General features: G+C 68.2%; 55 protein-coding genes (2 of these 55 cut by a window edge). 41 read left to right on the plus strand and 14 right to left on the minus strand.

Features of this window, described 5'->3' with window-relative positions; all coding sequences use genetic code 11:
- Positions 1 to 121, minus strand: partial view of an FAD-binding oxidoreductase gene (locus F9288_RS14265; RefSeq protein WP_174837397.1) — the beginning only. It extends 1,019 nt beyond the left edge of the window; only the first 121 of its 1,140 coding nucleotides appear in the window; it begins with the start codon at positions 119 to 121; the stop codon falls past the left edge of the window.
- Between the two features lie 290 nt (positions 122 to 411).
- On the opposite strand from F9288_RS14265, the gene F9288_RS14270 reads away from it, so the two are divergent.
- From F9288_RS14270 to F9288_RS14285, 4 genes are read left to right on the plus strand one after another with little or no spacing between them, the layout of a single operon-like run.
- Positions 412 to 1,284: a pirin family protein gene (locus F9288_RS14270; RefSeq protein WP_174837398.1), complete on the plus strand. Its 873-nt coding sequence runs from the start codon at positions 412 to 414 to the stop codon at positions 1,282 to 1,284.
- A gap of 2 nt (positions 1,285 to 1,286) precedes the next feature.
- Positions 1,287 to 1,625 carry a GNAT family N-acetyltransferase gene (locus F9288_RS14275; RefSeq protein WP_174837399.1) on the plus strand — a complete coding sequence of 113 codons (339 nt, stop codon included), beginning with the start codon at positions 1,287 to 1,289 and terminating at the stop codon, positions 1,623 to 1,625.
- Positions 1,622 to 2,179: an NADPH-dependent FMN reductase gene (locus tag F9288_RS14280; protein ID WP_174837400.1), complete on the plus strand. Its 558-nt coding sequence runs from the start codon at positions 1,622 to 1,624 to the stop codon at positions 2,177 to 2,179. The genes F9288_RS14275 and F9288_RS14280 overlap by 4 nt, the downstream gene beginning before the upstream one ends.
- Before the next feature lie 3 nt (positions 2,180 to 2,182).
- Positions 2,183 to 2,602, plus strand: a complete 420-nt coding sequence (locus F9288_RS14285; protein WP_174837401.1) for an OsmC family protein — start codon at positions 2,183 to 2,185, stop codon at positions 2,600 to 2,602.
- Between the two features lie 4 nt (positions 2,603 to 2,606).
- On the opposite strand, the gene F9288_RS14290 is transcribed toward F9288_RS14285, so the two are convergent.
- The 3 genes from F9288_RS14290 to F9288_RS14300 all read right to left on the minus strand — a co-directional run bounded on the left by F9288_RS14290 (position 2,607) and on the right by F9288_RS14300 (position 5,592).
- The gene (locus tag F9288_RS14290; protein WP_174837402.1) at positions 2,607 to 2,990 is read right to left on the minus strand and encodes a DUF1801 domain-containing protein; all 384 of its coding nucleotides are present in this window, start codon (positions 2,988 to 2,990) and stop codon (positions 2,607 to 2,609) included.
- A complete protein-coding gene (locus F9288_RS14295; RefSeq protein ID WP_254621206.1) occupies positions 2,987 to 4,765 on the minus strand; it encodes a lytic transglycosylase domain-containing protein in 1,779 nt (592 codons plus the stop codon). The genes F9288_RS14290 and F9288_RS14295 overlap by 4 nt, the downstream gene beginning before the upstream one ends.
- A gap of 65 nt (positions 4,766 to 4,830) precedes the next feature.
- Positions 4,831 to 5,592 (minus strand): uracil-DNA glycosylase family protein, encoded by a 762-nt coding sequence (locus F9288_RS14300; RefSeq protein ID WP_174837403.1) that lies wholly within the window; start codon positions 5,590 to 5,592, stop codon positions 4,831 to 4,833.
- Between the two features lie 108 nt (positions 5,593 to 5,700).
- Between F9288_RS14300 and F9288_RS14305 the strand changes: the two genes are divergently transcribed.
- The 5 genes from F9288_RS14305 to F9288_RS14325 all read left to right on the plus strand — a co-directional run bounded on the left by F9288_RS14305 (position 5,701) and on the right by F9288_RS14325 (position 11,974).
- Entirely contained in the window at positions 5,701 to 7,362 is a 1,662-nt protein-coding gene (locus F9288_RS14305) for an electron transfer flavoprotein-ubiquinone oxidoreductase (RefSeq protein ID WP_174837404.1), read from the plus strand.
- Between the two features lie 7 nt (positions 7,363 to 7,369).
- Positions 7,370 to 8,956: a tetratricopeptide repeat protein gene (locus tag F9288_RS14310; RefSeq protein ID WP_254620891.1), complete on the plus strand. Its 1,587-nt coding sequence runs from the start codon at positions 7,370 to 7,372 to the stop codon at positions 8,954 to 8,956.
- 20 nt (positions 8,957 to 8,976) lie between these two features.
- On the plus strand, positions 8,977 to 9,783 hold the full coding sequence (locus F9288_RS14315) for a 4-(cytidine 5'-diphospho)-2-C-methyl-D-erythritol kinase (RefSeq protein WP_174837405.1): 807 nt from the start codon (positions 8,977 to 8,979) through the stop codon (positions 9,781 to 9,783).
- Between the two features lie 103 nt (positions 9,784 to 9,886).
- Positions 9,887 to 10,960 (plus strand): recombinase RecA, encoded by a 1,074-nt coding sequence (recA, locus tag F9288_RS14320; RefSeq protein ID WP_174837406.1) that lies wholly within the window; start codon positions 9,887 to 9,889, stop codon positions 10,958 to 10,960.
- 147 nt (positions 10,961 to 11,107) lie between these two features.
- Positions 11,108 to 11,974, plus strand: coding sequence for a bifunctional 2-polyprenyl-6-hydroxyphenol methylase/3-demethylubiquinol 3-O-methyltransferase UbiG (locus tag F9288_RS14325; RefSeq protein WP_174837407.1), 867 nt, complete (start codon positions 11,108 to 11,110; stop codon positions 11,972 to 11,974).
- 129 nt (positions 11,975 to 12,103) lie between these two features.
- Here the strand turns inward: F9288_RS14325 and F9288_RS14330 are convergent, their stop codons facing one another.
- The 3 genes from F9288_RS14330 to F9288_RS14340 form a co-directional block, all read right to left on the minus strand.
- Positions 12,104 to 12,790 (minus strand): GNAT family N-acetyltransferase, encoded by a 687-nt coding sequence (locus F9288_RS14330; RefSeq protein WP_174837408.1) that lies wholly within the window; start codon positions 12,788 to 12,790, stop codon positions 12,104 to 12,106.
- A 169-nt stretch (positions 12,791 to 12,959) separates the two neighbouring features.
- Complete coding sequence (cysK, locus tag F9288_RS14335) at positions 12,960 to 13,880, minus strand: cysteine synthase A (RefSeq protein ID WP_174837409.1); 921 nt, start codon at positions 13,878 to 13,880, stop codon at positions 12,960 to 12,962.
- On the minus strand, positions 13,877 to 15,169 hold the full coding sequence (locus F9288_RS14340; protein WP_174837410.1) for an MFS transporter: 1,293 nt from the start codon (positions 15,167 to 15,169) through the stop codon (positions 13,877 to 13,879). The genes cysK and F9288_RS14340 overlap by 4 nt, the downstream gene beginning before the upstream one ends.
- A 152-nt stretch (positions 15,170 to 15,321) precedes the next feature.
- Here F9288_RS14340 and pdhA point away from each other — a divergent pair, with 152 nt between their 5' ends.
- Positions 15,322 to 16,377 carry a pyruvate dehydrogenase (acetyl-transferring) E1 component subunit alpha gene (gene pdhA, locus F9288_RS14345; RefSeq protein WP_174837411.1) on the plus strand — a complete coding sequence of 352 codons (1,056 nt, stop codon included), beginning with the start codon at positions 15,322 to 15,324 and terminating at the stop codon, positions 16,375 to 16,377.
- A gap of 1 nt (position 16,378) precedes the next feature.
- A complete protein-coding gene (locus F9288_RS14350) occupies positions 16,379 to 17,791 on the plus strand; it encodes a pyruvate dehydrogenase complex E1 component subunit beta (protein WP_174837412.1) in 1,413 nt (470 codons plus the stop codon).
- A gap of 57 nt (positions 17,792 to 17,848) precedes the next feature.
- Here F9288_RS14350 and F9288_RS14355 read toward each other — a convergent pair whose 3' ends face one another.
- Genes F9288_RS14355 through F9288_RS14365 form a run of 3 tightly spaced genes read right to left on the minus strand, consistent with a single transcriptional unit; the run spans position 17,849 to position 21,053 of the window.
- Positions 17,849 to 18,583: a TadE/TadG family type IV pilus assembly protein gene (locus F9288_RS14355; RefSeq protein ID WP_174837413.1), complete on the minus strand. Its 735-nt coding sequence runs from the start codon at positions 18,581 to 18,583 to the stop codon at positions 17,849 to 17,851.
- A complete protein-coding gene (locus tag F9288_RS14360) occupies positions 18,574 to 19,167 on the minus strand; it encodes a TadE/TadG family type IV pilus assembly protein (RefSeq protein ID WP_174837414.1) in 594 nt (197 codons plus the stop codon). Before F9288_RS14360 ends, F9288_RS14355 begins: the two co-directional genes overlap by 10 nt.
- A complete protein-coding gene (locus tag F9288_RS14365; protein WP_174837415.1) occupies positions 19,164 to 21,053 on the minus strand; it encodes a TadE/TadG family type IV pilus assembly protein in 1,890 nt (629 codons plus the stop codon). Before F9288_RS14365 ends, F9288_RS14360 begins: the two co-directional genes overlap by 4 nt.
- Before the next feature lie 69 nt (positions 21,054 to 21,122).
- Here F9288_RS14365 and F9288_RS14370 point away from each other — a divergent pair, with 69 nt between their 5' ends.
- Both F9288_RS14370 and F9288_RS14375 read left to right on the plus strand, forming a co-directional pair.
- Entirely contained in the window at positions 21,123 to 21,767 is a 645-nt protein-coding gene (locus F9288_RS14370; protein WP_174837416.1) for a squalene/phytoene synthase family protein, read from the plus strand.
- Between the two features lie 64 nt (positions 21,768 to 21,831).
- A complete protein-coding gene (locus F9288_RS14375) occupies positions 21,832 to 22,290 on the plus strand; it encodes an EF-hand domain-containing protein (protein WP_174837417.1) in 459 nt (152 codons plus the stop codon).
- A 16-nt stretch (positions 22,291 to 22,306) separates the two neighbouring features.
- On the opposite strand, the gene trmFO is transcribed toward F9288_RS14375, so the two are convergent.
- Positions 22,307 to 23,614: a methylenetetrahydrofolate--tRNA-(uracil(54)-C(5))-methyltransferase (FADH(2)-oxidizing) TrmFO gene (trmFO, locus tag F9288_RS14380; protein WP_174837418.1), complete on the minus strand. Its 1,308-nt coding sequence runs from the start codon at positions 23,612 to 23,614 to the stop codon at positions 22,307 to 22,309.
- Between the two features lie 309 nt (positions 23,615 to 23,923).
- On the opposite strand from trmFO, the gene F9288_RS14385 reads away from it, so the two are divergent.
- The 24 genes from F9288_RS14385 (at position 23,924) to F9288_RS14500 (ending at position 46,150) form a co-directional block, all read left to right on the plus strand.
- Complete coding sequence (locus tag F9288_RS14385; RefSeq protein ID WP_174837419.1) at positions 23,924 to 24,544, plus strand: lysoplasmalogenase family protein; 621 nt, start codon at positions 23,924 to 23,926, stop codon at positions 24,542 to 24,544.
- Positions 24,541 to 25,203, plus strand: coding sequence for a DsbA family oxidoreductase (locus F9288_RS14390; RefSeq protein WP_174837420.1), 663 nt, complete (start codon positions 24,541 to 24,543; stop codon positions 25,201 to 25,203). Before F9288_RS14385 ends, F9288_RS14390 begins: the two co-directional genes overlap by 4 nt.
- An 11-nt stretch (positions 25,204 to 25,214) precedes the next feature.
- Positions 25,215 to 25,574 carry an STAS/SEC14 domain-containing protein gene (locus tag F9288_RS14395; RefSeq protein WP_174837421.1) on the plus strand — a complete coding sequence of 120 codons (360 nt, stop codon included), beginning with the start codon at positions 25,215 to 25,217 and terminating at the stop codon, positions 25,572 to 25,574.
- Between the two features lie 47 nt (positions 25,575 to 25,621).
- Complete coding sequence (thiE, locus tag F9288_RS14400; protein WP_174837422.1) at positions 25,622 to 26,305, plus strand: thiamine phosphate synthase; 684 nt, start codon at positions 25,622 to 25,624, stop codon at positions 26,303 to 26,305.
- 96 nt (positions 26,306 to 26,401) lie between these two features.
- Positions 26,402 to 26,965 carry an elongation factor P gene (gene efp / locus F9288_RS14405; RefSeq protein WP_174837423.1) on the plus strand — a complete coding sequence of 188 codons (564 nt, stop codon included), beginning with the start codon at positions 26,402 to 26,404 and terminating at the stop codon, positions 26,963 to 26,965.
- Positions 26,966 to 27,012: 47 nt separating this feature from the next.
- Positions 27,013 to 27,825 (plus strand): inositol monophosphatase family protein, encoded by an 813-nt coding sequence (locus F9288_RS14410; RefSeq protein WP_174837424.1) that lies wholly within the window; start codon positions 27,013 to 27,015, stop codon positions 27,823 to 27,825.
- Between the two features lie 216 nt (positions 27,826 to 28,041).
- Positions 28,042 to 28,416, plus strand: a complete 375-nt coding sequence (gene ndhC, locus F9288_RS14415; protein ID WP_174837425.1) for an NADH-quinone oxidoreductase subunit A — start codon at positions 28,042 to 28,044, stop codon at positions 28,414 to 28,416.
- 2 nt (positions 28,417 to 28,418) lie between these two features.
- A complete protein-coding gene (locus F9288_RS14420) occupies positions 28,419 to 28,982 on the plus strand; it encodes an NADH-quinone oxidoreductase subunit B family protein (protein ID WP_174839101.1) in 564 nt (187 codons plus the stop codon).
- The gene (locus F9288_RS14425; protein ID WP_174837426.1) at positions 28,979 to 29,803 is read left to right on the plus strand and encodes an NADH-quinone oxidoreductase subunit C; all 825 of its coding nucleotides are present in this window, start codon (positions 28,979 to 28,981) and stop codon (positions 29,801 to 29,803) included. The genes F9288_RS14420 and F9288_RS14425 overlap by 4 nt, the downstream gene beginning before the upstream one ends.
- A 35-nt stretch (positions 29,804 to 29,838) precedes the next feature.
- Positions 29,839 to 31,053, plus strand: coding sequence for an NADH-quinone oxidoreductase subunit D (locus tag F9288_RS14430; RefSeq protein WP_174839102.1), 1,215 nt, complete (start codon positions 29,839 to 29,841; stop codon positions 31,051 to 31,053).
- A complete protein-coding gene (locus tag F9288_RS14435; protein WP_174837427.1) occupies positions 31,053 to 31,733 on the plus strand; it encodes an NAD(P)H-dependent oxidoreductase subunit E in 681 nt (226 codons plus the stop codon). The genes F9288_RS14430 and F9288_RS14435 overlap by 1 nt, the downstream gene beginning before the upstream one ends.
- Complete coding sequence (gene nuoF / locus F9288_RS14440) at positions 31,730 to 33,049, plus strand: NADH-quinone oxidoreductase subunit NuoF (RefSeq protein ID WP_174837428.1); 1,320 nt, start codon at positions 31,730 to 31,732, stop codon at positions 33,047 to 33,049. The genes F9288_RS14435 and nuoF overlap by 4 nt, the downstream gene beginning before the upstream one ends.
- Positions 33,049 to 35,049 carry an NADH-quinone oxidoreductase subunit NuoG gene (gene nuoG, locus F9288_RS14445; RefSeq protein ID WP_174837429.1) on the plus strand — a complete coding sequence of 667 codons (2,001 nt, stop codon included), beginning with the start codon at positions 33,049 to 33,051 and terminating at the stop codon, positions 35,047 to 35,049. The genes nuoF and nuoG overlap by 1 nt, the downstream gene beginning before the upstream one ends.
- The gene (gene nuoH / locus F9288_RS14450) at positions 35,046 to 36,095 is read left to right on the plus strand and encodes an NADH-quinone oxidoreductase subunit NuoH (RefSeq protein ID WP_174837430.1); all 1,050 of its coding nucleotides are present in this window, start codon (positions 35,046 to 35,048) and stop codon (positions 36,093 to 36,095) included. Before nuoG ends, nuoH begins: the two co-directional genes overlap by 4 nt.
- 2 nt (positions 36,096 to 36,097) lie before the next feature.
- Positions 36,098 to 36,583 carry an NADH-quinone oxidoreductase subunit NuoI gene (nuoI, locus tag F9288_RS14455; protein ID WP_174837431.1) on the plus strand — a complete coding sequence of 162 codons (486 nt, stop codon included), beginning with the start codon at positions 36,098 to 36,100 and terminating at the stop codon, positions 36,581 to 36,583.
- 49 nt (positions 36,584 to 36,632) lie between these two features.
- Positions 36,633 to 37,244 carry an NADH-quinone oxidoreductase subunit J gene (locus tag F9288_RS14460; protein WP_174837432.1) on the plus strand — a complete coding sequence of 204 codons (612 nt, stop codon included), beginning with the start codon at positions 36,633 to 36,635 and terminating at the stop codon, positions 37,242 to 37,244.
- 8 nt (positions 37,245 to 37,252) lie between these two features.
- Positions 37,253 to 37,555 (plus strand): NADH-quinone oxidoreductase subunit NuoK, encoded by a 303-nt coding sequence (gene nuoK, locus F9288_RS14465; RefSeq protein ID WP_174839103.1) that lies wholly within the window; start codon positions 37,253 to 37,255, stop codon positions 37,553 to 37,555.
- Between the two features lie 3 nt (positions 37,556 to 37,558).
- Positions 37,559 to 39,640 (plus strand): NADH-quinone oxidoreductase subunit L, encoded by a 2,082-nt coding sequence (gene nuoL / locus F9288_RS14470; RefSeq protein ID WP_174837433.1) that lies wholly within the window; start codon positions 37,559 to 37,561, stop codon positions 39,638 to 39,640.
- Positions 39,641 to 39,650: 10 nt separating this feature from the next.
- Complete coding sequence (locus tag F9288_RS14475) at positions 39,651 to 41,192, plus strand: NADH-quinone oxidoreductase subunit M (RefSeq protein ID WP_174837434.1); 1,542 nt, start codon at positions 39,651 to 39,653, stop codon at positions 41,190 to 41,192.
- Entirely contained in the window at positions 41,192 to 42,652 is a 1,461-nt protein-coding gene (gene nuoN / locus F9288_RS14480; protein WP_174837435.1) for an NADH-quinone oxidoreductase subunit NuoN, read from the plus strand. The genes F9288_RS14475 and nuoN overlap by 1 nt, the downstream gene beginning before the upstream one ends.
- A gap of 5 nt (positions 42,653 to 42,657) precedes the next feature.
- Complete coding sequence (locus tag F9288_RS14485) at positions 42,658 to 43,356, plus strand: biotin--[acetyl-CoA-carboxylase] ligase (protein ID WP_174839104.1); 699 nt, start codon at positions 42,658 to 42,660, stop codon at positions 43,354 to 43,356.
- Positions 43,357 to 43,368: 12 nt separating this feature from the next.
- Positions 43,369 to 44,151 (plus strand): type III pantothenate kinase, encoded by a 783-nt coding sequence (locus F9288_RS14490; RefSeq protein ID WP_174837436.1) that lies wholly within the window; start codon positions 43,369 to 43,371, stop codon positions 44,149 to 44,151.
- 81 nt (positions 44,152 to 44,232) lie between these two features.
- A complete protein-coding gene (locus F9288_RS14495) occupies positions 44,233 to 45,870 on the plus strand; it encodes a ribonuclease J (RefSeq protein ID WP_174837437.1) in 1,638 nt (545 codons plus the stop codon).
- A 4-nt stretch (positions 45,871 to 45,874) separates the two neighbouring features.
- On the plus strand, positions 45,875 to 46,150 hold the full coding sequence (locus tag F9288_RS14500; protein WP_174837438.1) for a DUF1467 family protein: 276 nt from the start codon (positions 45,875 to 45,877) through the stop codon (positions 46,148 to 46,150).
- Between the two features lie 5 nt (positions 46,151 to 46,155).
- Here the strand turns inward: F9288_RS14500 and F9288_RS14505 are convergent, their stop codons facing one another.
- Entirely contained in the window at positions 46,156 to 48,471 is a 2,316-nt protein-coding gene (locus tag F9288_RS14505) for a hypothetical protein (protein WP_174837439.1), read from the minus strand.
- A 162-nt stretch (positions 48,472 to 48,633) separates the two neighbouring features.
- Between F9288_RS14505 and F9288_RS14510 the strand changes: the two genes are divergently transcribed.
- The 3 genes from F9288_RS14510 to F9288_RS14520 are packed head-to-tail and all read left to right on the plus strand — an operon-like array spanning position 48,634 to position 52,262.
- Entirely contained in the window at positions 48,634 to 49,818 is a 1,185-nt protein-coding gene (locus F9288_RS14510) for a hypothetical protein (protein WP_174837440.1), read from the plus strand.
- Positions 49,819 to 49,878: 60 nt separating this feature from the next.
- Positions 49,879 to 50,922: a DUF2336 domain-containing protein gene (locus tag F9288_RS14515; RefSeq protein ID WP_174837441.1), complete on the plus strand. Its 1,044-nt coding sequence runs from the start codon at positions 49,879 to 49,881 to the stop codon at positions 50,920 to 50,922.
- A complete protein-coding gene (locus F9288_RS14520) occupies positions 50,919 to 52,262 on the plus strand; it encodes a HAMP domain-containing sensor histidine kinase (protein ID WP_254620893.1) in 1,344 nt (447 codons plus the stop codon). Before F9288_RS14515 ends, F9288_RS14520 begins: the two co-directional genes overlap by 4 nt.
- Before the next feature lie 60 nt (positions 52,263 to 52,322).
- Here the strand turns inward: F9288_RS14520 and F9288_RS14525 are convergent, their stop codons facing one another.
- Positions 52,323 to 53,606: a citrate synthase gene (locus tag F9288_RS14525; protein WP_174837442.1), complete on the minus strand. Its 1,284-nt coding sequence runs from the start codon at positions 53,604 to 53,606 to the stop codon at positions 52,323 to 52,325.
- Positions 53,607 to 53,626: 20 nt separating this feature from the next.
- Complete coding sequence (gene gltX / locus F9288_RS14530) at positions 53,627 to 55,054, minus strand: glutamate--tRNA ligase (RefSeq protein WP_174837443.1); 1,428 nt, start codon at positions 55,052 to 55,054, stop codon at positions 53,627 to 53,629.
- A 68-nt stretch (positions 55,055 to 55,122) separates the two neighbouring features.
- Between gltX and F9288_RS14535 the strand changes: the two genes are divergently transcribed.
- A protein-coding gene (locus F9288_RS14535) for a ComEC/Rec2 family competence protein (protein WP_254620894.1) crosses the window boundary here: on the plus strand, positions 55,123 to 56,165 show its 5' end (the start). The gene runs 1,087 nt beyond the window's last position; 1,043 of the gene's 2,130 nt are visible here — the first part of the coding sequence; it begins with the start codon at positions 55,123 to 55,125; its stop codon lies beyond the right edge, outside the window.

Below are 56,165 nucleotides of genomic sequence, written 5' to 3' on the forward strand. Positions count from 1 at the left end.
AGTGATAGCCAAAGGCGCTTTCGGCCTCGAGCAGGATGGTCCGGCCATGCGGGGCGAGCCGTGACGCGGCCGAGACGCCGGCGATGCCGCCCCCCACGATCAGAAAATCGGCTGTCTTCAACTCTGGCTCCCTCGTGTCAGGCGGCGGCGTGGTCGCGGCCGGCGGCGAGGGCGCTTCTGCGAAGTCCGCGGCGGCAAATCAACACCGGAACCGGGAAAGCGCGCGCCCGCGCGACCGGCGGCGGGACGCCCGGCGATGGAACCGGCCGATCCGTCGCGCCGCGATCGTCCGGCTATTCCCGGCGGAAGCCGGCCGTGCTTTGATCCCGTGGCGCGCCGCCGCCTTGCAATGCCACGCGATGTCGGGATGATCGGCGCGTCCCACGGACGGGGCGAGGAGGAAAGGCAGTCATGGCGATCGAGCGGATCATCGACCGGCGCACGCACGATCTGGGCGGCGGCTTCGTGGTCGGGCGGGTGCTGCCGTTCCATGCGCGGCGGATGGTCGGGCCGTTCATCTTCTTCGACCATCTCGGGCCGCTGGAACTGGCGCCGGGCATCCCGCGCGATCTGGACGTGCGGCCGCATCCGCATATCGGCCTCGCGACCGTCACCTACCTCTATTCGGGGCGGATCACGCATCGCGACAGCCTGGGCTACGCGCAGGAGATCCGGCCCGGCGAGGTCAACTGGATGGTCGCCGGCAGCGGCATCACGCATAGCGAGCGGCTGGAATATGCCCGCGCGCACGGCGCCGACATGCACGGCATCCAGGCGTGGGTCGCGCTGCCGGTGGCGGACGAGGAGAGCGATCCCACCTTCGGCCATCACGAGGGCGCGGACCTGCCCGAATGGCACGAGGACGGGGTGCGCGGGCGGCTGATCGCCGGTGCGATCGACGGCATGAGGGCGGCGGTGCGGACCCATTCGCCGCTCGCCTATCAGCATTGGGACATGGCGGCGGGCGCGCGGCGGTCGGTGACGACCGCCTATCCCGAGCGCGCGGTCTATTGCGCCAGCGGCGAGGTGGAGGTCGGCGGCACAACGCTGGCGACGGGGCGGATGGCGGTGCTGGAAAGCGGCGAGGCGGTCGACGTGATCGCGCGCGGGCCGGCGACGGTGATGGCGCTGGCCGGCGAGCCGATCGGCGAGCGTTTTCTGCTGTGGAATTTCGTCTCCTCCTCGAAGGACCGGCTGGAGCAGGCGGCGGAGGACTGGCGGCAGCAGCGGATGAAGCTGCCGGTCGGCGACGACCGCGAGTTCATCCCGATGCCGGCGCGCTGATCGTGGCCGGGATCGCGATCACGAAGGAGGATGGCGAGCGCCACGGCCGCTACGTCGCCCGCGTCGCCGGGATCGATGCGGAGGCGGAGCTGACCTATACGCATCGTGGCCCCGGCTTGATCAGCGCCGACCATACCGGCGCGCCGGAGGCGTTGCGCGGCACGGGGGCGGCCACCGCGCTGGTCGACCGGCTGATCGCCGATGCGCGCGCGACCGGCTTTCGCATCATCCCGCTCTGCCCCTATGTTCGCGCGCGATACGAAAAGCATCCCGACTGGCGCGACGTGATGACGGTCGGGCCGGGCGAGATGCCGCGCATCGCGGCGGGCGGCGCGGCATGATCCGGCTGCTCGGCATCTCGGGTAGTCTGCGGCGCGGCTCGTACAACACCGCGCTGCTGCGCGCGGCGGCGGAGCTGGCGCCGGACGACGTGACGCTGGAGACGCACACGCTGCACGGCATCCCGCTCTATGACGGAGACGCGGAGGCGGAAGGCGTCCCGGAGCCAGTGGCCGCGCTCAAGGAGGCGATCGCCGCCGCCGATGGCGTGCTGCTGGCGACGCCCGAGTATAACAACGGCATTCCCGGCGTGTTCAAGAACGCGATCGACTGGGCGTCGCGGCCGCCGGCGGACAGCGCGCGGGTGTTCGGCTGCCGCCCGTTCGCGCTCATTGGCGCTTCGCCGGGCGGGTTCGGCACGCTGCTCGCGCAGAACCACTGGCTGCCGGTGCTGCGCACGCTCGGGGCGAACCTGTGGACCGAGGGCCGGCTGATGGTGTCGCGCGCCGGCACGGTGTTCGACGGCGAGGGCGCGATCACCGACCAGAAGGTGCGCGAGCAGTTGCAGGCGTTCGTGGCCGGCTTCGCCGCGATGATCGCGCGGACGAAGGGATAGGCGATGGCGGAACGGACCGTGGCGAAGGTCCACGATGCGCAGGGCAGCCCGCTGGCCGTGGCGATCGAGGTTTCCGGCCATCACCTGTTCGGCGACGAGCCGGTTGCGCGGGGCGGCGCCAATCTCGGCCCGACGCCCTATGACCTGCTCACCGCCGCGCTCGCGCAATGCACGGCGATGACGGTGCGCTGGTATGCCGGGCAGCGCGGCTGGCCGCTGGAGCACGTCGCGGTCGAGGTGGAGCACGGCAAGAGGATCGAGGCCGGCGGCATCGAGGCGGTGGACGCGTTCCGCAAGACGGTGACCATCACCGGACCGGCGCTGACCGGGGAGCAGAGGGCGAAGCTGATCGAGATCGCCGGCCGCTGCCCGGTTCACAAGACGCTCACCGGGACGATCAGGATCGAGACCCTTGCTGGTTGAGGGCCTAGCCCTTCGCTTTTCCGTTCGCGGCGACGGCCGCCCGCACCAGCGCCTTTAGCGCCGCCGCGTCGATCCTGTCGCCCTCGTGGAAGTCGATCGCGCGGCGCACGTTGCCGTCGAGGCTGGCGTTGAACAGCCCGGCCGGATCGTCGAGCGACGCGCCTTTGGCGAAGGTCATCTTCACCGCACTCTTGTAGCTCTCGCCGGTGCAGATCATCCCGTCGCGATACCAGGTCGGTACGCCGCGCCACTTCCATTCCTCGATCACATCGGGGACCGCCTCGTGGATCAGCGCGCGGATGCGGGCGAGCGTCTCGCCGCGCCAGTCGCCAAGCCCGGCGATACGCCGGTCGATCAGCTCGGCGGGGGAGGCCTCCCCGCCGCTCACTCGTGCCCGCCGCCGTTCACCGTGCCACTCACCGTGGTCGAGGCGGCGCCGACGCGCCCGTCAACCGCGATCGCGGTCTGCTGCATGATCGGCGTCCTGATCCGCACCGCGCTAGGGCCGGGCATTCCGGGGAAGCGCGGCCACAGGCCCTGCGCCAGCGCCGCGCGGCTCGGCGAGGCGGCGCGGCCGGTCTGCGCCTCGTACATCCAGTAATTGCGCAGCACGATCGTCACATAGCCGCGCGTCTCCCAATAAGGGATGCTTTCGATGTAGAGCAGCGGATCGCCGCCGTCGTGGACGAGGGCGTTCCAGTCCTGCACCGGCTTCGGCCCAGCGTTATAGGCGGCGATCACCTTGGGCAGCAGGCCCTGCGTCATCGCCATGTCGCGCAGCTTTTCGAGATGCCGCTGGCCGATGTCCATGTTGGTGGAGGGGCGGGTGAGCGCGGCACGGTCCACGGTGACGCCGCGCTCGCGCATGTAATCGCTCGCCGCCGCCGGCATGATCTGCATCAGGCCATAGGCGCCGGCCGGGCTGACCACCTTGTTGCGGAAGCCCGATTCCTGAAGCGTGTGCGCCCACACCAGCGCCTTGTCGACGCGCCAGCCGGTGTCCGGCGTCCAGTTCGGCGTGGGATAGCGCGCCTCGGCGGTGGCGGTGACGCCCTGCGGGCAATTGTGCGCCAGCCACACCACGCTGGCCGGCAGGTCCATCTGCTCGGTGAGGCGGATCAGCGCGGCGAATTCGTTCGGCGCGCCGATCCGCGCCTGCTGCCGGATCACCTGATCGGCGGCGTCGTTCTCGCCGATCTCGACCAGCGCGGCGGCGACGCGGACGTTGGGGCGGCGCTCCAGCAGCGCCCAGTCGGCGGTGACGTGCTGAGGCTGGATGATATGCTTGGAGATGCCCAGCGCCTGTCGCGCGAGCTGGCCGTAGAAGGCCTCGCCATATTGCGCGGCGTTCTTCAGTCGCCCCTCGACGCGATCGGGGCGGCCGCAGCGCATGTCCGCGCGGGCGGCCCAATAGAGGCCGGCGGCGCGCATGTCGGTGTCGCCGGCGCGGGTGGAGACGCCCTCGAACCCGCGCTCGGCCGCCGCGCAATCGTTCGACCGCCACGCCGCCAGCGCCGATGTCCAGCGCGCCTGCACCGCCCAGTCGCCGACCCCGTTCGCGCCGATATCGCCCAGCCGGCGCGCGTCGGCGTCGAGGCCCTGGAGGAAATAGATCCACGCCACCCGCGCGGTCCATTCGGTCTGCGCCTCGGGCGAAAGGCCGCTGGTGGATTCGAGTAGCGCCTCCGCCTCGCTGCCCATGTCGCCCTTCACATAGGGCTGCATCCTCGCCGCGAGATCGGCCGCGACCATGTCGCTGCGCGTCGCCTTGACGCGGATACGGTTGGGGGCGCCGTCCTGCCAGATCAGCCGCTGCGCCTCGGGCAGCGGCGGCAGGTCGGTCGCGCCGCGCGCCCGCGCGAGCCGCGCCAGCGCCTCCGCCTGCGGCAGCTCGGGCGCCTCGGTCAGGAGCTTGACGAGCGGCTCCTGCTCGACGCGCGGCGAGCCCTTGGCGGTGTAAAGCTCGGCGAGCGCATAGGAATGGAGCGGGCCGGGCGCCATCGCGGTCAGCCCGATCTGCGCATCCTGCCAGCGCTGCTCGCGGATCGCGGCGAACACCGCGCGATAGGCGGCGCGCTGCTCCGGCGTGAGCTGCGCGGGGACGGAAGCCCTGGTGGAAGCGGCGATCGTGCCGACCGACGCGGCGCTCGCCGCCGGCGGCAACGGATCGGCATGTACGACCCCCGCCGCCAGCGCGGTCAACCCCGCCGCCGCCACGAACCTCGCGATCACGCCCTTATACCCCCCACCAGCAACTGAAGATCCCTCCACGCCTCGGCCTTGGCGGTGGGCCGCTCGCGCAACAGGCGCGGGTGATAGCTCGCCACGACCTCGGTTGATCTGCCACCCTTATGTTCAACAACATGCAAACGCCCACGGGCTTCGGCGACATCCATCGAAAGGAGCGCACGACTCGCCGCATTTCCTAGCGTCAGCAGCCGTTTGGGGCCGACCAGCGCGACATGATGGTGCGTGATCGCGAACAGCGCGTCCGCCTGCTCGGGCGGAAGCCGGCCGGCGATCGGGCGGGCGGCGGCGACGGCGGCGAGATGCACGTCGGCACGGCTCCGGCCGATCGCGGCGAGCATCCGGCCGAACAATCGCGCGGTGGCGCCGGTGAGCAGCCCCTCGGCATCGTCGCGGTCCGGGCAGTCGATCAGGATCATCAGGTCGGCGGTGCCCGGCCCGGTCGCGGGCAACAGCGCGCCGCCCCAGGCGGCCTCCGGCGCGTCCGCCCCGGTGCGCCATGCGAGGAAGGCCTCCAGCGTCGGCGGCAGGACGAGCGGCTGCGTTGCCGCGGGGGCGGGCGCGGCGCGGCCCTCGCGATCGGCCGCGCGACGGTCGGCGGGACGCGTGGGCGCTTCCGGCTCGGGCGCGGCGAGCCAGTCGAACGGATCGTCGCCGGCCAGCACGTCGACGCCCGCCGCCGCCCACCATTCCAGCGTGCTCGCCGAGGCTCTTGCCCAATCGAAAATCCGTGCGTCCCCCATCGCGCGTATAAGGATTGGCGTTGACGCGCCGGTCAATTCCCTTGAGAGCCGTCCACGGACAGGACGTTGCCGGATCGCGCCCGGATGCGGATGGCACGGGAGAGAAGAATGACCGAACGCGAATCGATGCCTTATGACGTGGTGATCGTCGGCGCGGGGCCAGCGGGCCTCAGCGCGGCGATCCGTCTGAAGCAGCTCGCCGCCGAGAAGGAGGCGGAAATCTCGGTCTGCGTGCTCGAAAAAGGCTCCGAGGTCGGCGCGCATATCCTTTCGGGCGCGGTGATCGACCCGCGCAGCCTCGACGAGCTGCTGCCCGACTGGCGCGACGAGGGCTGCCCGCTGGCCGAGGTGCCGGTGCGCGAGAACCTGCACTGGGTGCTGACGCGCGGCCACAAGTTCAACATGCCGCACTTCGTCACGCCGCCGTTCATGCACAACAAGGGCACCTATACCGGCTCGCTCGGCAATTTGTGCCGCTGGCTGGCGGAGAAGGCGGGCGAGCTTGGCGTGGAGATCTTCCCCGGCTTCGCGGCGGCCGAGATCCTCTATGACGAGCAGGGCCGGGTGAAGGGCGTCGCGACCGGAGACATGGGCGTCGCGCGCGACGGCGAGCATAAGCCGGACTATCAGCCGGGGCTGGAGCTGCACGCGAAATACACTTTCTTTTCCGAAGGTTGCCGTGGACATCTCACAAAGCAGCTCATCCGCCAGTTCGGGCTGGACGCGGACAGCGACCCGCAGGTCTATGGCATCGGCATCAAGGAATTGTGGGATATCGATCCCGAGCTGCACGTCCCCGGCACGGTGATCCACACGCAGGGCTGGCCGCTCAGCGAGACGGACGGGTCGAACGGCGGCGGCTGGATCTATCACCAGGCGAACGGCCAGCTCAGCATCGGCTTCGTCACCTGGCTCAACTATACCAACCCGCATCTCTCGCCGTTCCAGGAGATGCAGCGCTGGAAGACCCACCCGGCGATCGCCGCGCTGCTGAAGGGCGGCAAGCGCGTCAGCTATGGCGCGCGCGCGATCAGCGACGGCGGCCTCCAGTCGATCCCGAAGCTGGTGTTCCCCGGCGGCGCGCTGATCGGCGACACGGCGGGCTTCCTCAACGTGCCGCGCATCAAGGGCACGCATACCGCGATGAAATCCGGCATGATGGCGGCCGAGGCGGCGGTGGACGCGATCCTGTCGCAGCGCGAGCTGGACGAGCTGACCGCCTATCCGGCCGCGTTCGAGCAAAGCTGGGTGAGGAAGGAGCTATCGGTCGTCCGCAACGTCGTGCCGCTGGTCAAGAAGTTCGGGGACTTCCTCGGCTCCGGCCTCGCCGGCGTCACCATGTGGCTGGAGCATCTCGGCATCAAGGTGCCGTTCACCATGCACCACCACCCGGACAACGAGACGCTGTGGCGTAAGGACCTTGTAAAGAAGGTCGACTATCCCAAGCCCGATGGCGTGTTGACCTTCGACCGGCTTTCCTCGGTGTTCCTGTCGAACACCAACCATGAGGAGGACCAGCCCGTCCATCTGACGCTCAAGGACCCGACGATCCCGGTCGATTACGATCTGCCGATGTTCGACGAGCCGGCGCAGCGTTATTGCCCGGCGGGCGTTTACGAGATCGTGGGTCAGGAGGAAGGCAATCCGCGCTTCGTCATCAACGCGCAGAATTGCGTCCACTGCAAGACCTGCGACATCAAGGATCCGACCCAGAACATCACCTGGGTCGTCCCGGAAGGCGGCGGTGGACCTAATTATCCCAATATGTAAGCGGGCATTGCTCGCAGGCCTTGCGAGCACCCTCGCGATCGCGCCGGCCGCCGCCGCGAACCAGCCGGCCGCCTCGGGGCTGCTCGCCTATATGGCGGCGCGCACGGACGATGCGGATGGCGACGGCGCGGAAGCGGTCCGCCGCTATGCCGCCGCGCTCGCCGACGCGCCGGGCAATGTGGACGTCGCGCTCCGCGCCTATCGCGAGGCGTTGATCGTCGGGGACGACGCGCTGGTCGATCGCGCCGCCGCCGCGCTCGCCGCGACCGGGGTCGCGCCGGCCGATGCCGCCCTGATCTCGATCGCCGCCGCGGCGCACAGGCACGATCTCGCGGCGGCCGATACCGCCATCGGGCGGCTCGCCGGAGACAAGCTCGCGGTGCTCGGCGCGCCGCTCAAGGCGTGGGCGGCGCTGGAGCGCGGGGGCGATCCATTCGCGACCCTCGCGCAGCGCCCGTCCGATTCGGTCGCGCGACGGCTCTCCGACGAGAATCGCGCGCTGATCCAGATCGCGCGCGGCCGGTACGACGAGGGGATGGCGGGGCTGCGCGCGTTGCTCGGCAACGACCAGGCCTCGGTCGACCTGCGCATCGCCGCCGCGCAACTGCTGATCGGCGCGGGGCAGGACGCGCGCGCGCGCGAATTGCTCGGCGGCGACCTCACCGCGATCGTCGCGCTGCGCGAGCAGCCGCGCGGGGTGAAGCCGTCGCTGGCGTTCGGCGCGGCGCGGCTGTTCGTGCGGCTGGCCGACGATCTCGCCGCCGGCGATCCCGGCCCGCTCTCGATCACGCTGACCCGCGCAGCGCTGCGCGCCGAGCCGGACAACGATCGCGCGCGGCTGCTGCTCGCCAGCACGCTGGCGCGGATCGATCGCACCGATCGCGCGCTCGCCGTGCTCGACGGGATCGATCGGAAAGGGCCATGGGCGAGGGCGGCGGACAGCGCGCGGATCGCCGTCCTCGCCGGGGCCGAGCGCTATGACGAGGCGATCCGGGTCGCCACGCCGCTCGCCCAGCCGGAGGATGCGCCCGACGTCGCGCTGGCGACGCTGGCCGACCTGTTGCTCGCCGCCAACCGCGTGAGCGAAGCGGCGCCGGTCTATCGCCGCCTGCTCGATCGCCCGTCCGCCGCCGGGCGGTGGGAGCCGTGGCTGCAATATGCCGCCGCGCTCGACCAGTCGGGCGACTGGCCCGGCGCGCGCGCGGCGCTACTCCACGCGCAGGCGCTCGCCCCGAACGAGCCGGCGGTGCTCAACTATCTCGGCTATGGCGACATCACCCACGGCGGCGACGTGCCGAAGGCGCTGGCGATGTTGCAGCGCGCCTCGGCGCTGCGCCCGGACGATTCGGCGATCACGGATTCGCTCGGCTGGGCCTATTTCCGCACCGGCGACCTCGCCCACGCAGTGCCGCTGCTCGAGCGCGCCGCGCAAGCCTCGCCCGAGAATGCCGAGATCGGCGAGCATCTCGGCGACGCCTATTGGCGCGCCGGCCGCCGCTTCGAGGCGCGCTATGCCTGGCGGGCGGCGCAGGTGGTGGCGGATGACGTCAAGGATCGGAACCGTCTCGCGGCCAAGATCGCCGACGGTCTGTGACGCGCGAGGATAGCGGCGGCATGATCGTCGAGCCGGCGCCGGCCAAGCTCAACCTCGCGCTGCACGTCCGGCGGCGGCGACCGGACGGGTATCATGATCTGGAGACGCTGTTCGCTTTCTGCCGCGACGGCGACGTGATCTCGCTCGCGCCCGCGCCGGCCGATTCCCTCGCGATCACCGGGCCGTTCGGCGCGGCGCTGGCGAGTGAGGGGGACAATCTCGTCACGCGCGCGCGCGATGCCTTCCGCGCGACGTTCGGCGTGTCCGATCCGTGCGCGATCGTGCTCGAGAAGAACCTGCCGGTCGCCTCCGGCATCGGCGGCGGCTCGGCTGATGCGGCGGCGACGTTGCGGGCGCTGGCGCGGCTGCATGGCGTCGCGCCCGACGACCGGCGGCTGTTCGACATCGCCGCCGGGTTGGGGGCGGACGTCCCCGCCTGCCTGCTCGGGCGGAGCGCGATCGGTTATGGCAAGGGCGACGATCTCCGGCCTGTCGAGGGACATGCCGGATCGCCGGTGCTGCTGGTCAATCCCGGTGTCGCCGTCTCCACCGCGCGGGTCTTCGCCGGCTGGGACGGGGCGGATCGCGGGCCGATCGGGGACGAGCCGGCGGCCGGCCGCAACGATCTCACCGCCGCGGCCGTCGCCGCCGCGCCGGTGATCGCCGAGGTGCTCGCCGCGCTGGAGGCGCTGCCGGGCGCGCGTCTGGTGCGCATGTCCGGCTCGGGCGCGACCTGCTTCGCGCTGTGCGACGACGCTCGCGCCGCCGCCGCCACGATCGCCGCGCACCATCCGGGCTGGTGGGTGCTGGCCACCGAATTGCGCTGAAGGAAATTTTCGTTCCCCTCTTGTTCGAATGGAACAAACAGGATACATGAGATCCGACGCGTTGAATGGTTCGCGCGCATGGTCTAGCGACGAGGGCTTCACAATGGCCGCCAATCTCAAGGTGATCGACAACGGCATGGCAATCGCGAACGCAGACCGTCAGAAGGCGCTGGACGCCGCATTGGCGCAGATCGACCGGGCCTTCGGCAAGGGCTCGGCGATGAAGCTTGGGCAGCGCGAGACGATGAAGGTGGAAACCGTTTCCACTGGCAGTCTCGGGCTGGATATCGCGCTCGGCGTCGGCGGCCTGCCGCGCGGGCGCATCGTCGAGATCTACGGGCCGGAAAGCTCGGGCAAGACCACGCTCGCGCTCCACGCCATCGCCGAGGCGCAGAAGGTGGGCGGCACAGCGGCCTTCGTCGATGCCGAGCATGCGCTCGACCCGGTCTATGCGAAGAAGCTCGGCGTCGACATCAACGAGCTGATCATCTCGCAGCCCGACACCGGCGAACAGGCGCTGGAGATCGTCGACACGCTCGTCCGCTCGAACGCGATCGACGTGCTGGTGGTCGATTCGGTCGCCGCGCTGGTTCCGCGCGCCGAGATCGAGGGCGAGATGGGCGACAGCCACGTCGGCCTCCAGGCGCGGCTGATGAGCCAGGCGCTGCGCAAGCTGACCGGCACGATCAGCCGCTCGCGTTGCCTCGTCATCTTCATCAATCAGATCCGCATGAAGATCGGCGTGATGTACGGCTCGCCCGAAACGACGACCGGCGGCAACGCGCTGAAATTCTACGCCTCGGTGCGTCTCGACATCCGTCGCACCGGTTCGATCAAGGATCGCGACGAGGCGGTCGGCAACACGGTGCGCGTCAAGGTCGTCAAGAACAAGGTCGCGCCGCCGTTCAAGCAGGTCGAGTTCGACATCATGTTCGGCGAGGGCGTGTCGAAGATGGGCGAGATCCTCGATCTCGGCGTCAAGGCCGGGCTGGTCGAGAAATCGGGGTCGTGGTTCAGCTACGACAGCGTGCGCATCGGGCAGGGCCGCGAGAACGCCAAGCAGTTCCTGCGCGAGAATTCTGAAATGTCCGAGCGGCTGGAGCGCGCGATCCGCGCCCGCACCGAGGGGCTGGGCGAGGAACTGATGGTCGGCCAGTCCGACGAGGACGATCTCTGATCGGCTGCTTGCCGAATATGTACCGCGCGGCGGGATAGGCGTCGCGACAATAAGGGAAGGCCCGCTCCGTAGGAGAGCGGGCCTTTCGTGTTCTGGTGGTTCCTATATCGTGGCGCGACGGATGAAATGACGAAAGAGGGCAGGGCGATGACCGAGGCGATCGAGTGGCGGGGCCGTGTCGGCAATGTCTGGGCGGACGAATGGCGGTTGACCGACATGAGCTTCGCTGCGCTCGCGAAGCCGCTCGACGCGGCGGTCGCGGCGGCGGCGCCGGAGCGCGGGCAGGCGCTCGATATCGGCTGCGGCGCGGGCATTACGACCTTCGCGCTGGCCGGGGCGCGGCCGCATCTCGACATTCTCGGCGTCGACCTGTCCGAACGGCTGGTGGCGGTTGCCGCCGAACGGGGCGAGGGGAGAGAGCATGTCGCCTTCCGCGCCGCCGACGTGACGCGGTTCACCGACGAGCCGGGACAGGCGGGGCGTTTCGATTTCGCCTTTTCGCGGCACGGCGTGATGTTCTTCGCCGACCCCGTCGCCGGGTTCCGGAGCATCCGCCGCCTGCTGCGTCCGGGCGCGGCGCTGGTCTTTTCCTGTTTCGCCGATCTCGCCCGCAATCCCTGGGTCACGCGCATCACCGGCATCGCCGCTGACGAGGAGTCCGCCAACGCGTCGCCGACGCAGGCAGGCGCGGCTTACGCCCCCGGCCCGTTCGCCTTCGCCGACCCCGCGCTGGTCGGCGATGTGCTGAGCCAGGCCGGCTTCATTCCCGGCGCGCCGCGACTCGTCGATTATGCCTATCGTGCCGGCGAAGGGCCGGATGCCGCCGCGCAGGCGTTGCACTTCTTCCAGCGTATCGGCCCGGCCGCACGAATGCTCGCGACGATCGAACCGGATGCGCGGCCGGCGATCTTGCGGCGGCTCGCCGCTCTCCTTGCCGACCATATGCGCGACGGCGTGGTGGAATTCCCCGCCGCCGCGTGGATCTGGACGGCGCGGGCGGACGAGAACGGTTGACGAGCGCTATTCGTCATGGACCGGAGTGACCGGAAGGCCGGCACGTGCATTCGGCTGAACCGGCGGACCCCCCTGTGAAGATACCCACAGGCACGGAGGCAAACGATCCGCTCGCCGGCGAACGAAGCCTCACCCGCGCGTCAGTCTCGTCATCAATATCTCGCGCCGCACCGCGAATCCGAGCGTCTCGTACAAGGCGATTGCGTCGCGATTGCTGGCGTAGGCGTGCAGGAAGGCTGTCTCCCCGCGATCGAGGATTCGTGCCGCGACCAGCCGCATGAGCGCCCCGGCATAACCGCGGCCGCGATGGTCGGGGTGGGTGCAGACGCCGCTCACCTCGGTGAAACCGCGCGGTTTCATCCGCTCGCCGGCCATGGCGACGAGTTGCCCCTCGATCCGGACACCGAAGAAGTCGCCAAGCTGATGGGTGCGATCGAAGAACGGGCCGGGCTGGGTAAGTGTCGCGAGCGCCAGCATCTCCGGCGCGTCGGCATCGCCCAGGGGGACGATCTCGAAGTCCGGTGGCGGCCCGGCGGTCAGCCCCGTCGCCACCATCTGGACGCCGATATCCTGCGACGCGACCGCCATCCCGGGCGCATCGGTTGGCGGTGAAACCTCCAGGAGCGCAACGTCGCCATGCTCGGCCACCAGCGCGGCAAGCCCGGCGAGGCTCGCGGCGGAGCGGTCGCCGATCGCCGCGAACACCCCGTAAGCCGGATCGTAACGCCGCGCGCCACCATGCGCGAGCGCGAAACCGGACTGACGTTCGCTGAGGGCGGACCAGGCGGGGCAATCGAGCGGATGCGGGGAGGTCATCGCCCGCCCATAGCCTCGTTCGCGACGCCGGGTCGAGACGATGCCGGAGCGGCAGCTCATCGCGCGATGCGCGCGGCGGGCGACTCAATTCCGGTCGGCGAGCGCGCCCGCCGCGATCAGCGCGAGGATCGCATGACGTGGCGGGCGCGGCTGGCCATGCGAGCGGAGATCAGGCTTCCGGCAGGAAATCCGGCACCGACAGGTAACGCTCGCCAGTGTCGTAATTGAAGCCGAGCACGCGCGATCCGGCGGGCAGCTCGGGCAGCTTCTGCGCGATCGCGGCGAGCGTCGCGCCGGACGAGATGCCGACCAGCAGCCCTTCCTCGCGCGCGGCGCGGCGCGCCATGTCCTTCGCCGCCTCGGCCTCCACCGCGATCACGCCGTCGAGCGCCTGGGTATGAAGGTTGGCGGGGATGAAGCCGGCGCCCAGCCCCTGGATCGGGTGCGGCCCCGGCTGCCCGCCGCCGATCACCGGCGAGGCGGTCGGCTCGACTGCGAAGACCTTCAGGTTCGGCCAGCTTTTCTTCAGCGTCTCGGCGACGCCGGTGATGTGGCCGCCGGTGCCGACGCCGGTGATGATGGCGTCGATCGGCGCGTCGGCGAAGTCGTTCAGGATCTCCCGCGCGGTGGTGCGGGCGTGGACCTCGACGTTGGCGGGATTGTCGAACTGCTGCGGCATCCATGCGCCCGGCGTCTCGCGCACCAGCTCCAGCGCGCGCTCGATCGCGCCCTTCATGCCCTTCTCGCGCGGGGTGAGATCGAAGGTCGCGCCATAAGCGAGCATCAGTCGGCGGCGCTCGATGCTCATGCTGTCGGGCATGACAAGGATCAGCTTGTAGCCCTTCACGGCCGCGACCATCGCGAGGCCGATGCCGGTGTTGCCGCTGGTCGGCTCGATGATCGTGCCGCCGGGCTTGAGCAGCCCGTCGCGCTCCGCCGCCTCGATCATCGCGAGCGCGATGCGGTCCTTGATCGAACCGCCGGGGTTCGATCGCTCGGACTTGATCCACACCTCGGCGCCCGGAAACAGCCGCTGGACGCGGATGTGCGGGGTGTTGCCGATCGTTTCCAGGACCGTGTTCGCCTTCATGGCTGCGTTACTCCGTGTTGCCGGGGCGTGGTGGTATCGAACCCCGGAGCTTCAGGTGGGTCAAACGTCTTGGCCAGCTTCAGTTCCGGATAGAGCCGGGACCATAACAGAGTGATGACGATCGCGGCGACCCCGCCGAACGTCACCGCGCCAACCGGGCCGAGCAGCGAGGCCATCAGCCCGCTCTCGGCCTCGCCCAGCTCGTTCGAGGCGGAGATGGTGAGCTGGCTCACCGCGTTGACGCGGCCGCGCATCGCGTCCGGCGTGTGGAGCTGGATCAGCGACGAGCGGACATAGACCGAAACCATGTCCGCCCCGCCGGCGAGGATCAGCGCGGCGAGGCTGAGCAGGAAGTTGCGCGACACGCCGAAGGTCAGGATCGCCAGCGCGAACACGATCACCGCCAGCAGCATCTTGCGCCCGACGTCGTGGCGCATCGGGCGGAAGGAGAACCACAGGGCGGTGGTCGCCGCGCCGATCCCCATGCCGGCGGCGAGCACGCCCAGCCCGGTCGCGCCGACATGCAGGATGTCGCGCGCATAGATCGGCAGCAGCGCGGTCGCCCCGGCGAGCAGCACGACGAACAGGTCCAGCGTGATCGTCGCCTGCACCAGCCGGTTGCGCTTCACATAGGCGAAGCCGTCGAGGATGCGCGCCATCGGGTGCCGGTCCCTTTCGACAGGCGGCTGCTGCACCTTGCCGATCAGGAAGATGCCGGCCAGCGCGATCAGGTACAGCCCGGAGACGCAGGCATAAGCGATATCCGGATGGATCGCGTAGAGCAGGCCGCCCAGGCTCGGCCCGGCGATCGTCCCCACCTGCCACGCGATCGAGGAGATGGCGATCGCGGTCGGCAGGCTCTCGCGCGGGACTAGATTGGGGGCGAGCGCGGAATAGGCCGGGCCGGAAAAGGCCCGCGCCACGCCCAGCAGCACCGCCGCGCCGAACAACGCCGGCAGCGTCAGCGCGCCGGCCCATGTCAGCGCGCCGAGCATCGCCGAGACGAGCACCAGCAGCAGGGTGGTTAGCCGCACGATCCAGCGCCGGTCGACCGTGTCGGCGGCCAGCCCGACGAGCGGGGTGAGCAGGAATAGCGGCAGGAACTGGGCAAGGCCCATCATCCCCAGCAGGAACGCCGCCTGCCTGATGTCCATCGTCTGCCGCGCGATGCCATAGACCTGCCAGCCGATGATGATCGCCTGCGCGCTGGTGCCGACGGTTCCCGCCAGCCGCGAGCACCAGAAGGCGCGGAAATCGGGAATGCGCAAGGGGTGGATCGAGCGGTCCATCGCTTGTCGATTAGGGGGCGTCATCCCGGATCGCAACGTCGCTTGTCGATGAGTGGGGAATAGCGCGGCTTGTCGCCACGGGCGGATTGCGCCTGCGGCGGATGGCGGACTATAGGCGAAGGTCTCCCCAAGGTAACGAGGTCTTCCCAGACGTGGCAAAAGCCCCCGCACGGAGCACACGATCCCGCAGCACACCGCCGGCAACGCCCAATCGTGAGCGCCCGGACGAACCGACGCCGTACAAGGCGACGAAGGACGAGCTGCTGAAATTCTATCACGACATGCTGCTCATCCGCCGCTTCGAGGAGAAGGCGGGGCAGCTCTACGGCCTCGGCCTGATCGGCGGCTTCTGCCATCTCTATATCGGCCAGGAGGCGGTCGCGGTCGGCCTGCAATCGGCGCTGACCGAGAAGGACAGCGTCATCACCGGCTATCGCGACCACGGCCACATGCTGCTCTGCGGCATCCCGCCCAAGGACGTAATGGCGGAGCTTACCGGGCGCGCCGCCGGCATCTCCAAGGGCAAGGGCGGCTCGATGCACATGTTCAGCGTCGAGCATAAGTTCTACGGCGGGCACGGCATCGTCGGGGCGCAGGTGTCGCTCGGCGCCGGCCTTGGCTTCGCGCACAAATATTCTGGCGACGGCGGCGTGTGCCTCGCCTATTTCGGCGACGGCGCGGCCAATCAGGGGCAGGTGTACGAAGCGTTCAACATGGCCGAGCTGTGGAAGCTGCCGGTCATCTTCGTGATCGAGAACAACCAGTACGCGATGGGCACCTCGGTCAATCGCGCCTCGTCGGAAGACCAGCTCTATCGCCGCGGCGAGAGCTTCCGCATCCCCGGCATCCAGGTCGATGGCATGGACGTGCTGGCGGCGCGCGGCGCGGCGGAGGAAGCGCTGGCGTGGGTGCGCGCGGGCAAGGGGCCGATCATTCTGGAGATGAAGACCTATCGCTATCGCGGCCATTCCATGTCCGATCCGGCGAAATACCGCAGCCGCGAGGAAGTGCAGTCGGTGCGCGACAAGTCCGACCCGATCGAACATGCCAAGAAGCTGCTCGAGGCGGAGGGCGTGAAGGAGGAGGAGCTGAAGGCGGTCGAGGCGGAAATCCGCCGGCAGGTGAACGAGGCGGCCGACTTCGCGGAGAACACGCCTGAGCCGGAACCGCAGGAGCTTTATACCGACGTGCTGGTGGAGAAATATTGAGATGGCGATCGACATCAAGATGCCGGCGCTGTCGCCCACGATGGAAGAAGGCACGCTCGCCAAATGGCTCGTCAAGGAAGGCGATGCCGTGAAGTCCGGCGACATCCTCGCCGAAATCGAGACCGACAAGGCGACGATGGAGTTCGAGGCGGTCGATGAGGGCACCGTCGCGAAGATCCTCGTGCCCGAGGGCACCGACGGGGTGAAGGTCGGCGAGGTCATCATGCAGATCGCCGGCGAAGGCGAGGATGCGTCGTCCTCGCCGAAGCCGGAACCGGTCACCAAGGCGGAAAATCCCGAGGTGCGGGAGCAGGCCGCCGAGAGCGAGGCGCCCGTCCCGCACAAGGTGGAAACCGGCGCGCGCCAGATGTTCGAGGCGGCCAGGCATGACGCGGAGGTCCGCGATCCAGAAGTGCCGGCCGGCACCGAGATGGTGAAGCAGACCGTCCGCGAGGCGCTGCGCGACGCCATGGCGGAGGAGATGCGCGCCGACGACCGCGTGTTCGTGATGGGCGAGGAGGTCGCGCAATATCAGGGCGCGTACAAGGTCACGCAGGGCCTGCTGGACGAGTTCGGTGACCGCCGCGTGATCGACACGCCGATCACCGAATATGGCTTCGCCGGCGTCGGCACGGGCGCGGCGATGGGCGGGCTGAAGCCGGTCGTCGAGTTCATGACGTTCAACTTCGCGATGCAGGCGATCGACCATATCGTCAATTCGGCGGCCAAGACCAATTACATGTCCGGCGGCCAGATGCGCTGCCCGATCGTGTTCCGCGGCCCCAATGGCGCGGCGAGCCGCGTCGCGGCGCAGCACAGCCAGAATTACGGCCCGTGGTACGCCGCCGTTCCCGGCCTGATCGTCATTGCGCCCTATGACGCGGCGGACGCGAAGGGGCTGCTCAAGGCGGCGATCCGCTCGCAGGATCCGGTGGTGTTCCTGGAGAACGAGCTGCTCTACGGCCGCAGCTTCGAGGTGCCGAAGCTCGACGACTGGGTGCTGCCGATCGGCAAGGCGCGCATCATGCGCGAGGGCAAGGACGTGACGATCGTCAGCTATTCGATCGGCGTCGGCCTCGCGCTCGAAGCCGCCGACCGGCTGGCCGAGGAGGGGATCGACGCGGAGGTGATCGACCTGCGCACCTTGCGCCCGCTCGACAAGCAGGCGGTGCTCAAGTCGCTCGCCAAGACCAACCGGCTGGTGGTGGCGGAGGAGGGATGGGCGACCTGCTCGATCGCCAGCGAGATCGTCGCGATCTGCATGGAGGAAGGCTTCGACGACCTCGACGCCCCGGTCGTGCGCGTCACCAACGAGGATGTGCCGATGCCCTATGCGGCGAATCTGGAGAAGCTGGCGCTGATCTCCGCCGACAAGATCATCGCGGCGGTGAAGAAAGTGACGTATCGCGCCTGACGCCTAAGCAGCCGGAGCGGGCGCGCCTTGCCGTGTCCGCTCCGGCCAGCGTGGCGCTCAGGTGGTGTATTTGTCGCAGGTCGATCGCGTCACCGTCGGCGCTGGATTGTAGATTTGCGTGTAATCCCGCTTGTCACTGCGCACCGTGAACGACGCGACATAATGCAGGCGCGGATTACCCACGAAATAGTGGCTGACAAGCGGCTGATAACGATAGTTCAGCTCGACGAACATCACACCCGAGCCGGCGGGGGCGTTCACGCGCGCGGCCGAATCGCCCATGCCGGTCGACGCGCTGGTGCCCTTGTTCCCGCTGGTCGCGTCCGTTCCCGCCGTGATGCTGGTGGTTCCGTATGACGAATCATAACCAGCGCCGGCTTTCAGGCCGACGCAACGCTGCCAGTGGATTCGCTGGGTGGGCGTGGTGTCATAGCTCTGCTGGACATTCTCCAGGCTGGAGATGATGATCCTGCCGTTGGTGGTCAGTTTGATCCCGGCGCCCTGCAGGCGCGCGGCCTGGAGGATGTCATTCATGTCCCATTCGCGCAACTGCTGGACCGACAGGTTATTGGTCGCCCCGACGCGCGAGGCATTGTCCGCGAGGTTGAGTGCGATCTGATTGACCTTGAGATGGGTCAGGGCCAGGTTCGTCGCTTCGATCGCATACATGCCCATGCCGAGCAGCATCGGCAGCGAGAGCGCGAACTCCAGCAACGCGAGGCCGCTGGTGTCACGCGCCAGCCGGCGGAACGGGATGCGTGGACGGCGCGGGGGCAGGGCTGTCAGGTGCATATTGTTGCCTGCGTCTTCTGGATCTGGGTGGCATAGGGCTGATTCTTGAGGAACGTCATCGCGCTGATCGTCAGCCTAGGGGGCCAGCCGATCATTCGCGCGATGGGGAACAGGCGCGGGTAGGTGGCGGTCATCGTGTACATCGTCACGTCGCTGGCGCCGCCCTGGTTGTTCGCGCCGGGGTCCGAATCCCACACTCCGTTGCCGTTGATATCGGTGAAGCACTCGCCGGCATCGCGCACGCCGTTGTGGTTCGTATCGACGAACGGCTCCGGCGCGGCGGCGCCGAAATAGGCATAGCTTTTGCGGGTCGAGCTGAAGGTGGCGGCGGGGGCGATCTTCCGCACCATCGCCTGCACCTTCGCGTCGAGCGCGTCGGTGTTCTGGGTAGTACCATTGCCCTCGATCGTCGCGTCGCGGGCCGCCTTCTGCACCGCGCCGGTGAGCGCGGACTGGACATAGCCCTCATAGAGCAGATCGGCGAGGCCCATGAGCAGCAGCAGCATGACCGGCGCGACGATGGCGAACTCGACGATCGTCGCGCCGCGCCGGTCGCGGCGAAGGCGGTGGAGCAGCGCGATCATTGCGAGAGCCTCAGCATGGCGACCTGCCGCGCGATCGTCTGGAACGCGGTGGTCAGCGACGCGGCGTCGCTCGCGTAATAGGCCTGTCCCGGCGAAGCGCAGGAAGTGAGGCTGCTGTCCAGCGTCGAGGCGAGGCTGACGACGAACACCGTGATGTTGCGGTTCTTCGCCGCCTGGCACACTGCCTGGAAGCGGGCGTTGTGCACGGTGTCGCCATCCAGCGTGCCGCCGGTGGTGCGCTTGTCATAGCTCTCCCAGCCCCACATCCCGTAGATGCTGGAATTGGTCGCCATATGACCGTCCGTCATGAACACGATGTAACGGTTGGGGGCGCCGCGGTTCGGCCAGGCCGCGGTGTCATCCTTGAACAGCCCGGTCGGCGAGATCATGCGCAGGCCCCAGATCATCCCCGTATCGTGATAGGTGCCGCCCCACGGCACAAAATCCGGTGCGTTGACGTAACTGGAGACTTGCGCGCGCGTCATCGTGGCAAGCCGCTGAACGGGCTTGCCGCAGACCATGTATCCGCTCTTGAGGTAAGTCAGGTTCGGATCGGCATAGGCATAATAGCCGGTGCTGGTGCTGCCGCTGGCGGCAGTGTCGCCAAGCGGGGGGCCGTTTCCCGTCTGTGTGCTGACACTTTTTCGGGCGTAGATCACGTCCGGCCACATCGGCCGCCAGCGAGTGCTGTCGTTGGTCGGCGCGAGATCGGGATCGATATCGGGCGTCGGATTGTTGGCATCGAACGTCGATACCGCATTCGTATCGCGCTCCTCAAGGCATCCCTGCCACTTGACCTTCGCGCCGGTGATCTTCGTCGGATCAGTGATCGTCGCGCCGGTGATGAGCTGGCTTACGTCGAGCGATTTATAGCCGTAGGCCCAACTCGGCTTCTTGGGCTGCGACGTGATCGTGCACGTGGTGGTGGTCGTGGGGGTGCCGTGCTTGGGAGTGGTTGTGGTGGAGGTCCAGTTCGTCGTGACGACGGTGGCCGAGCCATCGGTATTGTAGCCTGTGGCGGGGGTGCGACCGGCCCTGGCGTTGCAATCGGCCTCGGTGATCGAATTCTGCGTCGTGGTGGTCGCGCTGCCGTTGTTGACGTCGCCCGCCGGCGTGCGTGTATCGTAAGTCCAGTTCGACACCATGTAGCTCGGCGACAGCGCCGTGACCGCGTACCCGGCGTTGACGGTCGAGGTATAGGGGACGAAGCCGTACCGAATATGACTCGACGAATCCATCGTCGACGCCACCGTGTCATAGAACGACAGGACCGCGCTGCGCAGCGCGGAAATGCGCGAATTGCTCTTTTCCTGCACGTAATAGCCGGTCGTTCCGTCCGGCCGCGTATAGGAGACGGTGGACTGGCCGCAGGAATCCGGGTCGCTCGGCCCGCACGCCATCGAGCCGGTGGTGTCGAGTACGAACATCACGTCGGTGTCCGCCGTGTCGTAGCGCGCGGTGCAATTCACCGTCAGCATCGAAGGCCTGACGCCGAACATCCCCATCAGCGCCATCGGCACGGTCGCCTGCGCGGTCCCGGCGAGTTGGTTGTCCGCCGTCTGCGTGGCGGCGAACGAGACCGAGCGGGTGCTCATCCAGCCGGAGATGAAATTGTTGTTGAAGAAGGATACGGCCTGCGCCTTGGCCCCGCTGTCATAGGAATTGGTGGGCGAAGTGATCATCGCCTTGCGCCCTGCCAGCACCGCCGCGTCGCAAGCCTGTTGCAGACGGACCTTGACGACATAGAGTCGCGCGGTATCGACCGCGGAGCCGGCAAGCCCCGCCATCGGCACCAGCATCGCGGCCATCAAGGCAAGCGTGTTGCCGCGCCGATCGCGCCGCAGGCGATTGAGAAATGTTCCTCGATCTGGCTTTTCAGTGCGCATTCGTCCGACCTTACGCAGTCCCTGAGGGTCGCCTATGGGCCGGGCGCGGCTAATGACGGCTCAAATGAAATGGTAAACTGGGCGGAAATCTTTGGCGTTAACCCTTCGGCCGATCGGCCGGACCGCGCGCTCGCGCTGGGCTATGCGCGGACGGGGCAGGAAGCGCTCCACGCGCTGTTCGCGCTCGACGTGACGCTGGCGCGGATCACGCTGGGCACGCGCGATCCATTGGTCGCGCAGATGCGGCTCACCTGGTGGCACGATGCGTTGCAGGTGCCCGAGCCGCCGGCGCATCCGATCCTGCGCGCGCTGCGCGACGTGGACGGTGCGCGGGCGGCGGCGATGACTGACGGCTGGCAACAATTGCTCGACACGCCGGACGATGCCGCGCTGATGGCCTTCGCGAGCGGGCGGGGGGAATTGTTCGCGCTCGCCGCCGCCGCGATCGGCGCGACGGATGCGGTGGAGGCGGCCGGGCGCGGCTGGGCGCTGGCGGACCTTTCCGAGATCACCGCCGATCGGGAGCTGGCGCGGCGCGCGCGCGTCGCCGCCACTCCGCTGCTGGAGCAGGCGGCGCGGCAGCGATGGAGCGGCGGGGGCCGCGCGCTCGGCGGGCTGATCCATCTCGCGCGGCTCGATCTGGCGGTGGGCGTGGCGGAAGCGGGCGCGCGTCGGGTTGCGCGGCTGGCGTGGCATCGGCTCAGCGGGCGCTGAGCGGCGGGACATTGCGTATCGCGCGCGAGCTTCTACGATCCGTGCGACGGGAGGACGGGGCGATATGTGGCGATATGCGGTGGGCGGTCTTGCCGCGCTGTTGATGGTGGCGGCGGGCTGGGTGCTGTTCCACGGCAATGCCGCGCGCGAGCCGGCGCTGCCCGCGTTGCCGCAGGCGCTCCAGTCGGCCGTGGCGGAAGATGCGCCGGTCGCCGCGCCCGAGGCGAGCGAGCGCACGCGCGAGCAGAAGCGCTTCGACCGTTACGACAAGGATCGCGACGGCAAGATCACGCGCGAGGAATATCTCACGCCCCGGCACAAGGCGTTCGCCAAACTCGACACCAATGGCGACGGCAAGCTCTCGTTCGACGAATGGGCGGTGAAGACGACGACGCGCTTCGCCGACGCCGACCGCGACCGATCGGGAACGCTCGACCGCGCCGAATTCGCCACCACCGCGCCCAAGCGCCGGCCGAAGCCGAAATGCGTCTGCGCGCCCGCGCCGGCGCCCGTCGAGGATTAGGATCCGGCCTAGGCCGCTAGGCCAGCCACTCCGCCAGCGCCGTGCGCGCGCGATCGGTGTAGAGGCGCTTGCGATCGGCCTTCTTCGTGCGGCCCTCGATTGGCGGGAACAGGCCGAAGTTGACGTTCATCGGCTGATAGGTCTCCGCCACCGCCGCGCCGGTGATGTGGTGGAGCAGCGCGCCGAGCGCGGTTTCCACCGGCGGCGGGGACAGGGCGCCTCCCGCCAGCTCCGCCGCCGCGAAGCGCCCGGCGAGCAGCCCGATGCTGGCGCTCTCGATATAGCCCTCGCATCCCGTCACCTGCCCGGCGAAGCGGATGTTCGGGCGCGATCTCAGCCGCAACTCTGCGTCGAGCAGTTCCGGCGAGCGCAGGAAGGTGTTGCGGTGCAGCCCGCCGAGCCGGGCGAACTCGGCCTTCTCCAGCCCCGGGATGGTGCGGAACAGACGCACCTGCTCGGCATGTTTCAGCTTGGTCTGGAAGCCGACGATGTTCCACAAGGTGCCGCCGGCATTGTCCTGCCGAAGCTGCACCACCGCGTGCGGCCAGCGCCCGGTGCGCGGATCGTCAAGGCCGACCGGCTTCATCGGGCCGAAGCGCAACGTCTCCGGCCCGCGCTCCGCCATCACCTCGATCGGCATGCAGCCCTCGAAATAAGGCACGTTCTCCCAGCCGCGATATTCGGTCTTCTCGGCGGCGAGCAGCGCGGCGACGAACGCCTCATATTGCGCCTTGTCGAGCGGGCAGTTGATGTAGTCCTTGCCGTCGCCCTTGTTCCAGCGGCTCTGGAACCATGCCACATCCATGTCGATCGTGTCGCGATGGACGATCGGGGCGATGGCGTCGAAGAAGGCGAGCGCATCCTTGCCCGTCTCCGCCCCGATCGCCCCGGCGAGCGAGGGCGCGGTGAGCGGGCCGGTGGCGATGATCGCCGGCCCATCCGGCAGCGTGTCGACGCGCTCGCGGACGATGGTGATGTTGGGGTGCGCCGTCAGCGCGGCGGTGACGCCGGCGGAGAAGCCGTCGCGATCGACCGCCAGCGCTGAACCGGCAGGCACGCGATGCGCATCGCCCTCGCGCATGATGAGCGAGCCGAGCGCGCGCATCTCCTGATGCAGCAGGCCGACCGCGTTGCTCTCGGCATCGTCGGAGCGGAAGCTGTTCGAGCATACCAGCTCGGCCAAGGTGTCGCCCTGATGCGCCGGCGTCATGTCGCCGCCGCCGCGCATCTCGGAGATACGGACGCTGAAGCCCGCCTCGGCGAGTTGCCACGCGGCCTCCGATCCGGCGAGGCCGCCGCCGATGATATGGATATCGTGAGTCATTGCGCGTGGCGTTAGCGCCGCGCGGCGTTAGGGTCCAAACTTAACCGGAACAACGCCGTGATCGCCCGGAGAAGTCCGCTGGCAAGGAGCGTGGCGCAGTCGCGTAGCATTCGCTACGCACAAGCAAGCGACGTGGACCAGCGGGCTTCTCCGGGCGACCGCTGCGCGGCGGGCGGAATTTGGCGTCATGCCGCGTCGCGCGTCGGTCACGATGCAATTGCATCGCTCTCTCCTTGCTCCTTACCTGACGCCAAATTCCGCTCCGTCACGGCGTTGTTCCGGTTAAGTTTGGACCCTAAGACAAGCCGCATGGGGAGAGGATTCGTCGCGGCGCTGGTCGCCGGGGTCAGCTATATACTGCCCGTGCTCATGGGCTGGAGCGGGCCGGCCGTCATCGTCTGGAAAGGGGCGGGAGTCGCCCTGCTCGCTTTATGGGCGGCGCGCCGGGCGACGGGCACGGACGGGCGGCTGATCGCGGCGGTGATGGCGCTGGGCGCGGCGGGGGACGTGCTGCTGGAAGTGGCGGGGCTGGAGACCGGCGCGCTCGCCTTCCTCGCGGGGCATCTCGTCGCCGTGGCGCTCTATCGCCGCAACAGCGCGGGCTGGACAGGGATCGCCGGCGGCGCGGTCGCGGTCGCGCTCGCGGCGTGGCTGATCCTGCCCGATCCCGGCGTCGCGGCCTATGCGCTGGGGCTGGGCGCGATGGCGGGCGGGGCGAGCGGATCGCGTTTCCCGCGTCATGTGGTCGCGCTGGGGGCGTGGCTGTTCGTGGTGTCGGACCTGCTGATCTTCGCGCGTCAAGGGCTGCTCGCGCACGGCATCCTGCCGCGCCTGCTCGTCTGGCCGACCTATTTCGGCGGACAGGCATTGATAGCATGGGGCGTCGTCACGACCTTGGCGCGAGAGCATCGTACCGGAGAAGTCGCATGACTCGCACCATGACCTTCGACGTGATCTCCGACGTGGTATGCCCGTGGTGCGTGATCGGCCTGCTCGGGCTGGAGCGCGCGCTCGGTGCGACCGGCGACGTGGTGACGCCGGTGATCCGCCTCCAGCCGTTCGAGCTGAACCCGCATATGCCGCCGGGCGGACAGGACATCGCAGAGCATCTGCGCGAGAAATACGGCGCGCAGGCCGGTGGGGGAGGTGAGGTGCGCGAGCGCATCCGCTCGCTCGCCGCCGCGCTGGGCTTCGAGATGGCGCAGCGGCCTGGCGCGCGGATCTACAACACCTTCGATGCGCACCGCCTGATCGACTGGGCGCAGCGCGAGGGGCGGGGGCTGCCGCTCGCCCATGCGCTGTTCCGCGCCTATTTCACCGACGGGCGCGATCCCGGCGATCCGGCGGTGCTGATCGAGGCGGCGCGCTCGGCCGGGCTGGACGAGGCGGCCGCGCGCGGCGTGATCGAAAGCGGCGCTTATGCCGCCGAGGTGCGCACCTCGGAGGAGGAATGGCGGCGGGGCGGCATCACCTCCGTGCCGACGATCATCGTCGACGGGCGTTATGTCATCCAGGGCGCGCAGGAGCCTGCCGCCTATGAACGGGCGATCCGGCGCATCGCGGCGGAAAACGCCGAGACTGTCGGTTGAGGAGAAGCGGGATGCTGGGAATCGAGGTCGCCGAAGACGGGCTGGTCGAGCTGGTGGTGGACGGCGCGATCAGCCGCGAGGATTTCGACAAGGTGGTGTCGACGCTGGAAGGCGAGTTCGCGAAGCATGGCAAGGTCAATGTCGTGGAGGTCGTCCGCAAGTTCGGCGCCATCGCGCCGCAGCTCTGGTGGCGGGACATGACATGGAGCTTCAGCCATCTCGGCCGCTTCGGCCGCTGCGCGATGGTGACGGATTCGGGCTGGATCGGCCCGGTCGCGCGCGTGATGGCGGCGATGCTGCCGATCGAGCTGAAGACCTTCGGCGCGAACGAGATGGACGCGGCGCGGGCATGGGCGCGCGGCGCGGACTGACGCGCCGGCCGGTTGCGGCGGCGCGGCGCTGCCCCTAGGGCGACGCAATGGATCAGGAAGACCCGCTCGGCCCGCTCGACCCCGATTTCGCCGCCGCCTTCGTGCGCGACGACAGGCGGCCGCCGTGCCAGCTCTACCTGATCTCGCCGCCCGACGTGTCGGGCGGGTTCGGGGACCGGCTCGCCCGCGCGCTCGATGCCGGGCCGGTCGCCGCGTTCCAGTTCCGGGTGAAGGGCGTGGACCAGCACGAGGCGGCGAAGCTGGCCGAGCCGCTCCAGCGCATCTGCGCGGATCGCGAGGTGGCCTTCATCGTCAATGATTCGATCAGCCTTGCGAAGCGGCTCGGCGCGGACGGCGTGCATCTCGGGCAGGAGGATGGCGACCCGCGCGAGGCGCGCGCCGCGCTCGGCCCCTCGGCGCAGATCGGCGTGACCTGTCACGACAGCCGCCACCTCGCGATGGAGGCCGGCGAGGCGGGGGCGGACTATGTCGCGTTCGGCGCCTTCTATCCGACTTCCACCAAGGAGGTGCGGCATCGCGCCGAGCCGGTGATCCTGTCGTGGTGGTCGGCGCTGTTCGAGCTGCCGTGCGTCGCGATCGGCGGGATCACGCCGGACAATGCCGCGCCGCTCGTCGCGGCGGGGGCGGATTTCCTCGCGGTGAGCAATGCCGTGTGGGGCGGGGACGAGGTGGCGATGGTGCGCGCCTTCGCGGCGCTGCTGGCGGGCTGATCCCTCGCCATCTTGCCGGATCGCGCGCGTGCCGCTAGACGCGCGCCACCGGAGCCGGCTGCGGCTCTGATCGCTCTTTCCAGCAGGTCGAGAACCATGAAGATCAGCGGCGTGGACATCCGTCCCGGCAATATCATCGAATATGAAGGCGGCATATGGCGCGCCGTGAAGATTCAGCACACCCAGCCCGGCAAGGGCGGCGCGTACATGCAGGTCGAGCTGAAGAACCTGCGCGACGGACGCAAGAACAACGTCCGCTTCCGCTCCGCCGAGACGGTCGAGCGCGTGCGGCTGGACACCAAGGACTTCCAGTTCCTGTTCGCCGATGGCGACGGGCTCGTCTTCATGGACAAGGACACCTACGATCAGGTGACGCTGCCGCGCGACCTGCTCGGCGATGCCGCCGCCTTCCTCCAGGACGGCATGGACGTGGTGATGGAACTGTACGACGAGGAGCCGATCAGCGTTCAGTTGCCCGATACGATCGAGGCGACGATCGTCGAGGCCGACGCGGTGGTGAAGGGGCAGACCGCCTCGTCCAGCTACAAGCCGGCGATCCTCGATAACGGCGTGCGCATCATGGTGCCGCCGCACATCGCCAGCGGCACGCGGATCGTGGTCGACGTATATGAGCAGACCTACGTCCGCCGCGCCGACTAACCTGATTGAAACCCCTCCCTCTCTGAAGGGAGGGGGGAGTTATTGAAATGCCATCCCATTCCGGCCTGTTCACCGTCATCGAGCGCGCCGCGCGCAAGGCCGCGCCGCGCCTGCGCCGCGACTTCAACGAGGTCCAGCAGCTTCAGGTGAGCCGCAAGGGGCCGGCCGATTTCGTCTCCATGGCGGACAAGCGCGCCGAGCAGACGCTCTACGAGGAGCTTTCCAAGGCGCGGCCCGACTGGGGCTTCGTGATGGAGGAGCGCGGCGAGATCGCCGGCGATCCGGCCAAGCCGCGCTTCATCATCGATCCGCTCGACGGCACGTCGAACTTCCTCCACGGCATTCCGCATTTCGCGATCTCGATCGCGGTGGAGGAGCCGCTCGCCAACGGCAAGCGCGAGGTGACGACGGCGCTGGTCTATCAGCCGCTGACCGACGAGAGCTTCTGGGCCGAGAAGGGCCGGGGCGCATGGCTCCAGACCGAGCGGCTGCGCGTCTCCGCGCGGCGCGATCCGTCCGAGGCGCTGGTCGCGACCGGCATCCCGTTCCTCGGCCACGGCGATTTCGTGCAATGGACGCGCATCTTCGGCGCGATCGCGCCGCAGGTGGCGGGCATCCGCCGGCTCGGTTCGGCCGCGCTCGACCTCGCATGGGTCGCGGCGGGTCGGTTCGATGCCTATTGGGAAAGCCAGCTCAACATCTGGGACGTCGCCGCCGGCATGTTGCTGGTGAAGGAAGCGGGCGGCTTCGTCACCGATTTCCGGGGCGGCGACCGCGCGATCGAGCGCAACGAATATCTCGCCGCCAACGACGCGCTGCATTCCAGGCTGCACAAGCTGGTGGCCGGGGCGCTGCGGTGAACCAGCGCCCTTAGGGGGCGAAGAATCGGTCCGCTCCGTAACCATCCGCAGTGGGGGGAAGGCGAATGCCGCCCCCCTCGTTCCGCGCGCGCATCAGTCGTCGGAAATCGTTGAAAAACCGCCCTGTTGCGAATCATTCTCACGCCTCGGGCGCTTGCCCGTGCCGACCCATCGGCCTAAAGCGCCCCCATCCATTTTCGCATCTGCGAGAGACTAGTGGTCGACCTGTCGCAATATCTGCCGATCCTCATGTTCCTCGGCGTCGCGCTCGTGCTGTCCAGCGCGTTCGTGTTCCTGCCGATGATCGTGGCCCGCCTCACCGGCGCGCACAACCCGACGCCGGAAAAGCTGGCGGAATATGAGTGCGGCTTTCCCGCCTTCGAGGATTCGCGCGCGCAATTCGACGTGCGTTTCTACCTCGTCGCGATCCTGTTCATCATCTTCGATCTGGAGGCGGCGTTCCTCTATCCGTGGGCGGTCAGCGTGTTCACGCTCGGCTGGACGGCGTGGATCAGCATGATGATCTTCATCGGCGAACTCGCGCTGGGCCTCGCCTATGCGTGGAAGAAGGGAGCGCTGGATTGGGAATGAGCATGTCCCCGATATCCTCCGGCCCGGTCGAGCTGCGCCATGATCCAAGCGGACAGGCGGTGGTGCCGCCCGACCAGGGCTTTTTCGACAGCCTCAACGGCGAGCTGACCGACAAGGGTTTCCTCGTCACCTCGGCGGAGGAGCTGTTCCAGTGGGCGCGCACCGGCTCGCTGTGGTGGATGACCTTCGGCCTCGCGTGCTGCGCGGTGGAGATGATCCACGTCAACATGCCGCGCTACGATCTGGAGCGGTTCGGCGCCGCGCCGCGCGCCTCCCCGCGCCAGTCGGACGTGATGATCGTCGCCGGCACGCTCTGCAACAAGATGGCCCCGGCGCTCCGCAAGGTCTATGACCAGATGTCGGAGCCGAAGTACGTCATCTCGATGGGGTCGTGCGCCAACGGCGGCGGCTATTATCACTACAGCTACAGCGTCGTGCGCGGCTGCGACCGGATCGTGCCGGTCGATATCTACGTCCCCGGCTGCCCGCCGACCGCCGAAGCCCTGCTTTACGGCATCATGCAGCTCCAGCGTAAGATCCGTCGCAGCGGGAGCATCGAGCGATGAGGGCGCCGGCGCCGGCCTTCGCGGCCGACCTCAACGGCGCGACGATCGAGGCGGCGCGCGCCGCGCTCGGCGTGGCGCTGGTCGATACGCGCGACGCGGTGGGCGAGGTCTCGCTGTTCGTCTCGCGCGAGGGCCTCGTCGATGCGATGATCGCGCTGCGCGACACGCCCGGTCTCGAATATCAGCAGCTCATGGAGATCGCCGGGGTCGACTACCCGGATCGCGCGGAGCGGTTCGAGGTGGTCTATTGCCTGCTTTCGCTGACGCGCAACCACCGCATCCATGTGCATGTCGCGGCGAGCGAGGACACGCCCGTCCCGTCCGTCACCGATATCTGGCCGGTCGCCGGCTGGCTGGAGCGCGAGGTGTACGATATGTATGGCGTGCTGTTCGCCGGCAATCGGGACTTGCGCCGCATCCTGACCGACTATGGCTTTCGCGGCCATCCGCAGCGCAAGGACTTCCCGCTCTCCGGCTTCGTCGAGCTGCGCTATTCGGAAGAAGCGAAGCGCGTCGTCTATGAGCCGGTGCAGCTCGCGCAGGACTTCCGCACCTTCGACTTCATGAGCCCGTGGGAGGGCGCGGCCTACGTGCTTCCGGGCGACGAGAAGGCCGCGCTGCCCGAGGCGAAGGGCGCGCCGACGCCGCTCAAGGCCGATGAAATCCAGAAGGCCGATGCCGCGCAGACCGCCAAGGCCGCCGCGACGACGCCAAAGACCACCGACTCGCCCGCCCAGACCGGCGCCGGCAAGGCCGAGCCCGACGCTCAGCCGAAGCCTGCCGATCCCGATGTCGTGAAGGGCAAGGGAGAGGGCAAGTGACCGAAATCCTGACTGACGATCCGGCGCTGGAGAAGATGCTCCACGAAACGGATGCGGACAATCCGACCGTCGGCGATGTCGCGATCCAGAACTACACGATCAACTTCGGCCCGCAACACCCGGCGGCGCATGGCGTGCTGCGGCTGGTGATGGAACTGGACGGCGAGATCATCGAGCGCGTCGATCCGCATGTCGGGCTGCTCCATCGCGGCACCGAGAAGCTGATCGAATACAAGACCTATGCGCAGGCGCTGCCCTATTTCGACCGGCTCGATTATTGCTCGCCGCTCGGCATGGAGCACAGCTTCGTGCTCGCGATCGAGAAGCTGCTCGATCTGGAGGTGCCGGCGCGCGCGCAATACCTCCGCACCTTCTTCGCCGAGCTGACCCGCATCTCCAATCACATGCTGAACCTCGGCTCGCACGTCATGGACGTCGGCGCGATGACGCCGAACCTGTGGCTGTTCGAGATCCGCGAGGATTGCCTCAATTTCTTCGAGCGTGCGTCCGGCGCGCGGATGCACTCCAATTATTTCCGCCCCGGCGGCGTCCATCAGGACGTGCCGCTGAAGCTGCTGACCGACATCGCCGACTGGCTCGACACGCGCCTGCCGCGTCTGTTCGAGGATGCGATCAGCCTTGTCGCGGACAATCGCATCTTCAAGCAGCGCAACGTCGATATCGCATTGGTGAGCCGCGAGGACGCGATCCGCTGGGGCTTCTCCGGCCCGATGATCCGCGGCTCAGGCATTCCGTGGGATCTGCGCAAGTCGCAGCCTTATGATGCTTATGCCAGGATGGACTTCGAGATTCCGGTCGGCACGCGCGGCGATTGCTACGACCGTTTCATGGTCCGCGTCGAGGAAGTGCGCCAGTCCGCGCGCATCATGCGTCAGTGCCTGAACGAAATGCCGGACGGCCCGATCGCCTCGCTCGATCGCAAGGTGGTGCCGCCCAAGCGTGGCGAGATGAAGAGCTCGATGGAAGCGCTCATCCACCACTTCAAGCTCTACACCGAGGGCTATCACGTCCCCGCCGGCGAGGTCTACGTCGCGACCGAAAGCCCCAAGGGCGAGTTCGGCGTGTTCCTCGTCGCGGACGGCTCGAACAAGCCCTATCGCTGCAAGATCCGCCCGACCGCCTTCAGCCATCTCCAGGCGATGGACATGATGTGCAAGGGCCACATGCTCGCCGACACGACCGCCATTCTCGGCGCGATCGATGTCGTCTTTGGTGAATGTGATCGCTGATGGCTGACGCACCCGAAATCCCTGACGAGGCAGAGGTCCGCGCGCGCTGGGGCGCGTTCGACTGGACCGAGGAGAACCGGAAGAAGCGCGACGAGATTCTCGCGCGCTACCCGAAGGGCCGCGAGCAGTCCGGCTCGATCCCGTTGCTCGATCTCGCCCAGCGGCAGGTCGGCGCGGAGACGCAGACGCAGGGCTGGCTGCCGATTCCGGTGATCGAGTTCGTCGCGCGCGAGATCGGCGTGCCGTACATGCGCGTGTACGAGGTCGCGACCTTCTACACGATGTTCAACCTCGCGCCGGTCGGCCGCTATCATGTGCAGGTGTGCGGCACGACGCCGTGCATGCTGCGCGGCTCCGACGACGTGCTGGCGGCGTGCCGGAACAAGGGCCTCATCAAGGGCAAGACCACCCCGGACGGGCTGTTCACGCTGACCGAGGTGGAGTGCATGGGCAATTGCGCCTCGGCGCCGATGGTCCAGATCAACGACGATAATTACGAGGATCTCGATTACGATCGCACGATCGCGATCCTCGAGGCGCTGGAGCGTGGCGAGCATCCCAGGACCGGCACGCAGGAGCCGGGCCGCCACACCGTCGAGCCGCTCGGCGGGCCGACCACCTTGAAAGCAATGGTGCGCGAGAATTTCGATTACCGGCCCGAATGGGGGGATGCGGCATGAGCGCGATCACCTCGCTGGACGACAAGGATCGCATCTTTACCAATCTCTACGGCTACCAGTCGTGGCATCTCGATGCCGCGCGGGTGCGTGGCGACTGGGACAATACCAAGGCGCTACTGGAGCTTGGGCAGGACAAGATCATCGACGTGATGAAGGCGTCCGGTCTGCGCGGGCGCGGCGGGGCGGGCTTCCCGACCGGCATGAAATGGTCGTTTATGCCGAAGAATCCGACGCCGGAGCGGCCGAGCTTCCTCGTCATCAACGCCGACGAATCCGAGCCGGGTAGTTGCAAAGATCGCGAGATCATCCGCCACGATCCGCACAAGCTGATCGAGGGCGCGCTGGTCGCCGGCTTCGCGATGCGCGCGCGGGCGGCATATATCTACATCCGCGGCGAATATATCCGAGAGGCGGAGGTGCTGTTCGAGGCGGTCCGCGAGGCTTACGACGCCGGGCTGGTCGGCAGGAACGCCTGCGGCTCGGGCTATGACTTCGACGTATTCGTCCATCGCGGTGCGGGCGCTTACATCTGCGGCGAGGAAACCGCGATGCTGGAGAGCCTGGAGGGCAAGAAGGGCCAGCCGCGCCTCAAGCCGCCGTTCCCGGCCGGCGCGGGCCTCTACGGCTGCCCGACCACGGTGAACAACGTCGAATCGATCGCAGTCGCGCCGACGATCCTCAGGCGCGGGGCCGAGTGGTTCGCGAGCTTCGGCAACGAGAACAACAAGGGCACCAAGCTCTTCCAGATCAGCGGCCATGTGAACACGCCGTGCGTGGTCGAGGAAGCGATGTCGATCCCGTTCCGCGAGCTGATCGAGAAGCATTGCGGCGGCATCCGTGGCGGGTGGGACAATCTGCTCGCGGTGATCCCCGGCGGCTCTTCGGTGCCGCTGGTGCCGGCGGCGCAGATCATGGACTGCCCGATGGACTTCGATGGCCTCAAGGCGGTCGGCTCCGGCCTCGGCACGGCGGCGGTGATCGTGATGGACAAGTCCACCGACATCGTCCGCGCGATCAGCCGCATCTCCTATTTCTACAAGCACGAAAGCTGCGGCCAGTGCACCCCGTGCCGTGAGGGCACCGGCTGGATGTGGCGGGTGATGGAGCGCCTGCGCACCGGCGACGCCGATATCGGCGAGATCGATATGCTCCAGCAGGTGACGAAGCAGGTGGAAGGCCACACGATCTGCGCCCTCGGCGACGCCGCCGCGTGGCCGATCCAGGGTCTCATCCGCCACTTCCGCCCCGAACTGGAGCGCCGCATCAACGAGCGTAAGGGCGGCGATGCCGTCCCCATGCAGGAAGCTGCCGAATAATGCCCAAGGTAAAGGTCGACGGCGTAGAGATCGAGGTGCCTGCGGGCGCCACCGTGCTGCAGGCGTGCGAGCTTGCCGGCAAGGAAATCCCGCGCTTCTGCTATCACGAGCGGCTCTCGATCGCCGGCAATTGCCGCATGTGCCTTGTCGAGGTGAAGCCGGGGCCGCCCAAGCCGCAGGCGTCGTGCGCACTGCCGGCGGCGGACAATCAGGAGATCTTCACCAACACGCCGATGGTGAAGGCCGCGCGCGAAGGCGTGATGGAATTCCTCCTCATCAACCACCCGCTCGATTGCCCGATCTGCGATCAGGGCGGCGAATGCGATCTTCAGGACCAGTCGGTCGCCTATGGCCGCGGCGCCTCGCGCTTCCACGAGAACAAGCGCGCGGTGACCGAGAAATACATGGGGCCGATCGTCAAGACGGTGATGACGCGCTGCATCCAGTGCACGCGCTGCATCCGCTTCGCCGAGGAAGTGGCGGGGGTCGAGGAGATCGGCGCGATCTATCGCGGCGAGAACATGCAGATCACTTCCTATCTGGAGGAAGCGGTCACCAGCGAGCTTTCGGGCAATGTGGTCGATCTCTGCCCGGTCGGCGCGCTGACGTCCAAGCCTTATGCCTTCGAGGCGCGGCCGTGGGAGCTGAAGAAGACGCTGACCATCGACGTGATGGACGCGGTGGGCACCAACATCCGCCTCGACAGCCGTGGCCGGCAGGTGCTGCGCTGCGTGCCGCGCATCAACGAGGACGTGAACGAGGAGTGGGCGACCGACAAGACGCGCCACGCGGTCGACGGCCTCGTGCGTCGCCGGCTCGATCGCCCGTTCGTGCGGCGCGGCGGCAAGCTGGTCGAGGCGACGTGGGACGAGGCCTTCGCGGCGATCGCCGATGTGGCGAAGGGCGCGGGCGACAGCGTCGCGGTGGTCTCCGGCGATCAGGCCGATTGTGAGACGCTGTTCGCGGCCAAGGCGCTGGCGAAGTCGTTCGGCTCGTCGCTGCTCGAAGGGCGGCAGACGGGCATGGATTACGATACGTCCAGCCTCGCGGCGGTGAATTTCAATACCACGATCGCAGGCGCCGAGACGGCGGACGTGATCCTGCTGGTGGGCACCAACGTGCGCTGGGAAGCGGCGCTGGTGAACACCCGCATCCGCAAGGCGATCAAGAAGGGCGCGAAGGTCTTCGCGATCGGGCCTGAGGTCGATCTCACCTACAAGGTCGAGTGGCTGGGGGACGATCTGGCGGTGCTGGCCGACCTGCCGGCGGCGGTGACGGACACCTTCGCCAAGGCGGAGCGGCCGATGATGATCGTCGGCGGCGCGGCGATGAAGGGCGCGCAGGGCGCGACGCTGGCATTGGTCGACAAGCTCGGCCTCATCAAGCAGGGGTGGAACGGCTATAACGTCCTCCATTTCTCCGCGAGCCGGATGGGCGGGCTGATGCTCGGCTATGCGCGGAAGGCCGCGATTTCCGAGCTTTACGGCGCGAAGCTTACCTTCTTCCTCGGCGCGGACGAGTGCGATTTCGGCCGGTTCGGCGGCTTCAAGGTCTATATCGGCCACCACGGCGATGCCGGCGCGCATCATGCCGACGTCGTGTTGCCGGGCGCGAGCTATGCCGAGAAGTCGGGCACGTGGGTGAACCTCGAAGGCCGCGTCCAGCGCGGCGAACGCGCGGTGTTCCCGCCGGGCGACGCGCGCGAGGACTGGACGATCCTGCGCGCGCTCTCCGAGAAGCTCGGCAAGACGCTGCCGTTCGACACGCTGGAGGAATTGCGCGCCGCGATGGCGGTGGATTGCCCCGATCTCGCCAGCCTCGGCCTCGTCAAATTCCCGTGGAACCCGCCGGCGCTCGACGCGAAGGCGGAAGGGGTGCTGGCCGGCTATCCGATCAAGGATTTCTACCTGACCAACGCCATCTGCCGTGCGTCCCCGACGATGCAGCGCTGCTCGGCCGAGCTTGTCCATGGCGAGACCTTCGCGGAGGCGGCGGAGTGACCAGTTTCTTCCAGAACACCGTCGGCCTGCCCTATGGCTGGGCGTGGTTCGTCGCCACGCTGATCGGCATCCTCGTCATTGCATTGCCGCTGATGCTGGCGGTGGCGATGATTATCTATGCCGATCGCAAGATCTGGGCGGCGATGGCGCTCAGGCGCGGGCCGAACGTGGTCGGCCCGTTCGGCCTGCTCCAGTCGTTCGCTGACGGCCTCAAGGTCTTCCTCCAGGAGACGATCGTCCCGGCGGCGGCCAATCGCGGGCTGTTCATCCTCGCGCCGATCATCACCTTCACCGTGGCGCTGATCGTGTGGGCGGTGGTGCCGTTCCAGCTCGGCGTGGTGCTGGCGGACATCAACGTCGGGCTGCTCTACGTGCTCGCCGCCTCGTCGCTCGGGGTGTACGGCATCATCCTCGCGGGCTGGTCGTCGAACTCGAAATATCCCTTCTTCTCCGCGATCCGATCGGCGGCGCAGATGGTGAGCTATGAGGTCGCGATCGGCTTCATCCTGATCTCGATCGTGCTGTGGGCGGGGACGTTCAACCTCACCGGCATCGTCGAGGCGCAGCGGGGCGTGCTGGGGACGCCGGTCAACGGCTTCTTCCTCAATCCCTTGCTGTTCCCGATGGCGGTGATGTTCTTCATCTCCTCGATGGCCGAGACGCAGCGCACGCCGTTCGACCTGACCGAGGCGGAGAGCGAGCTGGTCGCCGGCTACCAGACCGAATATTCGTCGATGAGCTTCGCGCTCTACTGGCTCGGCGAATATGCCAACGTCATCCTGATGTGCACGCTGAACGCGGTGCTGTTCTGGGGCGGTTATTTGCCGCCGCTGGACTGGGCGCCGCTCTATCTCGTGCCGGGGATCATCTGGCTGTTCGCCAAGATTCTGTTCTTCTTCTTCGTGTTCAGCTGGGTGAAGGCGACCGTCCCGCGCTATCGCTACGACCAGCTGATGCGGCTGGGCTGGAAGGTGTTCCTTCCCGTCTCGCTGTTCTGGGTGTTCCTCGTTTCCGGCGTCCTGATGTGGGCGCGGGTAGGGTTCTGACGATGGGTATCGCATCGACGATCAAGGCCTTCACGCTCTGGGAGTTCGTGCAGGCGCACGCCCTGACGCTGAAGTATTTCTTCAAGCCGAAGGCGACGATCAACTATCCGTTCGAGCGGAATCCGGTGTCGCCGCGCTTTCGTGGCGAGCATGCGCTGCGCCGCTATCCCAACGGCGAGGAGCGCTGCATCGCGTGCAAATTGTGCGAGGCGATCTGCCCCGCGCAAGCGATCACGATCGAGGCCGAGCCGCGCGACGACGGCAGCCGCCGCACCACGCGCTACGACATCGACATGACGAAGTGCATCTATTGCGGGCTGTGCCAGGAGGCGTGCCCGGTCGACGCGATCGTCGAGGGGCCGAACTATGAGTTCGCGACCGAGACGCGCGAGGAGCTGATCTACGACAAGGCCAAGCTGCTCGACAACGGCGACCGGTGGGAGCGCGCGATCGCGGCCAACCTTGCCGCCGATGCGGCGTATCGGTAGGCGCTGGCGTGACTTCAGGGGCTTTCATGATGCTGACGGAGAACGGCCGGTGATACAGGCCTTCGCCTTCTATCTCTTCGCGATCGTCGTGCTGCTTTCGGGCGCGATGACGATCACCTCGCGCAACCCGGTCCATTCGGTGCTGTGGCTGATCCTGGCGTTCTTCAACGCCGCCGGCCTGATGGTGCTGGTGGGGGCGGAGTTCATCGCGATGCTGCTGGTCATCGTCTATGTCGGCGCGGTCGCGGTGCTGTTCCTGTTCGTCGTGATGATGCTCGACATCGATTTCGCCGAGCTGCGCGCCGGGTTCGTCCGCTATGCGGCGATCGGCCTCGCGCTGGCGGTGGCTCTCGTGTGCGAAATCCTGATCGGCGTCGGCGCATGGAGCGCGGGCGGCATCGACCTCGCCCGTCGCACCGCGCCGGTGAAGGAGACGATCCCGAACATCCAGGCGATCGGCGAATTGCTCTACACGCGCTACCTGTTCGTGTTCGAGGGCGCGGGTCTCGTGCTGCTGGTGGCGATGATCGGCGCGATCGTGCTGACCCACCGCGAGCGCAAGGGCGTCCGCGCGCAGAATGTCGCGCGGCAGGTCGCGCGGCGGCCGGATGAGGCGACACGCAACATGCGGCCCGAAGTGGGGCAGGGGGTGCAATTGTGAGCGGCTCTATCGGCCTCGTCCACTATCTCGTCGTGGCGGCGATCCTGTTCACGATGGGCGTGCTGGGGATTTTCCTCAACCGCAAGAACATCATCGTCATCCTGATGGCGATCGAGCTGATCCTGCTCGCGGTGAACATCAATTTCGTCGCCTTCTCGGCGGCGCTGCACGATCTGGTCGGGCAGGTGTTCGCGATGTTCGTGCTGACCGTCGCCGCCGGCGAGGCGGCGATCGGCCTCGCTATCCTCGTCATCTTCTTCCGCGGCCGCGGCTCGATCTCGGTCGACGATCCCAGCCGGATGAAGGGATAAAGCGTGACTTCGATCCTTTTCATCGTCTTCCTGCCGCTGCTGGCGGCGGCGATCGCCGGGCTGGGCAATCGCGCGCTGGGCAATACGGTCGCCAAGTCGCTGACGACCGGCGCATTGTTCATTGCCTGTGCGCTGTCGTGGCCGATCTTCATCGGCTTCATGACCGGCAGCCTGAGCGAGAGCGTCACGCCGGTGCTGCACTTCATCACTTCCGGCACGTTCGATTCGCGCTGGGCGCTGCGGGTCGATGCGCTGACCTCGGTGATGCTGGTCGTCATTACCAGCGTCTCGGCGCTCGTCCACCTCTATAGCTGGGGCTATATGGCGGAGGACCCGGATCAGCCGCGCTTCTTCGCCTATCTCTCGCTGTTCACCTTCGCGATGCTGATGCTGGTGACGGCTGACAATCTGATCCAGATGTTCTTCGGCTGGGAAGGCGTCGGCCTCGCGAGCTATCTGCTGATCGGTTTCTGGTTCCAGAAGCCGAGCGCCAATGCCGCCGCGATCAAGGCGTTCGTCGTCAACCGCGTCGGCGACCTCGGCTTCATGCTCGGTATCTTCGGCACCTATCTGGTGTTCAACACCGTCTCGATCCCGGAGATCCTGCATGCCGCGCCGTCGATGGCCGGCTCCACGATCGGCTTCCTCGGCCACCGCTTCGACACCATGACGGTGCTGTGCCTGCTGCTGTTCGTCGGCGCGATGGGCAAGTCGGCGCAGCTCGGCCTGCACACCTGGCTTCCGGATGCGATGGAAGGTCCGACGCCCGTGTCCGCGCTGATCCATGCCGCGACCATGGTGACGGCGGGCGTGTTCATGGTCTGCCGCCTATCGCCGATGTTCGAGACCTCGCCGACCGCGCTGCATTTCGTCACCTTCATCGGCGCCGCGACCTGCTTCTTCGCCGCGACGATCGGCACGACGCAGACCGACATCAAGCGCGTCATCGCCTATTCGACCTGCTCGCAACTCGGCTACATGTTCTTCGCCGCCGGGGTGGGCGCTTACGGCGCGGCGATGTTCCACCTGTTCACGCACGCCTTCTTCAAGGCACTGCTGTTCCTCGGCGCCGGCTCGGTGATCCACGCGATGCACCATGAGCAGGACATGCGCTTCTACGGCGGTCTCAGGAAGCATATCCCGATCACCTTCTGGGCGATGCTGCTCGGCACGCTGGCGATCACGGGCGTCGGCATCTATGGCGTCGGCGGTTTCGCCGGCTATCATTCGAAGGACGCGATCATCGAAGCCTCCTGGGCGGCCGGCGCGCCGGGGGCGTTCTGGGCTGGCGTGATCGCCGCGCTGCTGACCAGCTTCTATTCGTGGCGGCTGATGTTCCTGACCTTCTGGGGCAAGCCGCGCTGGGCGCAGTCGGAGCATATCCAGCACGCCGTCCACGACGCGCACGGCCACGATCATGGGCATGACCACGATCATGCGCATAACGATCCGGCGGCCGAGGACGCGGGGCACGAGCCGGGCGTCCACGCGCGCGGCGTCGATCAGATCCCGGCCGGGACGGCGGGCTATCATCCGCATGAAAGCCCGCTCAACATGCTGGTGCCGCTGATCGTGCTGTCGATCGGCGCGGTTGCCGCCGGCTTCGTGTTCCACTGGTGGTTCATCGAGCCGACCGCCGGCGAGAGCTTCTGGCGCGGTTCGATCGCGTTCAACGAGCATCTGATGCACGCCGCGCATGGGGTGCCGGTGTGGGTGAAGCTCGCCGCGACGGTGGTGATGCTGCTCGGCTTCGGCGGCGCGTATCTCGCCTATATGGTCCGCACCGACATTCCTGCGCGGTTCACGGCGACGTTCGAGGTGCTCTACAAGTTCGTGTACCACAAATGGTATTTCGACGAGCTGTATAACCTGCTGTTCGTCCGCCCCGCCTTCGCGATCGGCCGCTTCCTGTGGCACAAGGGCGACGAGGGGACGATCGACCGCTTCGGGCCAAATGGCTCGGCCTGGGTGGTGCAGATCGGCAGCCGCGTCGCGTCGCGCGTCCAGACGGGATATGTTTACACTTATGCGTTCGTCATGCTGATCGGGCTCACCGCCGCGATCACCTGGGTCATCGCGGGTTGAGGTGGGGCAGATGAACGGCTTTCCGATCCTCTCCGTCATGCTGCTGGTGCCCGCGCTCACCGCGGTCGCCTGCCTGTTCCTGTCGGCAACGCAGGCGCGCTGGCTGGCGCTGGCGGCGACCCTTGTCGATCTCGCGCTCGGCGCGCTGCTGTGGCTCAATTTCGATATCGGCGGCGCGCAATGGCAGTTCGTCGAGCATGTGCCGCTGTTCGGCCGCTTCGGCTGGTCGCTCGGCATCGACGGCTTCTCGCTGCTGCTGATCGAGCTGTCGGTGTTCCTGATGCCGATCTGCATCGGCGCGTCGTGGGAGGCGATCGAGAAGCGCGTCCCCGAATATATGAGCCTGTTCCTGTTCACCGAGGTGCTGATGATCGGCACCTTCGCGGCGCAGGATCTGTTCCTGTTCTACATCTTCTTCGAGGCCGGCCTGATCCCGATGTACCTCATCATCGGCATCTGGGGCGGGGCCAACCGTATCTACGCCTCGTACAAGTTTTTCCTCTACACGTTGCTCGGCTCGGTCGTGATGTTCATCGCGATGCTCTACATGAGCATCACGGCGGGCACGACCTCGATCCCCGTGCTGATGGCCTATGACTTCCCGGCGCATGTGCAGACATGGTTGTGGCTGGCCTTCTTCGCCTCGTTCGCGGTGAAGATGCCGATGTGGCCGGTCCACACCTGGCTTCCCGATGCGCACGTCCAGGCGCCGACGGCCGGGTCCGTCATCCTGGCGGGCGTGTTGCTGAAGCTGGGCGGATACGGCTTCCTGCGTTTCTCGCTGCCGATGTTCCCGGAGGCGTCGGCGCAGCTTACCTGGCTGATCTTCGCGCTGTCGGCGGTGGCGGTGATCTACACCAGCCTCGTCGCGCTGGTTCAGTCGGACATGAAGAAGCTGATCGCCTATTCGTCGGTCGCGCATATGGCGATCGTCACGGTCGGCCTGTTCGCGTTCAACGCGCAGGGCATCGAGGGCGCGATGATGGTGATGCTGGGCCACGGCCTCGTCTCCGGCGCGCTGTTCCTGTGTGTCGGCGTGATCTACGACCGGCTGCACACCCGCGAGATCGCGCGCTACGGCGGGCTGGCGATCAACATGCCGCGCTATGCATTGCTGTTCCTGCTGTTCACGATGGCCTCGATCGGCCTGCCGGGGACGAGCAATTTCGTCGGCGAGCTGCTGAGCCTGATGGGCGCCTATCAGGTCTCCACAACGATCACGCTGCTTTGCACCACCGGCATCATCCTCGGCGCGGCATATATGCTCTATCTCTATCGCCGCGTCGTGTTCGGCGAGTTGAAGGCGGATGAGGTGCGCGCCATGCCCGATCTGTCGAAGCGCGAGCTGTGGCTGCTCGCGCCGATCGCCGCCGTCGTGCTGTGGATGGGCGTCTATCCGGAGAGCTTCCTCGCGCCGATGCGCCAGGACACGCAGATGCTGCTGGCGCGAATCGACCGCGCCCGGCCGGCGGGTGACTCGCTGCCGACCAAGGGGACCGGGGTGATTCCGGCCGCTCATGCCGAAACCGCCGCGCACGGGGAGGCGCATTGATGGACTACGCCGCTCAACTCGCGATGACGCTGCCGGAGGTGGTGCTGTCGCTGGGCGCGCTCGCGCTGATGATGGTCGCCGCCTGGACGGGGCCGCAGTCGAGCCGCGTCGTTTCGTGGATCGCCGTGGCGGTGCTGGCGGGGGCGTGCATCGCGCTCGTCGGCCCGGCGTCGAGCGGCGGCAGCGCGTTCGACGGCATGTACCGCGCCGACGCCTTCGCCGCGCTCGCCAAGGTGCTGATCTACCTAACCGCCGCGATCTCGATCCTGCTCGCGCCGAATTTCTTCCAGCATAGCGCCGGGGACGACCTGAAGCCGGAATATCCAGTGCTGATCCTGCTCGCGACGGTCGGCATGGGCATCCTCGTCTCGGCGGCGGACATGCTGATGCTCTACATCGGGCTGGAGCTGCTGAGCCTCGCCTCCTATGTGCTGGCGAGCTTCATGCGGCGAGATGCGCGATCGGCGGAGGCGGGCCTCAAATATTTCGTGCTCGGCGCGCTGGCGAGCGGCATCCTGCTCTACGGCATCAGCCTGGTGTACGGCTTCACCGGGTCCACGATGTTCGACCAGATCGCGAGCGCCTATGCCGCCGCGCCGCTTTCCGGCAGCGGCAAGTCGCTGGGGCTGATGTTCGGGCTGGTGTTCGTCTTTGCCGGCATCGCCTTCAAGATCGCCGCCGTGCCGTTCCACATGTGGACGCCGGACGTGTACGAGGGCGCGCCGACGCCGGTGACGGCGTTCTTCGCCTCCGCGCCGAAGGTCGCGGGGATGGGGATCGCGTTGCGCGTCGCGATCGAGGCGATGGGGCCGGCTAGCGACCAGTGGCGTCAGATCGTGATCTTCGCCGCGCTGGCGTCGATCCTCGTCGGTGCCGTCGGGGCGATCGCGCAGCCGAACATCAAGCGGATGCTCGCCTATTCCTCGATCAACAACATGGGTTTCGCGTTGATCGGCCTCGCCGGTGGCACGCCGGAGGGCGTCGCCTCGGTGATGACCTATATGGCGATCTACATCACCATGACGCTCGGCGCGTTCATCGTCGTGCTGCAGATGCGCGATGCGGACGGCGAGCCGGTCGAGACGATCGCCTCGCTCGCCGGCCTGTCGCGGACGCGGCCCGGTCTCGCGCTGGGGATGGCGATCTTCATGTTCAGCCTTGCCGGCATTCCGCCGCTGTTCGGCTTCTACGCCAAGTTCGCGGTGTTCTCCGCCGCCGTCCAGGCCGGGCTGTTCCCGCTGGCGGTGGTGGGCATCGTGCTGAGCGTGCCGAGCGCTTATTATTACATCCGCGTCGTCAAGACGATGTACTTCGACGAGCCGACGGGTGAATATGGGCCGGGCGACAGGCTGGAGGGCGGGCTGATCGCGCTGACGGCGGCGATGGTCTCGCCGCTCGGCTATCTGGCCATTCCGCTGCTCGGCGGCTGGGCGATGGCGGCGGCAAAGGCGCTGTTCTGACCCGCATCATCACCGTCGCGGAGACGGGATCGACCAATGCCGATCTCCTCGAACTCGCTGCAAGCGGGGCCGGGGAGGGGCTGTGGCTCCGCGCGGAGCGGCAACTCGCCGGGCGCGGCCGGCAGGGGCGGCCGTGGACTTCGCCCGAAGGCAATCTCTATGCCTCGACGCTCGTCCGGCTGCGGCCGGGCGATCCGCCAGCCGCTTCGCTCGCGCTGGTCGCGGCGGTGGCGCTGGAGGAAGTGATCGCGAAGCTGCTGCCGACGAGGGGCACGATGCTGAAATGGCCTAACGACCTGCTCGTGGCGGGGGCCAAGCTTTCCGGCATCCTGCTGGAACGGATGGACGATGCGGTGGTGATCGGGATCGGCGTGAACGTCGCGCACCATCCGGACCTTCCGGACCGCCCCGCGACGAGCCTTGCCGCGCAAGGGGTGGCGATCACCCCCGGCGATCTGCTTGGCCGGCTTGCGGAAATGCTCGCGGCATGGCTCGGCATCTGGCGCGGAGAGGGACTGGCGCCCGTCGTCGCGCGGTGGATCGAGCGAGCGCATCCAGCCGGCACGCCGCTCCATGCGCGGCTGGCGGACGGCTCGACGCTCGACGGCAAATTCGAGACGATGGCGGCGGACGGCGCGCTGATGCTGCGCTTGGCGGACGGCTCCAGCCGTGCCATCCACGCGGGCGACGTGTTCCTGGTCTGAAGGGGAAAGAGGATGCTGCTGGCGATCGATGCCGGAAACACCAACATCGTCTTCGCGCTGGTTGAGGACCGGCAGGTCAGGGCGCGCTGGCGCATCGCCACCGATCCGCGCCGCACGGCGGACGAATATGTCGTGTGGCTCAACCAGCTCCTGATGCTGGAAGGGTATGACCGCTCGGTGGTGGAGGCGGTGATCATCTCCACTGTCGTACCGCGCGCCCTGCACAATCTTGAGGTGCTGGCGAGCAAATATTTCGGGCATGATGCGTTGATCGCCGGGCGCGCGCCGGTGGAATGGGGCATCGTGATCGATGTGGACGAGCCGCAGTCGCTTGGCGCGGACCGCGCAGTCAACACGATCGCGGCGCATGCCTTCCACGAGGGCGACCTGATCGTGATCGATTTCGGCACCGCCACCACCTTCGATCATTCGGACTATACCGGCGCCTATAAGGGCGGGATCATCGCGCCGGGCATCAACCTGTCGCTCGACGCCCTGTTCAACGCGGCGGCGAAGCTGCCGCGCATCGCGATCGAGGCGCCGGGCGGCAATTTGAGCGTGATCGGCCGCAACACCGTCGAGCAGATGAACATCGGCATCTACTGGGGCTATATCGCGATGATCGAGGGCCTTGTCGCGCGAATGAAGGCGGAGGTGGGGCGCCCGGTGAAGGTGATCGCCACCGGCGGCCTCGCCACTTTGTTCGAACAGCATACCGATGTGTTCGATGCGATCGAGCCGGACCTGACCATTCAGGGGCTGGCGATCATGTGGGAAAACGCCCATATCCAGTGAAGGCTCGCGCCCGGATCGGATCGGGCGAGTCATGTCCCAGCCAGCCGCGCGGCGGCTCAGGGGCACCCAGTTAGGACCAAGATGACCCCCGGTAACGAACTTCTTTTCTGCGCGCTCGGTGGCTCGGGCGAAATCGGGATGAACGTCAACCTCTACGGCACCCAGGGCAAATGGCTGATGGTGGACATGGGGGTGACGTTCGCCGACCACAGCTATCCCGGCATCGATCTGGTGCTGCCGGACCTTTCCTTCATCGAGGAGCGCCGCGAGCAACTCGTCGGCATCGTCCTGACGCACGGGCATGAGGATCATATCGGCGCGTTGCCGTATCTGGCGCAGGATCTGGGTGTGCCGCTCTATGCGACGCCGTTCACCGCCGGGCTGATCCACGGAAAGCTGGAGGAGGAGCGGATCGCCGAAAGCGTCGATCTGCGCGGGATCAGGCCGCGCGATGGCTTCTCGGCGGGGCCGTTCGACATCCGTTTCGTGCCGCTGGCGCATTCGATCCCGGAGGCGAACGCGCTGGAGATCACCACGCCATACGGGCGCGTCTTCCACACCGGCGACTGGAAGCTGGATGCAAAGCCGGTGATCGGCAGCCCCGCCAGCGAGGAGGAGTTGCGCGCGATCGGCGATGCCGGGATCGACGTGCTGGTCTGCGATTCGACCAACGTGTTCAATGCCGACCCGTCCGGCTCCGAAAGCTCGGTGCGGCGCGGCCTGGCCGAAGCGGTGGCCAAGGCGCGCGGCCGCGTGCTGGTGACGACCTTCGCCTCGAATGCATCGCGGCTGGCGACATTGGGCGAGGTGGCGAAGGAGACGGGACGCAAGTTGTGCGTCGCCGGCCGTTCGCTCGACCGGATCATCCGCGTCGCGCGGAGCTGCGGTTATCTGCGCGACTTCCCCGACACGGTCGATCCGGAAACCGCGATGCGCCTGCCGCGCGACCGCGTGCTGATCATCGCCACCGGCGGGCAGGGCGAGGCGCGCGCCGCGCTTTCCCGCATCGCGGAAGGGTCGCATCCGATCTCGCTCGACGCGGGCGACACGGTGGTCTTCTCGTCGAAGCAGATCCCCGGCAACGAGGTGGCGATCGGCCGCATCCAGAACATCCTCGCCGGGCGCGGGGTGGAGATGGTGACGGAGAAGCAGGCCCATGTCCACGTCTCCGGCCATCCCGGTCGCCCCGAGCTGGCGGCGATGTACGGCTGGCTCCGGCCGGACCTGTTGATGCCGGTGCATGGCGAGATGCGGCATCTGATGGAGCAGGCGCGTTTCGGGCTGTCGCAGGGCGTTCCGCGCGCACTGGTGCAGACCGACGGTGATATCGTGCGGCTGGCGCCGGGCGAGCCGGAAAAGATCGGCCACGCGCCGGTCGGGCGGCTGGTGCTGGATGGCGACGTGATCCTGCCGGCCGACGGCGCGACGATCAACGAGCGGCGCAAGCTGGGGATCAACGGCCAGATGTCGGTCGCGGTCGCGGTCACGGCGGAGGGCCGGCTCGCGGGCGCGCCGCGCGTTCGCGCGCAGGGTGTGCCGGTGGAGGACGAACGCGAGCCGTTCATCGCCGCGGCTGAGGAAGCCGCGGCGGAAGCGGTGCGTGACGCCACCGGCAATCGCGAGCGGCTGCGCGAGGACGTGCGGCTGGCGGTGCGCCGCGTCGCGACGCGCTGGACCGGCAAGAAGCCGATCGTCGATGTGCTGATCGTGGAGGTATAGGGCGATGCGCTGGACGTCGATGCTGGCGATCTACGTGCTTTTCTGGGCCTTCTCGGTCTTCCTTGTGCTGCCCTTCGGCGTCCGCACCGCCGACGAGGCGGGAGCGGAGCGGATTCCCGGTCAGGCCGAAAGCGCCCCGCATGACTTCCGCGTCGGGCGCACCGCGCTGCGCGTGACGATCGTCGCGACGATCCTGTTCCTGCTGTTCCTCGCCAATTACGAATATGGCTGGATCACCACCGACATGATCGACTTCCTCGACGTAGCTAACGGCCTGTAATCAGGTCACCGCAGCCGTTCGATCGCCTGCGCCAGCGCGACGTAGAGCTTGCCCATATCCGACGAAAGCAGGGTCACGCCGAGCGGCGATCCGTCGCGCTGCGTCAGGATCGTGCGTAGCATCCCCTCGAAATCGTGGATGTAGCGGTTGACCTGATCGCGGAAGGCGAGATCGTCGTCGTACAGCCGCGCGATATCGCGCTGCTCGGTCGTGTCCAGCAGCCGCACCGCGCGCCGCGTGAACACGCCGCGATCGCCCTTCAGATACGCCGCCCAGGCGCTGTCGGCGATATCCGGCGCGAAGGTGCGGGTGATGTCGATCGAGGCGGAGTTCAGCGCCTCTATCAGCAGCGAAGCGCGCTTGGCGAAGCTCTCGCGTTCATGCTCTTCGCGCTCGGTGCGCGCCAGCTCGATCTTGGTTTCGACCAGCGCGGCCTGTTCGTCGATCTTGCGGATATGCTGGTCCAGCTCGGCGGCGGCGCGCGAGGTGGCGGCGATGGCATTTTCGGCGACGCTGGAAAGCTCGGCGATCGTGCGATCGAAGCCTTGGTCGACCGCCTGCCGCAGCGCGACGACGCCCGATTTCTCCAGCGCCTCGGCGGCTTCCGGGATGACCCGCGCCAGCGTGTCGCGCGCATGTTCGGCGGCCTGCGTCGCGGTGTCGCGCACGCGCAGCAACGCCTCCAGCAGGCGCGGCGCGGCTTCTTCAGCGAGCCGGTTGGCGCGCTCGGTCGCCTCGTCGACCATCTGCCCGATCGCATCCGCCTTCGCCCGCCCGCTGGTGAGCGATTCGAGCAGGGTGCCGGTGAGCGTGTCGACGTTCCTGCGCTGTTCGGCGATCACCTGCGCGATCGCCTCGATCGCGTCGTGCGTGCTCTCCGCCGCCGTGACGAGCGCAAGCATTTCCGGCTTGGTCGCGACGACCACCGCCTTGGAGGCGGCGAAGCGGTTGTCGAGCCGCTCGACCGCCGCCGGCATCGTCTCGTCCATCTCGCGCGCGGCGGAATCGAGCGCGGCGAGCAGAGATTCGGTAGTGGAGATCGCGCGCGATGCCATCTCGTCGCCAGCACGTAACGCCTCGGTCATCGCATGGGCCGATCCGTCGAGCGCGCTGATCGCGGTTGCGAGCTGGCTGGTCCGCTCGACGCCCTGCTCGTGCAGCATCGCAAGCTTGTGTTCCGTCCCCGCGATGCTCTGGTCCAGCGTGGCGAGCAACGTATCGCTGACGCCGCGCTGCGCGTCGAGCCGCGCGCCGAGGCGGTCGATCACCACCTCGATCAGGCCGATCCGCTCGGCTAGCGATTCGGCGCTCTCCTTCGCGGCGGTGTCGAGCGCGGCCTGATTGGCGCCGACCATCGCCAGCATCGCCTCGCCCTGCGCGGAGATGCTCTTGCGCGATTCGTCGATCGCGCCGGCGGTGCGATCGAGCATCGCATCGACCGCCGCCGACATTTCCGCCGTCACCGCCTCCAGCCGCGTGCCGGCATTCTCGCTGGTCGCCTCCATCCGCGCGATATGCGCGGCGAGCTTCTGCGCCGCGCCGCCCGCAACCGTCTCCGCCTCGCGCCCGCGATCGACCAGCGCGCCGACCTGCACGTCGAGCGCGGCGGCATGCTCGCTCGCGGCGAGGCCGGCGCGGTCCATGTCGATGACGAGGCTGGCGATCTCCTCCTGCGCGCGCGGCAGGCCGGCGATCAGCACGTTGAGATTGTCCTGCGCGGCCTGCGCCGTATCGGCCAGCGCGCGGGCGTGGCTGTTTGCCCGCGCCACCTCGTCGGAAAGGCCGCTGCCGATCGCGGCGAGCCGCGCGGTGGCGGTGTCCCCTAATGCCGAGAGTGCCTGCGCCTGCTCGTTGAGCTGCACGCGATTGGCCTCGATCGCCGCGCTGAGCGTGGCGACGGTGCGTTCTAGCGACGCCGCCTCGGCGCGCATCGCCCGCGCCGTCGCGCCGAAGCGGCGCGCCTCGGCCGCGCTGGAGCGCAGCGAGATCAGCCACAACACCCCCGCGAGCAGCGGCACGACGAGCAGCGCGGCGGCGAATTGCGCGATCGCCACCGGCGACATCCCGGCAAGGTCGCTCCACGCGAGCGCGGCGAACGCGCCGACCCAGGCAAGCGATAGCAGCGCCAGCACCACCGGCCCGATCGTGCGCCAGCGCGATGGCGGCGCGATGTCCTCCACCCAATCTTCCGCCGGCGGCGCGCCATGCTCCGGCATCTCGAATTCGCCGAGAAACAGCGGTTGCTCCTCGTTCGCCGCCACCCGGTCCGTTGGCGTGTTGACGGCCTCGCGCAGCCCGATCATCGTGGTTCCCCCGCTCATCGGAGCGGTTTAACACGAATCGACCGCCGACAAAGCGGTTAGCGTTCCCCAAGCTGCTCGCTTTGCCGCATCGAGCCGCCGACCCGCCTTTGCCGCGCATGATTCGCGCCTTTCCGCGATACGCCGTTTGCCATCGCGGTGTTCGACGCTAACAGCGCGGGAATGCTCGCGGGTCTGCTGTTTGCCGTTCAGGATGCCGAGGACCGCCCCGGAAGGCTGGCGGCCACGCTGGCGTTCGCCGGCGTCACGCTGATCGAATATCAGGCGCGGCTGCTGGCGGCGGCGGGCGCCTCGCAACTGGTGATCGTCGTTTCGCGCCTGACGCCCGAATTGCTCGGCGCGATCGCGCGGATCGGACGGCGCGGGATGAGCGTCGATACCGTGCGCGGCGCGGCGGAGGCCAATGCGCGGCTGCATCCGCTGGCGCAGGTCGTCACGATCGCGGACGGCCTCATCACCACCGAAAGCGTGCTCGCCGCCTTTGCCGGGGAGCAGGGCGGCGACGCGCTGCTGGTGATCGACGCGGGCAGCGCGCCGGCCGGTTACGAGCGGCTCGGCGGCGGACTCGCGTGGGCCGGGATCGCGCGGATCGACGCAGGGCGGCTGGCCGAGGTGGCGGCGATGCCGAGCGATTACGACGTCCAGTCCGCGTTGCTCCATGCGGCATCGCAAGCCGGCGCGCGACAGATGCTGCTTCCCGCCGGGGGGGCGAGCGCCGGTCACGGCATCGAACGGCGCGGCGCCGCGCTGGAGGAGCGCAGCCGCGCGGTGGTGATGGCGACGCTCGCGACGCGGCCGTCGTGGTTCGATCGCTGGGTGGTGCGCCCGATCGCCGGCTTCGCGCTGCCACCGCTGGTGCGCCGCGCCGCTTCCACCGTCGCGGTGGCGGTGGGCGCGGGCGTGGCGGCGCTCGCCGGGCTTGGGCTGATCGCGGGCGGCTGGCCGGCGGCAGGGCTGCTCGTCGCGCTCGCCGGGGTGATCGCGGCGGTGCTGGGGGAGCGCACCGCGTGGCTGCGCGACGAAATGCCGCTGGCGCGGTGGCTCGGGCGGGCCGCGCTGGCCGTGCCGGCGCTGGCCGCGTTGCTGCTCGGCCATGTGGTTGATTCGCTTGCGGCGACCGATTCCGCGTTGATCGTGGCGATCGTGCTGGTCGCCGTCGCCACGCTTGGCGAGCGCGCCGCGAGCGGATTGCCGCGCGCGGCGTGGTGGGGGACGCCGCCGGCCTATCTGCTGGTGCTGACCGTGCTGACGCTCGGGCGGATGCCGATGGCCGGGCTGGCACTGGCCGCGCTTTACGCCTTCGCCACGCTTTCGGCGGCAATTGAGTTACTTCGCCGTCAGGCTTAGTTCGCTTTTAACGACATTAGCCTAATTCCGATTCTCATGCCGGTCGATCAGAACGACCCCTTGCACGCGATCGCCCCCGACGCCGCGCCGATCTTCGCACGCGCGGCGCGGGCCGACGCGCGCGCGGACCGGCGGCTCGACGCGGCGATCGAGGACTTCTTCCTGTCCGCACGCGACCGGCTCGACGATCGCACCCGCGCCGCGCTCCATGCCGCGATCGGCACGTTGCTGGAGACGATCGAGCGCGAGCTTGCCGCGCACGCCACCCGCCTGCTGGCGCGTGCCGGCGGCGGGGTCGTGACGGCGGACCCGGCCGGGACGCTGCGCCGGCTGATCGAGGCGGGGCTGCTGCGCGACCCGGAACTGATGGCCGAGATGATCGGGCAGGTGCGGCTCGCGCTGCTCGGCGCGGCGCTGATCGCGAATCGCGAGCCGGGGACGCCGGCGACATTGCTCCCCCGGCTGGTGCAGGGCGAGGATGCGGTGCGGGCGGCGGCCGCGCGTGACTATATCCTTGCCGACGGGCGGCGCGATGCGCTGGCCGGGCGCGGGCTGGACCTGCCGGTGGCACTGCATCGCCGTGTCGTCTGGTGGGTCGCCGCGGCGTTGCGCGAGGCGAAGGCGGGCAAGGCCGATCAGGCGCTGGTCGAGGCGGCGGTGCGCAGTATCGACGCGCATGACGACGGCGCGCGGCTCGATCCGATCGCGCTTCGGCTCGCGGCGGCGATCGACGCGCGCGGGGACGAGCTGCCCGAGCTGCTGATCGAGGCGCTGGGCGACGGTCGGGCCGAATTCGCCGCCGCGCTGATCGCCTATGTCCAGCGGATCGACCTGTCGGAGGCGCGCGCGCTGCTGCTCGATCCGGACGGCGACCGGCTGTGGCTGGTGCTGCGCGCGCATGGCTTCGCGCGAGAGGCGCTGGCGCGGGTGGCGCTGCTGCTCGCCGACGCCGATCCGCGCCGCGATATCGAGGCGTTCGCCGATATGCTCGATACGATCGCGGCGATCCCGGTGCTGGCGGCGCGCGAGGCGCTGGCGCCGCTGTCGCTCCACGGTGATTTCCGCCGCGCGATCCGCGCGCTCGAACGATCGCGCCGGACGTGAGCGAGGGCATGACGCTGACCGCACGGCTCGACCATGCCGACCGGCTGGTGTCGGCCGATGCCGGGTTCATGTCGCTCAACGATCGCGCGGGGGGCGCGATCGGCGAATTGCTCGGCGTGCCGCAGCTCGCGACGGTGGTCCGGCTGGCCCGGCGGCTGCATATCCTCGTTCAGCGTTCGTTGGTGATCGCCGATGCGGAGAGCGATCTCGAATGCTGGGTCCGCGCCGCGCCCACCGTTGACGGTGTGACGCTGTCGATCGCGCCATTGCGCGAGCGGCCGGTCTGGCGCAGTGCGCAGGTCGCGACCCAGCTCGCCCCGCCGCCCGCCGGGGCGGACTGGGTGTGGGAGGTCGATGCGGCGCTGCGCATCGTCCATCTGCCGACCGACGCCGGAACCGCGCACGGGCTGGACCCTTCCGCGCTGCTCGGCAAGCCGCTGACCGAATTGTTCACGCTGCTGCCCGACGCAGGCGGCGGCATGACGCTGCTGGAGGCGATGGCGGCGCAGCGCGACTTCGACGGGCAGGCTGCGATGGTGCGCGGGTCCGGCGAGCGCGTCATGCTGGCGGGCACGGCGCGGCGCAATGCGATGGGGGTGTTCGCGGGCTTCGTCGGCGGCGTGTTCCTGTCGGCCGAACCCGGCGAAACTTCCGCCGACGAGCCGGTGCGGGCGTTCAACGCGCGGCTGGAGGGCGTCCTGCGTGGGCCGCTCAGCCGGATCATCGCCAACGCCGACAGCATCAACGCCGCCGCCGACGGGCCGATCGACGCACATTATGTCGATTACGCCGCCGATATCGCCAGCGCCGGGCGGCACCTGATGGGGCTGGTCGACGATCTCGCCGATATCGAGGCGATCGAGCGTGACGATTTCCGTATCGAGTTCGAGCCGGTCGATCTTTCCGACGTGCTGCGCCGCGCCGCCGGGCTGTTCGCGGTGCGCGCGGCGGATGCCGGCGTGACGGTGGACATCGGCGGCGCCGACGGGCCGCAGCTTGCGATCGGCGAGTTCCGCCGGGTGCTCCAGATCCTCGTCAACCTGATCGGCAACGCGCTGCGCTATTCGCCGCGTGGCGGCACCGTATGGCTGCGCGTGCAGCGTGACGGCGCGCAGGTGGTGGCCATCGTCGCCGATCAGGGCAAGGGCATCGCGCCGGAGGATCAGGCGCGCATCTTCGCCAAATTCGCTCGCGTCGACCCGCGTGAGCCGGGCGGCAGCGGCCTCGGCCTCTATATCTCGCGTCGCCTCGCCCGCGCGGTGGGCGGCGACATCAGCCTCGACAGTGCGCCGGGAGAGGGCGCGCGCTTCGTGCTGTCGCTGCCGTCGGCACAAACCTAAAGAAAAACGCCCGGCGCGCGATTGGCGCCGGGCGTCTTCATCTGGACCGGAGGGCTGAAGTCAGCGCTTGCCCACCGGCACGTAAGGCCGCTGCGTCGGCCCGGTGTAGAGCTGGCGCGGGCGGCCGATCTTCTGGTCGGGATCGGTTATCATCTCATTCCACTGCGCCACCCAGCCCACGGTGCGGGCCAGCGCGAACAGCGCGGTGAACATCGAGGTGGGGAAGCCGATCGCCGAGAGGATCACGCCTGAATAGAAATCGACGTTCGGGAACAGCTTCTTCTCGACGAAATACGGATCGTTGAGCGCGATCTCCTCCAGCCGCAGCGCGACATCGAACACCGGATCGCTGACCTTCAGCGCGTCGAACACCTCGCGTACCGTCTTCTGCATCACGGTCGCGCGCGGATCGTAGTTCTTGTACACGCGGTGGCCGAAGCCCATCAGGCGGAACGGATCGTTCTTGTCCTTGGCGCGCGCGATGAACTCGGGGATGCGATCCGGCGTGCCGATCTCGTGCAGCATGTTGAGCGCCGCCTCGTTCGCGCCGCCATGCGCCGGGCCCCACAGGCAGGCGATGCCCGCCGCGATGCACGCGAACGGGTTCGCGCCCGACGAGCCGGCGAGCCGCACCGTGGAGGTCGAGGCGTTCTGTTCGTGGTCGGCGTGGAGGATGAATATCCGATCCATCGCCTTTTCGACGATCGGATTCACCTCATAAGGCTCGGCCGGGACGCCGAACGTCATGCGGAGGAAGTTGCCGGTATAGCTCAGCGAATTGTCCGGATAGAGGAACGGCTGGCCGACGCTGTACTTGTACGCCATCGCCGCGATCGTCGGCATCTTGGCGATCAGCCGGTGCGACGCGATCATGCGCTGCTTGGGATCGTGGATGTCGGTCGAATCGTGGTAGAAGGCCGAAAGCGCGCCGACCACGCCGCACATGATCGCCATCGGATGCGCGTCGCGGCGGAAGCCGCGGTAGAAGGTCGCGAGCTGCTCGTGCAGCATCGTGTGGCGGGTGATCGTGTTCTCGAACTTCGACAGCTCGCCGGCGGTCGGCAGCTCGCCGTTCAGGAGGAGATAGGCGACCTCCATGAAGGTCGATTCCTCGGCCAGCTCGCCGATCGGATAGCCGCGATGGAGCAGCACGCCCTCGTCGCCATCGATATAGGTCAGCGCCGAGCGGCACGAGGCGGTGGAGGTGAAGCCGGGATCGTAGGTGAACGCGCCGGTCGCGCCGTAGAGCTTGCGGATATCGACCACGTCCGGGCCGACCGAGCCTGACAGGACGGGATAGTCGGAGGTTTTTCCGGCGAGGGAAAGCTGGGCATTGTCGGTCATATAATCTCCTTTTTCCCGGCTCAACGCATCTGGTCGGCGATCCGCGCCAGGCTTTCGTCGCGGCCCAGCAGGGCAAGCACGTCGAAGATGCCCGGCGAGGTCTTGCGACCCGTGAGAGCTGCACGGAGCGGCTGCGCGACCTGCCCGAGCTTCACGCCCGCTGCCTCGGCCACCCGCCGTACCGCATCTTCGAGCGTCTCCGTATCCCAGTTGTGCAGCGCGTCAAGAGCGGCGTGCAGTTGCGAGAGCAGCGCGGGCGCATCGCCCTCCAGCAAAGGCCGCGCCGCATCGTCGATCGTCAGCGGACGGACGGCAAACAGAAAGGCGGTGCCGTCGGCCAACTCGTTGAGATTCGCGGCGCGCGGCTTCAGCGCGGGCATGGCGCGGGCGAGCAGCTCGCGCCGCGCGTCGCCCTCGGTCAGCCCGAGTCGCCCGGCCACCAGCCCGGCCAGCCGCGCATCATTCGCCTCGCGGATATAATGGCCGTTGAGATGCTCCAGCTTCTTGAGGTCGAAGCGCGAGGGCGACTTGCCGACGCTGGCGAGATCGAACCATTCGATCGCCTGCTCGCGGCTGATGATCTCCGCGTCGCCATGCCCCCAGCCGAGCCGGAGCAGGTAATTGTCGAGCGCTTCCGGCAGGATGCCCAGCTCGTCGCGATACGCCTCGATCCCCACCGCGCCGTGGCGCTTTGAGAGCTTCGCCCCGTCCGCGCCGTGGATCAGCGGGATGTGCGCATAGGCCGGCTCCGGCCAGCCCATCGCGCGATAGATCGGAAGCTGGCGGAAGGCGTTGTTCAGATGGTCGTCGCCACGGATCACATGCGTCACGCCCATGTCGTGATCGTCGACCACCACGGCGAGCATATAGGTCGGCGTGCCGTCCGAGCGGACCAGCACCAGATCGTCCAGCTCGGCGTTCTGCACCGTCACCTCGCCCTGCACGCGGTCGTGGATCGTGACCGCGCCTTCGAGCGGCGCCTTGAGACGGATGACGTGCGGCGCGGCGGGATCGTCCGGCGCCTTGTCGCGCCACGGCGAGCGGATGCGCAGCGGCTTCTTCGCCGCCTCCGCCTCGGCGCGCATTCGCGCCAGCTCGTCGGGCGTCAGGTAGCAGCGATAGGCGTTGCCGCCGGCGACCATCGCCTCCGCCACCTCGACGTGCCGCGCGGCGCGCTCGAACTGGAACACGACGTCGCCGTCCCAGTCCATCCCGAGCCATTTGAGGCCGTTGAGGATCGCGTCGATCGCCGGCTGCGTCGAGCGCGCGCGGTCGGTATCCTCGATGCGCAGCAGGAATTTGCCGCCGTTGTGACGCGCGTAGAGCAGGTTGAACAGCGCGGTGCGCGCGCCGCCCAGATGGAGGAAGCCGGTGGGGGAGGGGGCGAAACGGGTGACGACCGAAGGGTCACGCTCGCTCCCGCCGGCGGGATCGGTGGTTGCGCTCAAGCGCGCTTGCTCCCAAGCTGAATTATGACATGGCAACGATAGCCGGGGGCGCCCCTAGCACGCGCCCGGTGGCGCTTCAAACCTTAGCAACCCTCGCCATCGAACGATGGCTGGAGGCCGAGCGCGATCAACTCGCGCTGTGGCTGCCGGTGTTCCTGGGCGCGGGCGTGATCCTGTGGTTCGCGCTGCCCGATCCGCGCGCGTGGATCGCGGCGATCCTGCTGGCGCTCTCCGTGGCGGCGTTCGCGGTGGCGCTGGGGCGTGGCGGTCGCGCCGGGCGCAGCGTCGCGATCGCCGGGGTGGCGCTGGCGGCGGGCATGGCGCTCGTGTGGTGGAAGGCGGAGCAGGCGGCGGCCCCCGTGCTGCCGCGCGCGATGGTGGTGCGGTTCGAGGCGCGGGTCGAGCGGGTGCAGCCGCTGCCTGCGCGCGGGCTGGTGCGCCTGACGCTGATGCCGACGCGCTGGCTCGATCGCGCGCCCGATCCGGCGCCGACCCGCATCCGCGTCAATCTCGCCTTGGCCGATTCGCCTGCCGGCATCGCCGAGGGCGCGATCGTGGCGATGCGCGCGCGCCTGATGCCGCCCGCGCCGCCGGCCGTGCCGGGCGCCTATGATTTCGCGCGGGTCGCGTGGTTCGACGGGCTTGGCGCAACCGGGCGCGGGCTGGCGCCGGTGACGATCCTGTCCGGCGGGGGGAGCGAGGGAGAGGGGCTGCGCGTCCGCCTCTCGCGCCATATCCATGAGCGGCTGGAGGGCAGCGCGGGCGGGATCGCGGCGGCGCTCGCGACCGGCGACACCGGCGCGATCACCGACACGGATGCGGAGGCGATGCGGCGATCGGGGCTTGCGCATCTGCTGTCGGTCAGCGGCCTGCACATCACCGCCGCCGTGGGGATCGCGATGCTGCTCGCCGCGCGCCTGCTCGCGCTCAGCCCGCGGCTGGCGCTGACCGGGCAGGTGCCGGTGCTGGCCGGGCTGGTCGGCGCGGCGGCGGCGATCGGCTATACCCTGCTGACCGGCAGCGAGGTGCCGACGATCCGCAGTTGCGTGGCCGCGCTGCTGGTGCTCGGCGCGATGGCGCTGGGGCGCGAGGCGGTGACGCTGCGGCTGGT

The sequence above is a fragment of the Sphingomonas sp. CL5.1 genome (genome assembly GCF_013344685.1).
Lineage (GTDB): Bacteria > Pseudomonadota > Alphaproteobacteria > Sphingomonadales > Sphingomonadaceae > Sphingomonas.

Excerpts from the sequence above, each read along its gene's own strand:
- F9288_RS14270 (WP_174837398.1), top strand. The coding sequence starts at position 412 with ATGGCGATCGAGCGGATCATCGACCGGCGCACGCACGATCTGGGCGGC.
- F9288_RS14280 (WP_174837400.1), top strand. The coding sequence starts at position 1,622 with ATGATCCGGCTGCTCGGCATCTCGGGTAGTCTGCGGCGCGGCTCGTAC.
- F9288_RS14285 (WP_174837401.1), top strand. The coding sequence starts at position 2,183 with ATGGCGGAACGGACCGTGGCGAAGGTCCACGATGCGCAGGGCAGCCCG.
- F9288_RS14300 (WP_174837403.1), bottom strand. The coding sequence starts at position 5,592 with ATGGGGGACGCACGGATTTTCGATTGGGCAAGAGCCTCGGCGAGCACG.
- F9288_RS14305 (WP_174837404.1), top strand. The coding sequence starts at position 5,701 with ATGACCGAACGCGAATCGATGCCTTATGACGTGGTGATCGTCGGCGCG.
- F9288_RS14315 (WP_174837405.1), top strand. The coding sequence starts at position 8,977 with ATGATCGTCGAGCCGGCGCCGGCCAAGCTCAACCTCGCGCTGCACGTC.
- recA (WP_174837406.1), top strand. The coding sequence starts at position 9,887 with ATGGCCGCCAATCTCAAGGTGATCGACAACGGCATGGCAATCGCGAAC.
- F9288_RS14325 (WP_174837407.1), top strand. The coding sequence starts at position 11,108 with ATGACCGAGGCGATCGAGTGGCGGGGCCGTGTCGGCAATGTCTGGGCG.
- F9288_RS14330 (WP_174837408.1), bottom strand. The coding sequence starts at position 12,790 with ATGACCTCCCCGCATCCGCTCGATTGCCCCGCCTGGTCCGCCCTCAGC.
- cysK (WP_174837409.1), bottom strand. The coding sequence starts at position 13,880 with ATGAAGGCGAACACGGTCCTGGAAACGATCGGCAACACCCCGCACATC.
- F9288_RS14340 (WP_174837410.1), bottom strand. The coding sequence starts at position 15,169 with ATGGACCGCTCGATCCACCCCTTGCGCATTCCCGATTTCCGCGCCTTC.
- F9288_RS14350 (WP_174837412.1), top strand. The coding sequence starts at position 16,379 with ATGGCGATCGACATCAAGATGCCGGCGCTGTCGCCCACGATGGAAGAA.
- F9288_RS14355 (WP_174837413.1), bottom strand. The coding sequence starts at position 18,583 with ATGCACCTGACAGCCCTGCCCCCGCGCCGTCCACGCATCCCGTTCCGC.
- F9288_RS14360 (WP_174837414.1), bottom strand. The coding sequence starts at position 19,167 with ATGATCGCGCTGCTCCACCGCCTTCGCCGCGACCGGCGCGGCGCGACG.
- F9288_RS14365 (WP_174837415.1), bottom strand. The coding sequence starts at position 21,053 with ATGCGCACTGAAAAGCCAGATCGAGGAACATTTCTCAATCGCCTGCGG.
- F9288_RS14370 (WP_174837416.1), top strand. The coding sequence starts at position 21,123 with ATGGTAAACTGGGCGGAAATCTTTGGCGTTAACCCTTCGGCCGATCGG.
- F9288_RS14375 (WP_174837417.1), top strand. The coding sequence starts at position 21,832 with ATGTGGCGATATGCGGTGGGCGGTCTTGCCGCGCTGTTGATGGTGGCG.
- trmFO (WP_174837418.1), bottom strand. The coding sequence starts at position 23,614 with ATGACTCACGATATCCATATCATCGGCGGCGGCCTCGCCGGATCGGAG.
- F9288_RS14385 (WP_174837419.1), top strand. The coding sequence starts at position 23,924 with ATGGGGAGAGGATTCGTCGCGGCGCTGGTCGCCGGGGTCAGCTATATA.
- F9288_RS14390 (WP_174837420.1), top strand. The coding sequence starts at position 24,541 with ATGACTCGCACCATGACCTTCGACGTGATCTCCGACGTGGTATGCCCG.
- F9288_RS14395 (WP_174837421.1), top strand. The coding sequence starts at position 25,215 with ATGCTGGGAATCGAGGTCGCCGAAGACGGGCTGGTCGAGCTGGTGGTG.
- thiE (WP_174837422.1), top strand. The coding sequence starts at position 25,622 with ATGGATCAGGAAGACCCGCTCGGCCCGCTCGACCCCGATTTCGCCGCC.
- efp (WP_174837423.1), top strand. The coding sequence starts at position 26,402 with ATGAAGATCAGCGGCGTGGACATCCGTCCCGGCAATATCATCGAATAT.
- F9288_RS14410 (WP_174837424.1), top strand. The coding sequence starts at position 27,013 with ATGCCATCCCATTCCGGCCTGTTCACCGTCATCGAGCGCGCCGCGCGC.
- F9288_RS14420 (WP_174839101.1), top strand. The coding sequence starts at position 28,419 with ATGTCCCCGATATCCTCCGGCCCGGTCGAGCTGCGCCATGATCCAAGC.
- F9288_RS14425 (WP_174837426.1), top strand. The coding sequence starts at position 28,979 with ATGAGGGCGCCGGCGCCGGCCTTCGCGGCCGACCTCAACGGCGCGACG.
- F9288_RS14430 (WP_174839102.1), top strand. The coding sequence starts at position 29,839 with ATGCTCCACGAAACGGATGCGGACAATCCGACCGTCGGCGATGTCGCG.
- F9288_RS14435 (WP_174837427.1), top strand. The coding sequence starts at position 31,053 with ATGGCTGACGCACCCGAAATCCCTGACGAGGCAGAGGTCCGCGCGCGC.
- nuoF (WP_174837428.1), top strand. The coding sequence starts at position 31,730 with ATGAGCGCGATCACCTCGCTGGACGACAAGGATCGCATCTTTACCAAT.
- nuoG (WP_174837429.1), top strand. The coding sequence starts at position 33,049 with ATGCCCAAGGTAAAGGTCGACGGCGTAGAGATCGAGGTGCCTGCGGGC.
- nuoI (WP_174837431.1), top strand. The coding sequence starts at position 36,098 with ATGGGTATCGCATCGACGATCAAGGCCTTCACGCTCTGGGAGTTCGTG.
- F9288_RS14475 (WP_174837434.1), top strand. The coding sequence starts at position 39,651 with ATGAACGGCTTTCCGATCCTCTCCGTCATGCTGCTGGTGCCCGCGCTC.
- nuoN (WP_174837435.1), top strand. The coding sequence starts at position 41,192 with ATGGACTACGCCGCTCAACTCGCGATGACGCTGCCGGAGGTGGTGCTG.
- F9288_RS14490 (WP_174837436.1), top strand. The coding sequence starts at position 43,369 with ATGCTGCTGGCGATCGATGCCGGAAACACCAACATCGTCTTCGCGCTG.
- F9288_RS14495 (WP_174837437.1), top strand. The coding sequence starts at position 44,233 with ATGACCCCCGGTAACGAACTTCTTTTCTGCGCGCTCGGTGGCTCGGGC.
- F9288_RS14500 (WP_174837438.1), top strand. The coding sequence starts at position 45,875 with ATGCGCTGGACGTCGATGCTGGCGATCTACGTGCTTTTCTGGGCCTTC.
- F9288_RS14505 (WP_174837439.1), bottom strand. The coding sequence starts at position 48,471 with ATGAGCGGGGGAACCACGATGATCGGGCTGCGCGAGGCCGTCAACACG.
- F9288_RS14510 (WP_174837440.1), top strand. The coding sequence starts at position 48,634 with ATGCTCGCGGGTCTGCTGTTTGCCGTTCAGGATGCCGAGGACCGCCCC.
- F9288_RS14525 (WP_174837442.1), bottom strand. The coding sequence starts at position 53,606 with ATGACCGACAATGCCCAGCTTTCCCTCGCCGGAAAAACCTCCGACTAT.